This is a genomic window from Acinetobacter portensis (assembly GCF_010646905.1).
Taxonomy (GTDB): domain Bacteria; phylum Pseudomonadota; class Gammaproteobacteria; order Pseudomonadales; family Moraxellaceae; genus Acinetobacter; species Acinetobacter portensis.
This window is the reverse complement of record NZ_JAAARQ010000002.1, coordinates 2998921-3056591: the sequence shown is the minus strand read 5'-3', so window position 1 is coordinate 3056591 and position 57671 is coordinate 2998921. Positions and strand designations below refer to the sequence as shown.

General features: G+C 40.6%; 45 protein-coding genes, 7 pseudogenes and 1 other annotated feature (2 of these 53 only partly in view). Of the genes and pseudogenes, 29 read left to right on the top strand and 23 right to left on the bottom strand.

Annotation, left to right across the window (positions count from 1 at the left end; genetic code table 11):
• Positions 1-9882 carry the 3' portion of an Ig-like domain-containing protein gene (locus GTK57_RS14440; RefSeq protein WP_206752275.1) on the top strand. Its footprint begins 2781 nt before the window's first position, so only the last 9882 of its 12663 coding nucleotides appear in the window; its start codon lies off the left edge, out of view; the stop codon is at positions 9880-9882.
• A 104-nt stretch (positions 9883-9986) separates the two neighbouring features.
• On the opposite strand, the pseudogene GTK57_RS14435 reads toward GTK57_RS14440, so the two are convergent.
• Positions 9987-10448: pseudogene (locus GTK57_RS14435) on the bottom strand (IS982 family transposase); the annotation flags it as partial.
• Between GTK57_RS14435 and GTK57_RS14430 the strand changes: the two are divergent.
• From GTK57_RS14430 to tnpC, 4 genes and pseudogenes are all read left to right on the top strand, one after another.
• Positions 10449-10661, top strand: a pseudogene (locus GTK57_RS14430) (IS5/IS1182 family transposase); the annotation flags it as partial.
• A 26-nt stretch (positions 10662-10687) separates the two neighbouring features.
• The gene (locus GTK57_RS14760; protein ID WP_228720344.1) at positions 10688-11026 is read left to right on the top strand and encodes an IS66 family insertion sequence element accessory protein TnpB; all 339 of its coding nucleotides are present in this window, start codon (positions 10688-10690) and stop codon (positions 11024-11026) included.
• Positions 11023-11358 carry an IS66 family insertion sequence element accessory protein TnpB gene (gene tnpB / locus GTK57_RS14420; RefSeq protein ID WP_000618091.1) on the top strand — a complete coding sequence of 112 codons (336 nt, stop codon included), beginning with the start codon at positions 11023-11025 and terminating at the stop codon, positions 11356-11358. Before GTK57_RS14760 ends, tnpB begins: the two co-directional genes overlap by 4 nt.
• A gap of 74 nt (positions 11359-11432) precedes the next feature.
• On the top strand, positions 11433-13058 hold the full coding sequence (gene tnpC, locus GTK57_RS14415; protein ID WP_163124495.1) for an IS66 family transposase: 1626 nt from the start codon (positions 11433-11435) through the stop codon (positions 13056-13058).
• 30 nt (positions 13059-13088) lie between these two features.
• On the opposite strand, the pseudogene GTK57_RS14410 reads toward tnpC, so the two are convergent.
• A pseudogene (locus GTK57_RS14410) lies at positions 13089-13319 on the bottom strand (IS481 family transposase); the annotation flags it as partial.
• Between the two features lie 46 nt (positions 13320-13365).
• On the opposite strand from GTK57_RS14410, the pseudogene GTK57_RS14405 reads away from it, so the two are divergent.
• Positions 13366-14599 (top strand): annotated as a pseudogene (locus GTK57_RS14405) (IS3 family transposase).
• Positions 13641-13757: a sequence feature (AL1L pseudoknot), on the top strand. (Overlaps the previous pseudogene by 117 nt.)
• A gap of 40 nt (positions 14600-14639) precedes the next feature.
• Here GTK57_RS14405 and GTK57_RS14400 read toward each other — a convergent pair.
• From GTK57_RS14400 to GTK57_RS14355, 10 genes and pseudogenes are all read right to left on the bottom strand, one after another.
• Positions 14640-14828, bottom strand: a pseudogene (locus GTK57_RS14400) (helix-turn-helix domain-containing protein); the annotation flags it as partial.
• A 269-nt stretch (positions 14829-15097) separates the two neighbouring features.
• Positions 15098-16345 (bottom strand): tyrosine-type recombinase/integrase, encoded by a 1248-nt coding sequence (locus GTK57_RS14395; RefSeq protein ID WP_131261641.1) that lies wholly within the window; start codon positions 16343-16345, stop codon positions 15098-15100.
• A 342-nt stretch (positions 16346-16687) separates the two neighbouring features.
• Complete coding sequence (locus tag GTK57_RS14390; RefSeq protein ID WP_163124492.1) at positions 16688-17173, bottom strand: hypothetical protein; 486 nt, start codon at positions 17171-17173, stop codon at positions 16688-16690.
• Positions 17173-17955 (bottom strand): hypothetical protein, encoded by a 783-nt coding sequence (locus tag GTK57_RS14385; protein WP_163124489.1) that lies wholly within the window; start codon positions 17953-17955, stop codon positions 17173-17175. Before GTK57_RS14385 ends, GTK57_RS14390 begins: the two co-directional genes overlap by 1 nt.
• Positions 17956-18486 (bottom strand): hypothetical protein, encoded by a 531-nt coding sequence (locus GTK57_RS14380; protein ID WP_163124485.1) that lies wholly within the window; start codon positions 18484-18486, stop codon positions 17956-17958. It lies immediately after the preceding gene.
• Complete coding sequence (locus tag GTK57_RS14375; RefSeq protein WP_163124482.1) at positions 18483-19523, bottom strand: baseplate J/gp47 family protein; 1041 nt, start codon at positions 19521-19523, stop codon at positions 18483-18485. The genes GTK57_RS14380 and GTK57_RS14375 overlap by 4 nt, the downstream gene beginning before the upstream one ends.
• Positions 19524-19526: 3 nt before the next feature.
• Positions 19527-19890 (bottom strand): annotated as a pseudogene (locus GTK57_RS14370) (phage GP46 family protein).
• Positions 19891-19898: 8 nt separating this feature from the next.
• The gene (locus GTK57_RS14365; RefSeq protein ID WP_163124479.1) at positions 19899-20426 is read right to left on the bottom strand and encodes a phage baseplate assembly protein domain-containing protein; all 528 of its coding nucleotides are present in this window, start codon (positions 20424-20426) and stop codon (positions 19899-19901) included.
• Entirely contained in the window at positions 20423-21517 is a 1095-nt protein-coding gene (locus tag GTK57_RS14360) for a phage baseplate assembly protein (protein WP_163124476.1), read from the bottom strand. The genes GTK57_RS14365 and GTK57_RS14360 overlap by 4 nt, the downstream gene beginning before the upstream one ends.
• Positions 21507-22085, bottom strand: coding sequence for a hypothetical protein (locus tag GTK57_RS14355; protein ID WP_163124473.1), 579 nt, complete (start codon positions 22083-22085; stop codon positions 21507-21509). Before GTK57_RS14355 ends, GTK57_RS14360 begins: the two co-directional genes overlap by 11 nt.
• Between GTK57_RS14355 and GTK57_RS14350 the strand changes: the two genes are divergently transcribed.
• From GTK57_RS14350 to GTK57_RS14340, 3 genes are all read left to right on the top strand, one after another.
• Entirely contained in the window at positions 22080-22358 is a 279-nt protein-coding gene (locus GTK57_RS14350) for a hypothetical protein (protein WP_163124471.1), read from the top strand. The genes GTK57_RS14355 and GTK57_RS14350 overlap by 6 nt on opposite strands.
• Positions 22359-23213: 855 nt before the next feature.
• Positions 23214-23480 (top strand): protein NO VEIN domain-containing protein, encoded by a 267-nt coding sequence (locus GTK57_RS14755; RefSeq protein ID WP_228720343.1) that lies wholly within the window; start codon positions 23214-23216, stop codon positions 23478-23480.
• Between the two features lie 304 nt (positions 23481-23784).
• Positions 23785-25986 (top strand): OsmC domain/YcaO domain-containing protein, encoded by a 2202-nt coding sequence (locus GTK57_RS14340; protein WP_163124468.1) that lies wholly within the window; start codon positions 23785-23787, stop codon positions 25984-25986.
• 104 nt (positions 25987-26090) lie between these two features.
• Here GTK57_RS14340 and GTK57_RS14335 read toward each other — a convergent pair whose 3' ends face one another.
• The 4 genes from GTK57_RS14335 to GTK57_RS14320 all read right to left on the bottom strand — a co-directional run bounded on the left by GTK57_RS14335 (position 26091) and on the right by GTK57_RS14320 (position 31790).
• Positions 26091-27377 (bottom strand): MFS transporter, encoded by a 1287-nt coding sequence (locus GTK57_RS14335; RefSeq protein WP_163124465.1) that lies wholly within the window; start codon positions 27375-27377, stop codon positions 26091-26093.
• A 4-nt stretch (positions 27378-27381) separates the two neighbouring features.
• Complete coding sequence (locus GTK57_RS14330) at positions 27382-28524, bottom strand: mandelate racemase/muconate lactonizing enzyme family protein (protein ID WP_163124462.1); 1143 nt, start codon at positions 28522-28524, stop codon at positions 27382-27384.
• 290 nt (positions 28525-28814) lie between these two features.
• Positions 28815-30362 (bottom strand): galactarate dehydratase, encoded by a 1548-nt coding sequence (gene garD / locus GTK57_RS14325; RefSeq protein WP_152873420.1) that lies wholly within the window; start codon positions 30360-30362, stop codon positions 28815-28817.
• Between the two features lie 63 nt (positions 30363-30425).
• Positions 30426-31790 (bottom strand): MFS transporter, encoded by a 1365-nt coding sequence (locus GTK57_RS14320; RefSeq protein ID WP_152873422.1) that lies wholly within the window; start codon positions 31788-31790, stop codon positions 30426-30428.
• 405 nt (positions 31791-32195) lie between these two features.
• On the opposite strand from GTK57_RS14320, the gene kdgD reads away from it, so the two are divergent.
• From kdgD to GTK57_RS14300, 4 genes are all read left to right on the top strand, one after another.
• Entirely contained in the window at positions 32196-33107 is a 912-nt protein-coding gene (gene kdgD / locus GTK57_RS14315) for a 5-dehydro-4-deoxyglucarate dehydratase (protein ID WP_152873424.1), read from the top strand.
• A gap of 34 nt (positions 33108-33141) precedes the next feature.
• On the top strand, positions 33142-34728 hold the full coding sequence (locus GTK57_RS14310) for an aldehyde dehydrogenase (NADP(+)) (RefSeq protein ID WP_163124459.1): 1587 nt from the start codon (positions 33142-33144) through the stop codon (positions 34726-34728).
• Between the two features lie 60 nt (positions 34729-34788).
• The gene (locus tag GTK57_RS14305) at positions 34789-34983 is read left to right on the top strand and encodes a type II toxin-antitoxin system prevent-host-death family antitoxin (RefSeq protein ID WP_163124455.1); all 195 of its coding nucleotides are present in this window, start codon (positions 34789-34791) and stop codon (positions 34981-34983) included.
• A gap of 115 nt (positions 34984-35098) precedes the next feature.
• Positions 35099-35812, top strand: coding sequence for a FadR/GntR family transcriptional regulator (locus GTK57_RS14300; RefSeq protein ID WP_163124451.1), 714 nt, complete (start codon positions 35099-35101; stop codon positions 35810-35812).
• A gap of 53 nt (positions 35813-35865) precedes the next feature.
• Here GTK57_RS14300 and GTK57_RS14295 read toward each other — a convergent pair whose 3' ends face one another.
• Positions 35866-36822 carry an NAD(P)-dependent oxidoreductase gene (locus tag GTK57_RS14295; RefSeq protein WP_152873429.1) on the bottom strand — a complete coding sequence of 319 codons (957 nt, stop codon included), beginning with the start codon at positions 36820-36822 and terminating at the stop codon, positions 35866-35868.
• A gap of 212 nt (positions 36823-37034) precedes the next feature.
• On the opposite strand from GTK57_RS14295, the gene GTK57_RS14290 reads away from it, so the two are divergent.
• Positions 37035-37955: a LysR family transcriptional regulator gene (locus GTK57_RS14290; protein ID WP_152873431.1), complete on the top strand. Its 921-nt coding sequence runs from the start codon at positions 37035-37037 to the stop codon at positions 37953-37955.
• Positions 37956-38011: 56 nt separating this feature from the next.
• Here GTK57_RS14290 and GTK57_RS14285 read toward each other — a convergent pair whose 3' ends face one another.
• Positions 38012-38464, bottom strand: a complete 453-nt coding sequence (locus GTK57_RS14285; protein WP_407925925.1) for a DUF441 domain-containing protein — start codon at positions 38462-38464, stop codon at positions 38012-38014.
• Positions 38465-38612: 148 nt separating this feature from the next.
• Here GTK57_RS14285 and GTK57_RS14280 point away from each other — a divergent pair, with 148 nt between their 5' ends.
• Entirely contained in the window at positions 38613-39323 is a 711-nt protein-coding gene (locus GTK57_RS14280) for a pseudouridine synthase (protein WP_163124447.1), read from the top strand.
• Between the two features lie 12 nt (positions 39324-39335).
• Here the strand turns inward: GTK57_RS14280 and GTK57_RS14750 are convergent.
• The 3 genes and pseudogenes from GTK57_RS14750 to GTK57_RS14270 form a co-directional block, all read right to left on the bottom strand.
• Positions 39336-39496, bottom strand: a pseudogene (locus tag GTK57_RS14750) (GNAT family N-acetyltransferase); the annotation flags it as partial.
• Between the two features lie 99 nt (positions 39497-39595).
• On the bottom strand, positions 39596-39931 hold the full coding sequence (locus GTK57_RS14275; protein ID WP_163124444.1) for a type II toxin-antitoxin system RelB/DinJ family antitoxin: 336 nt from the start codon (positions 39929-39931) through the stop codon (positions 39596-39598).
• 112 nt (positions 39932-40043) lie between these two features.
• Positions 40044-40952: a pseudouridine synthase gene (locus GTK57_RS14270; protein ID WP_163124441.1), complete on the bottom strand. Its 909-nt coding sequence runs from the start codon at positions 40950-40952 to the stop codon at positions 40044-40046.
• Positions 40953-41083: 131 nt separating this feature from the next.
• Here GTK57_RS14270 and tsaE point away from each other — a divergent pair, with 131 nt between their 5' ends.
• From tsaE to hfq, 4 genes are all read left to right on the top strand, one after another.
• On the top strand, positions 41084-41560 hold the full coding sequence (gene tsaE / locus GTK57_RS14265; protein WP_163124438.1) for a tRNA (adenosine(37)-N6)-threonylcarbamoyltransferase complex ATPase subunit type 1 TsaE: 477 nt from the start codon (positions 41084-41086) through the stop codon (positions 41558-41560).
• Positions 41553-43496 (top strand): DNA mismatch repair endonuclease MutL, encoded by a 1944-nt coding sequence (mutL, locus tag GTK57_RS14260; RefSeq protein WP_163124422.1) that lies wholly within the window; start codon positions 41553-41555, stop codon positions 43494-43496. Before tsaE ends, mutL begins: the two co-directional genes overlap by 8 nt.
• Before the next feature lie 6 nt (positions 43497-43502).
• The gene (miaA, locus tag GTK57_RS14255; protein WP_163124419.1) at positions 43503-44447 is read left to right on the top strand and encodes a tRNA (adenosine(37)-N6)-dimethylallyltransferase MiaA; all 945 of its coding nucleotides are present in this window, start codon (positions 43503-43505) and stop codon (positions 44445-44447) included.
• 94 nt (positions 44448-44541) lie between these two features.
• Positions 44542-45060 (top strand): RNA chaperone Hfq, encoded by a 519-nt coding sequence (gene hfq / locus GTK57_RS14250; RefSeq protein WP_152873447.1) that lies wholly within the window; start codon positions 44542-44544, stop codon positions 45058-45060.
• Positions 45061-45165: 105 nt separating this feature from the next.
• On the opposite strand, the gene GTK57_RS14245 is transcribed toward hfq, so the two are convergent.
• Both GTK57_RS14245 and GTK57_RS14240 read right to left on the bottom strand, forming a co-directional pair.
• Entirely contained in the window at positions 45166-46473 is a 1308-nt protein-coding gene (locus GTK57_RS14245; RefSeq protein WP_163124416.1) for a peptidylprolyl isomerase, read from the bottom strand.
• Positions 46473-48926 (bottom strand): LPS-assembly protein LptD, encoded by a 2454-nt coding sequence (locus tag GTK57_RS14240; RefSeq protein WP_163124413.1) that lies wholly within the window; start codon positions 48924-48926, stop codon positions 46473-46475. The genes GTK57_RS14245 and GTK57_RS14240 overlap by 1 nt, the downstream gene beginning before the upstream one ends.
• Before the next feature lie 121 nt (positions 48927-49047).
• Here GTK57_RS14240 and GTK57_RS14235 point away from each other — a divergent pair, with 121 nt between their 5' ends.
• The 10 genes from GTK57_RS14235 to kdsB all read left to right on the top strand — a co-directional run.
• Complete coding sequence (locus tag GTK57_RS14235; RefSeq protein WP_163124410.1) at positions 49048-50061, top strand: aminoglycoside phosphotransferase family protein; 1014 nt, start codon at positions 49048-49050, stop codon at positions 50059-50061.
• Entirely contained in the window at positions 50062-50751 is a 690-nt protein-coding gene (gene murU / locus GTK57_RS14230; RefSeq protein ID WP_163124407.1) for an N-acetylmuramate alpha-1-phosphate uridylyltransferase MurU, read from the top strand.
• Positions 50752-50836: 85 nt separating this feature from the next.
• Positions 50837-51469 carry a 16S rRNA (guanine(527)-N(7))-methyltransferase RsmG gene (gene rsmG, locus GTK57_RS14225; RefSeq protein ID WP_152873457.1) on the top strand — a complete coding sequence of 211 codons (633 nt, stop codon included), beginning with the start codon at positions 50837-50839 and terminating at the stop codon, positions 51467-51469.
• A 23-nt stretch (positions 51470-51492) separates the two neighbouring features.
• Positions 51493-52275: a ParA family protein gene (locus GTK57_RS14220; protein ID WP_152873459.1), complete on the top strand. Its 783-nt coding sequence runs from the start codon at positions 51493-51495 to the stop codon at positions 52273-52275.
• Entirely contained in the window at positions 52272-53159 is an 888-nt protein-coding gene (locus GTK57_RS14215) for a ParB/RepB/Spo0J family partition protein (RefSeq protein ID WP_163124404.1), read from the top strand. Before GTK57_RS14220 ends, GTK57_RS14215 begins: the two co-directional genes overlap by 4 nt.
• A gap of 106 nt (positions 53160-53265) precedes the next feature.
• Positions 53266-53898, top strand: a complete 633-nt coding sequence (locus GTK57_RS14210) for a MotA/TolQ/ExbB proton channel family protein (protein ID WP_163124401.1) — start codon at positions 53266-53268, stop codon at positions 53896-53898.
• A 9-nt stretch (positions 53899-53907) separates the two neighbouring features.
• Positions 53908-54330 (top strand): ExbD/TolR family protein, encoded by a 423-nt coding sequence (locus tag GTK57_RS14205; RefSeq protein WP_152873464.1) that lies wholly within the window; start codon positions 53908-53910, stop codon positions 54328-54330.
• On the top strand, positions 54330-56054 hold the full coding sequence (gene msbA / locus GTK57_RS14200; protein ID WP_163124398.1) for a lipid A export permease/ATP-binding protein MsbA: 1725 nt from the start codon (positions 54330-54332) through the stop codon (positions 56052-56054). Before GTK57_RS14205 ends, msbA begins: the two co-directional genes overlap by 1 nt.
• Positions 56055-56061: 7 nt before the next feature.
• Positions 56062-57066, top strand: a complete 1005-nt coding sequence (gene lpxK / locus GTK57_RS14195; RefSeq protein WP_163124395.1) for a tetraacyldisaccharide 4'-kinase — start codon at positions 56062-56064, stop codon at positions 57064-57066.
• Between the two features lie 9 nt (positions 57067-57075).
• Positions 57076-57671: the 5' portion of a 3-deoxy-manno-octulosonate cytidylyltransferase gene (gene kdsB / locus GTK57_RS14190; protein WP_163124391.1), read on the top strand. Its footprint extends 166 nt past the window's final position; the window shows 596 of its 762 coding nt (coding positions 1-596); its start codon is at positions 57076-57078; its stop codon lies beyond the right edge, outside the window.

Here is a 57671-nt window from a genome sequence, read left to right as displayed (position 1 = left end):
GTGTCTGTGACTGCTGACGTGAGCGATAAGGCTGGCAACCCTGCAACGCAGGCAAGCAACCCGATCAGCGTGGACATCGCCGCACCGACGATTGCGATCACAGGTCCTCTGGCTGGTGACGACGTAATCAATGCGACTGAAAAAGGACAGCCATTAACCATCAGTGGTACGACCACAGGCGTGGAAAACGGCCAGCAGGTGACGGTGACCGTGGGCGTCAAGACCTACACCGCGACGGTGACGGACAACGCCTGGAGCGTGACGGTACCGGCGGAAGCTGTGGGCGAACTGCCTACAACAGGTTCTGTGTCTGTGACTGCTGACGTGAGCGATAAGGCTGGCAACCCTGCAACGCAGGCAAGCAACCCGATCAGCGTGGACATCGCCGCACCGACGATTGCGATCACAGGTCCTCTGGCTGGTGACGACGTAATCAATGCGACTGAAAAAGGACAGCCATTAACCATCAGTGGTACGACCACAGGCGTGGAAAACGGCCAGCAGGTGACGGTGACCGTGGGCGTCAAGACCTACACCGCGACGGTGACGGACAACGCCTGGAGCGTGACGGTACCGGCGGAAGCTGTGGGCGAACTGCCTACAACAGGTTCTGTGTCTGTGACTGCTGACGTGAGCGATAAGGCTGGCAACCCTGCAACGCAGGCAAGCAACCCGATCAGCGTGGACATCGCCGCACCGACGATTGCGATCACAGGTCCTCTGGCTGGTGACGACGTAATCAATGCGACTGAAAAAGGACAGCCATTAACCATCAGTGGTACGACCACAGGCGTGGAAAACGGCCAGCAGGTGACGGTGACCGTGGGCGTCAAGACCTACACCGCGACGGTGACGGACAACGCCTGGAGCGTGACGGTACCGGCGGAAGCTGTGGGCGAACTGCCTACAACAGGTTCTGTGTCTGTGACTGCTGACGTGAGCGATAAGGCTGGCAACCCTGCAACGCAGGCAAGCAACCCGATCAGCGTGGACATCGCCGCACCGACGATTGCGATCACAGGTCCTCTGGCTGGTGACGACGTAATCAATGCGACTGAAAAAGGACAGCCATTAACCATCAGTGGTACGACCACAGGCGTGGAAAACGGCCAGCAGGTGACGGTGACCGTGGGCGTCAAGACCTACACCGCGACGGTGACGGACAACGCCTGGAGCGTGACGGTACCGGCGGAAGCTGTGGGCGAACTGCCTACAACAGGTTCTGTGTCTGTGACTGCTGACGTGAGCGATAAGGCTGGCAACCCTGCAACGCAGGCAAGCAACCCGATCAGCGTGGACATCGCCGCACCGACGATTGCGATCACAGGTCCTCTGGCTGGTGACGACGTAATCAATGCGACTGAAAAAGGACAGCCATTAACCATCAGTGGTACGACCACAGGCGTGGAAAACGGCCAGCAGGTGACGGTGACCGTGGGCGTCAAGACCTACACCGCGACGGTGACGGACAACGCCTGGAGCGTGACGGTACCGGCGGAAGCTGTGGGCGAACTGCCTACAACAGGTTCTGTGTCTGTGACTGCTGACGTGAGCGATAAGGCTGGCAACCCTGCAACGCAGGCAAGCAACCCGATCAGCGTGGACATCGCCGCACCGACGATTGCGATCACAGGTCCTCTGGCTGGTGACGACGTAATCAATGCGACTGAAAAAGGACAGCCATTAACCATCAGTGGTACGACCACAGGCGTGGAAAACGGCCAGCAGGTGACGGTGACCGTGGGCGTCAAGACCTACACCGCGACGGTGACGGACAACGCCTGGAGCGTGACGGTACCGGCGGAAGCTGTGGGCGAACTGCCTACAACAGGTTCTGTGTCTGTGACTGCTGACGTGAGCGATAAGGCTGGCAACCCTGCAACGCAGGCAAGCAACCCGATCAGCGTGGACATCGCCGCACCGACGATTGCGATCACAGGTCCTCTGGCTGGTGACGACGTAATCAATGCGACTGAAAAAGGACAGCCATTAACCATCAGTGGTACGACCACAGGCGTGGAAAACGGCCAGCAGGTGACGGTGACCGTGGGCGTCAAGACCTACACCGCGACGGTGACGGACAACGCCTGGAGCGTGACGGTACCGGCGGAAGCTGTGGGCGAACTGCCTACAACAGGTTCTGTGTCTGTGACTGCTGACGTGAGCGATAAGGCTGGCAACCCTGCAACGCAGGCAAGCAACCCGATCAGCGTGGACATCGCCGCACCGACGATTGCGATCACAGGTCCTCTGGCTGGTGACGACGTAATCAATGCGACTGAAAAAGGACAGCCATTAACCATCAGTGGTACGACCACAGGCGTGGAAAACGGCCAGCAGGTGACGGTGACCGTGGGCGTCAAGACCTACACCGCGACGGTGACGGACAACGCCTGGAGCGTGACGGTACCGGCGGAAGCTGTGGGCGAACTGCCTACAACAGGTTCTGTGTCTGTGACTGCTGACGTGAGCGATAAGGCTGGCAACCCTGCAACGCAGGCAAGCAACCCGATCAGCGTGGACATCGCCGCACCGACGATTGCGATCACAGGTCCTCTGGCTGGTGACGACGTAATCAATGCGACTGAAAAAGGACAGCCATTAACCATCAGTGGTACGACCACAGGCGTGGAAAACGGCCAGCAGGTGACGGTGACCGTGGGCGTCAAGACCTACACCGCGACGGTGACGGACAACGCCTGGAGCGTGACGGTACCGGCGGAAGCTGTGGGCGAACTGCCTACAACAGGTTCTGTGTCTGTGACTGCTGACGTGAGCGATAAGGCTGGCAACCCTGCAACGCAGGCAAGCAACCCGATCAGCGTGGACATCGCCGCACCGACGATTGCGATCACAGGTCCTCTGGCTGGTGACGACGTAATCAATGCGACTGAAAAAGGACAGCCATTAACCATCAGTGGTACGACCACAGGCGTGGAAAACGGCCAGCAGGTGACGGTGACCGTGGGCGTCAAGACCTACACCGCGACGGTGACGGACAACGCCTGGAGCGTGACGGTACCGGCGGAAGCTGTGGGCGAACTGCCTACAACAGGTTCTGTGTCTGTGACTGCTGACGTGAGCGATAAGGCTGGCAACCCTGCAACGCAGGCAAGCAACCCGATCAGCGTGGACATCGCCGCACCGACGATTGCGATCACAGGTCCTCTGGCTGGTGACGACGTAATCAATGCGACTGAAAAAGGACAGCCATTAACCATCAGTGGTACGACCACAGGCGTGGAAAACGGCCAGCAGGTGACGGTGACCGTGGGCGTCAAGACCTACACCGCGACGGTGACGGACAACGCCTGGAGCGTGACGGTACCGGCGGAAGCTGTGGGCGAACTGCCTACAACAGGTTCTGTGTCTGTGACTGCTGACGTGAGCGATAAGGCTGGCAACCCTGCAACGCAGGCAAGCAACCCGATCAGCGTGGACATCGCCGCACCGACGATTGCGATCACAGGTCCTCTGGCTGGTGACGACGTAATCAATGCGACTGAAAAAGGACAGCCATTAACCATCAGTGGTACGACCACAGGCGTGGAAAACGGCCAGCAGGTGACGGTGACCGTGGGCGTCAAGACCTACACCGCGACGGTGACGGACAACGCCTGGAGCGTGACGGTACCGGCGGAAGCTGTGGGCGAACTGCCTACAACAGGTTCTGTGTCTGTGACTGCTGACGTGAGCGATAAGGCTGGCAACCCTGCAACGCAGGCAAGCAACCCGATCAGCGTGGACATCGCCGCACCGACGATTGCGATCACAGGTCCTCTGGCTGGTGACGACGTAATCAATGCGACTGAAAAAGGACAGCCATTAACCATCAGTGGTACGACCACAGGCGTGGAAAACGGCCAGCAGGTGACGGTGACCGTGGGCGTCAAGACCTACACCGCGACGGTGACGGACAACGCCTGGAGCGTGACGGTACCGGCGGAAGCTGTGGGCGAACTGCCTACAACAGGTTCTGTGTCTGTGACTGCTGACGTGAGCGATAAGGCTGGCAACCCTGCAACGCAGGCAAGCAACCCGATCAGCGTGGACATCGCCGCACCGACGATTGCGATCACAGGTCCTCTGGCTGGTGACGACGTAATCAATGCGACTGAAAAAGGACAGCCATTAACCATCAGTGGTACGACCACAGGCGTGGAAAACGGCCAGCAGGTGACGGTGACCGTGGGCGTCAAGACCTACACCGCGACGGTGACGGACAACGCCTGGAGCGTGACGGTACCGGCGGAAGCTGTGGGCGAACTGCCTACAACAGGTTCTGTGTCTGTGACTGCTGACGTGAGCGATAAGGCTGGCAACCCTGCAACGCAGGCAAGCAACCCGATCAGCGTGGACATCGCCGCACCGACGATTGCGATCACAGGTCCTCTGGCTGGTGACGACGTAATCAATGCGACTGAAAAAGGACAGCCATTAACCATCAGTGGTACGACCACAGGCGTGGAAAACGGCCAGGTTATCAAGGTTCAGATCGGTGGCAAGTCTTATACATTCGAAATAGTCGAGACGAGCGGGAACTGGATTGTAACAGTGCCTGTCGAAGATGTGGCTTTGCTCACAGGTTCTCCGCAGATCACTGCAAGCGTGACCGACAGCGCAGGTAATTATGCACAGGATTTGCACACGATTACCGTGGACAAAACGCCTCCCACAGTGACGATCACGGTGGATCCAAACGTGCTAAATGGTGTTAGTGAGAGTAATTCTGGCGAGTTGACCATTAAGTTTACCGAAGTGCCGCATGATGATGCAGGCAATGCACTATCGGCAGCGGAGGTTTTGGCTTTGCTAGGTAATCCAGCCAATCTCAAGCTGGGTACGCTGAGCACGAGCGATGGCGGACTCACCTGGACGGGTACGGTCACCGCAGCGACAAACACCGAAACGATGGTGCCGCTGACGATTGCCGCTGGGAGTTACTACGATCAGGCTGGTAACGCAGGTAACGTTGGCAATCGCAACGTCAATATTGACACTATCGCACCAACGATCGGCATCACTGGCCCGTTGGCGGGTGACGACGTGATCAATGCGGCTGAATCCCAGCAAGACTTGACCATCAGGGGCACCACCACTGGCGTAGAGAATAGCCAGTCGGTAACAGTTACCCTCAATGGCAAGACCTATACGGCTGTGGTGACGGATAATGCCTGGACGCTGGATGTGCCACGGGCGCATGTAACGCTGTTACCGCAAGGTGCGCTGACCGTAACTGCGGATGTGTCCGATACGGCGGGCAACCCTGCTGTCCAGGCAACGCGTCCGATTTCTGTGGATACAGTCTTACCGACGATCACAATCACCCACGTTGCGGATGGCAATGACATCGTGGATTGGAATGAGAAGATGGTAGATGGATTCATCATTAATGGCACGGTGTCGGGCGTGGATGTGGGCACCAACGTCACGGTGACCTTCAAGTATGCCAATGGTGATCCAATTCTCGGTGCCGACAATAACCCGATCAGCGTCACCGGCACGGTCGATGCGAATGGCAATTGGTCGGCGAAGGTCATCAAGGAACACGCCACACTGTTGAAGGACGGCTTGGCCACGGCTACCGTCAGCGATGCCGCAGGCAATAGCGCGAAGGATGTTCAGGCCTACACGGTTGCCGCGCCGCCAGCACCGGTGATCACTGGTTACTACGATAACATCGAGTATGTGCAGGGGAGCGCCAGTGCGCAGGCTGCGCTTGACGGCACCACTACGGTCTCGGGCAGCGTGTTGGACCGCTATGGCGAAGCGCTCACTGGCTTCAATACGCCGACCACGCTGGCCGGTACCTACGGCACCTTCACCTTCAACACCGCCACCGGCGAATGGAGCTACGTGCTCAATACAGGCTTGGCTGGTGCACTTGCCGCAAGCAACGCACCGTTGAATGATCAGCTCACCCTCACTGACAGTGAGGGCAAGCAGTATCAGGTGCAGGTGTCGATCCACGACATGTTCCCGCCGACTGTAACCACCGTAACTGCTACCACTGTGGCGTTGAAGGAAGAAAACAAGATTAATAGCTCCGAGGTAGAAGGTCAACTGGAAGGTACTGCATCGGATGGTAGTAGTGTGGTCACAAACGTGACTGCTAACGGCCAGCCCGTCACCATCGGTCAGACTTTGGAACTGGCTGATAAGGGCGCGATCACGGTTTACGCTGACGGCCGTTACACCTTCGAGCCTTACGACGCTGATGGCTCGATTACGCTGGGCTACAGCATTGATGGAGGTACGCCGCAGAGCACCACCATAATCGATAGCTTGGTAACTTACAGCAATGACGTCATGGGACGTATTACTGGTAGGGTAGATGCACCTGATGGTCAGATTACTCTGCGTCTGTACGCCAATAAGCAAAGCACCGATGATAATGGCGACGTAGATTACGGTAATGTCAGTTATCCTAACGGTGCAGATGTGGTGGTCACCGTCAGCGGCGGCCAATGGACGATCAGTCCCGAGCAGTTGCGTGAAGTGCTGCAAACCATCTGGTGGGCCGATCAGTTGCGCGGCGACGATGAAATTTACTTGCAGGTCAAGCTGGTTGATACCGTCACTGGGCACGTCAGCGAGGTGTCCGACAAGTACACCTTCGTGTCCGACACTTACGCCCCGCAAGCGACCTATGTTGATTACGTCGCACCAGAAGGCACTGGATTTGGTCATGTCACCGCGCTCGTGTCTGGTGACCTGTCTAACGCCAAGCAAACTCATGCCGATATTGGTGACAAGGTCGAGGTGTACTACGACGGTGTGTTCTATGGCGAGGGTACGGTTGGTAGTCTGGCTCCTGGTTACGGGCAATATTTGCAGATCAATGTAGCGCTTAATCAGGCCTTGTCTGATGACTACAATGCTGATCTGCTTAAGGTTCATGTCACCGACAAGGCGGGCAATACTGGTACCAGTGACAGTGGAACCGTGACTCTGGCACCAGAGAGCCTGCCAACACCGATAGTGGTTGCCTATGTAGATGCTGTTGCTGGTTCTAATGGCGCGGGCGGAAGTGGTGACACTGGGGATATCGGACACAATGGACTGACCAACGATAGGCAGGGTAGCATTAGTGGTACGATTGATCTAGGTGCGACTGGCGGCGACAAGGTGGACGAAGTTTGGGTAACGGTGCGTGGCCTTGGCCCGATCCGTATCGAAGTACCAGACGGAGAGATTGGAGTTTGGACTTGGACTATCACTTCGGAACAGCTTGCCCTGCTCACTTCCACTGGCACCCTTGGTGATGGTTTGGTCGAAGTAGTGGCACGTGCCTACAATGCAGATTCCAATTCGACAGGTCCGGCATCTGTGCCGTTTGAGTTCACCGTAGACGGTACCCCGCCGACGGTGAGTGTCAGTGTGGACGATGTGAACCTGACCGGCGCGGAGACCGTCATGGTCACCTTCACCTTCAATGAAGCGCCGCAGGGCTTTGTCGTGGGCGACATCACCACAACCGGTGGCACGGTCTCGAACCTGCAGCAGGTTAGCCCGCTGGTCTGGACGGCCACGTTCGCCCCGACAGCGGGTTACGAAGGTGTTGCCTCGGTGACGCTTGCGGCGGGCAGTTACGCCGATGCAGCGGGCAATGCCGGCTTGGCAGGCAACGTGGTCAGCATGACCGTGGATACCCGCGCGCCTGTCAACACGGTGCCCGTGGCGCAGACAGTCAATGAAGACACGGCGTTGAGCCTGTCGACGGTTCAGGTGACTGACACCAACCTCGCCAGCGTGCAGCTCAGTGTGGGCAATGGTGTCATGAAAGTGACGTTGCAAACTGGGGCTTCCATCAGTGCCGGTAGCAACGGTAGCGGTACCCTGACCCTGGTCGGCAGCGAGGCGGCGATCAACGCGACCTTGCAGACCTTGACCTACCAAGGTAATACTCACTGGAGTGGTATCGATACTTTGGCGGTGGTTTCCAAGGATAACTTCGGGCAGACAGTTAATAACACCACGACGATCAACGTCACGCCGGTGGCCGACGCGCCCACGTTGACCTTAACGTCGCCGACGGTCGAGTCGCCAGTGGACAATGGACTCATGCGGACCACTTATACGGGTTTGAATATTGGTGGCACTGGTGGCAATGGTGTGTCTGCAACAGACTTGCTGGTCGGTTTTGCTGCTGCCTCCGGTGGCACCAGCACCACAGTTACCAATGCCAATGTCAACATCTCCAACGGATTGACTGCTAACGCAGGTGTCAAGATGTCCGGCCTGATCTATCTGGAAGCAGGCAAGTCATATACCTTTGGTGGCACTGCCGATGACAGCGCTGCCATCGTGGTCGGTGGTATCACTGTGGCTTCGGGGCGTTGGGGCAGCATTAGTACCAGTCCTGATGGCTCTAGTGGATCCGGTAAGTTTCAAGGCACGTTCACGCCCTCTGCCAGTGGTTACTACACATTGGACATCTATGTGCATAACCAATCTGGGGATGGTGGCTATAGCATCTTGTTTAAAGAAGGGTTGAACCCAGCCGCCGTGCTGTCGACGACGTCTGCACAACTGTTTACAAATGTGGCAGCGATTGGGGTGGCAGGGGGTGAACTGGGCAGTCTGAGCAACGATACCGGTGGCCACGGCTATTACAAGGCCTATGGTGCCAATGAAGGTGAGGCTGGTACTGCCATCAAGATTTCCAGCATTGCTGCAGGTCTGGTGGATACCGATGGCTCCGAAACTTTGGTGGTGTGGGTCAAGAACATCCCTGTGGGTGCGAAGCTCAGCGATGGCAACAACAGCTTCACCGCCACAAGTGGCAACACGCAAGTGGATGTTCAGAGCTGGAACAAGGCTGCGCTGACTTACACCCCGCCCATCAATGCTAGCACTGGTGCGGTAACGCTACAGGTGGAGGCTATCAGCACCGAAGGGGTGAACGGCGATACCGCCAGCAACACCAGTAATCTGGTGGTGCAGGTGCATGCGGTCGAGCCAGTCGTGCTGGGTGCATTCAGCGGTGGTGTGCTGGGCAATACCTCGGCGTGGACTGTTACGGGAGGAACGGTGGCGATTAATAGTGATGGGCGATTGGTGATTGATGATTCAAGCAACAATGGTGGAACTAATGCCGTTGCTACCAGTACAGTCTTTGCGGTCAATCACTCTGGCAGTAGCTTGACGTTCAGCCAGTGGACGAGTGAGGGACGGAGTGGTAATTCGGTCAGTTACCAGTTGCAAAAGCAGGATGTCAATGATGGGACTTGGAGTAATGTGACAGGGGCCAGTGGTACGCACAACTTCTTCAGCAACATCAATTTGAGCAACCAGTCTATTACTCAGACAATCAATGATGCCGGTACATACCGGTTGGTGTTCACGGTTGCAGACAATTCGTGGGACTCTAACCTCACTTTGCAGGTCGACAACATCACCCTGACCCCACCTCAGAACATTACCGGCAGGAGTGTATCTATCGAAAGCTTCGCCGCCGATTCGTTCGGTGATGATATGCTGATAAGCGGTTTCGATAATGATAGCTTAAATGGTGGTGCAGGCAATGATACCTTGATTGGTGGTTCTGGTTCATACACAGCGATTTATGAGGTCTTAAATGCTGCCGATGCGACAGGTGGTAATGGTACAGACACATGGGTCGATTACGAAGCCAATGACAAAATTGAGTTTGGTGCTGGGTTCTTCGGAGGTCTACTTTCAGTAGATCAATCGGATATTGCTAACTACATCAAAGTTGAAGATGATGGTAATGGCGATGCCGTATTGAAAATTGACCGTGATGGTGTTGCTAATAGAACGAGTGGTACAACTCATGATTGGGCTGATTTGTTAATTATTGAAGGTAAGACCGCATTGGAATTACAGGATTTAATTAATAACCAAATCATTATTGGTTAATCTGAGTCTTTAAAGAAAGCGACATATCAAATATGTCGCTTTCTTGTCTTTTTCATTGTTAAAAATTATTTCAAACTTATATTTTTAAATTAGATACGCCAATCTCAACTTTTAATTATGGTTTCAAGCTGTATAGGAGGATTCCCTAATTTCATATTTAGAATAACTGAAAGAGTATGTGAAAGAATCTTACGAACAATTCGATGTGTTAAATGCCACAGATCTTTTGCCCTTACTTTTTGAATGTTGAATCGGTCAGTCAACTGACCGATAACAGTTTCAATTTGCCTTCGAGCATTCATCAATATTCTGATTGATTCTTTTGGTCTTAGATCAACCATATTTCGTCTATAAGGTGTTTGTAAGTCTAAATATTGATGCCTAAAATATTGTTTTAATTCAGGTCTTATATATCCCTTATCCGCTCCCAATAAACCATAAATGTTTTGTGTAATTTCAGGTGCAACATCTCTTTCATCACAATTTGCTGGAGCAAAAGTATAGTTCGTAATCATCCCTGATAAATTAATCACGATATGCCCTTTAAACCCATAATATTTTTCCTGTCAGTTAAACGTTTAGGCAGGACATTATGGAAAAAATGGTCAGGCTATCATCGCCGCAGTTTGGTGGAAACCAAGATGCATTGCATCAAATTATTAGGCGATAAATTAATGGCAAGAAGCTTTCCTAGTCAGGTGAATGAAATTCATGCACGTGTAGCAGTCCTCAACAGATTTACGGAATTAGGTCGACCACTTACCCAAGTTACGCCTTAAATTTGGCTCAATTAGGGGCGCTTTGCATTTCAAATCTTTGTGCAACAAAGCCACTCAGTATTGTCAATGCCTGCAAAAATCCTAATACCTCGATCGCTTCGGTCGCACTGCAACGTAGTATTAATGCCAACCTTGTCAGTCGTTGGATCAGGATCTTCAGCCATCATGAGGGTGCCGTGCAGGATCCTACTCATGTGAATCCAGCATTTATTGCTTTGCCTTACACTGCTGCAATCAGCCAACCTATTGATGAGAGGATCACGTTGTGTATCACCGTGCCTCATACGAATAATGATATTCAGCTAAAATGGCAGACATCAGAAATACCTGCCTTGGCAGAATTACTCAAGGCACTTGCAACATGATCCGCATTGATGAAATCTGGTTGTCTACTCAGCCCATGGACATGCGTGCAGGTATGGATACGACCATGGCTCAGGTGGTGAGAGCCTTTGGCTACATCAAACCGCATTGTGCTTACCTGTTCTGTAATAAACGTGGCCATCGCATGAAAGTACTGGTACATGATGGATTGGGCATCTGGCTGTGTGCCCGGCGGCTGGAACAGGGCAAATTTCACTGGGCTCAAGTTCACCAAGGTGAAACCGTGGCCCTCAGCCCGGAACAGTTACAGGCACTGATCCAAGGTTTGCCCTGGCAGCGCATTGGACGACAGCAGGTGGTGACGATGCTTTAAACCAGGCTGTTCCATTCTGCTATTCTCCAAACGTTCTATTTCATTCTTCTCATGACCTCAGGCATACTGCGGTCATGAATACGCTGCCTGACTTAAGCCAACTGACCCATGAACAACTGCTGGAATTCACCAGGCAGTTGGCGCTGCAGCATCAGTCTCTAGCACAATCAAACCAGCAATTAGATGCCAGAGTTCAACATCTTGAAGTCACCAATCAGCAATTAGATTCTAAAGTTCAACATCTTTCTATTCTCAATCAAAAATACGAGCATGAACTCGCACTATTTAAACAGCACAAATTCGGCAGTAAAAACGAACATCTCACTGCAAAACAAATCCATCTCTGGGATGAAGCGGTCGAAGAAGATATTGCAGCCGTTGATCTGGAACTGGAACGGCTGAATGCAGATAAAACCGATGCAGCGACAGAGAAAGCCACAGTCAACAAACCTAAACGTCGACTGCTGCCGGATCATCTACACACCATCCGTATTGAGCATGAACCTGCATCAACCCAATGCAGTTGTGGCTGCCAGTTACGTCGTATCGGCGAAGATATCAGTGAAAAACTGCATTTCAGACCGGCACAGTTCTATAAGGAACAGCATGTGCGTGGCAAATGGGTCTGTGATCAGTGTGACACCCTGACTCAGCAAGCGATGCCTGCCTATGTGATTGATAAAGGCATTGCTTCACCTGAACTGCTCAGCCATGTGCTGGTATCGAAGTATGCCGATCATTTACCGCTGTACCGTCAACGTCTGATCTATCAGCGGGCGGGAATCGAGCTTTCTAGATCAACGTTATCTGACTGGATAGGTCGCTGCGGTGTGGAACTGGAACCTCTGGCCAATGCCTTAAAACAGGTGGTGCTGCAACAGCGGGTGATCCATGCCGATGAAACGCCGGTCACCATCATGCGGATGGGTGATGATGAGAAAAAACCGAAGAAAGGTTATGTCTGGGCCTATGCCACTACACAGTACAATCCAGTTCAAGCGGTGATCTATGACTTTCAGGATAGCCGTTCAGGTCAGCATGCAGAAGAGTTCCTGAATGGCTGGCAGGGCCATCTGGTCTGTGATGATTACAGTGGTTATAAAGCACGCTTTAAATCAGGCGATGTCATAGAGGTGGGCTGCATGGCGCATGCACGTCGTAAATTCCATGAGCTACATGTGACCGGGAAAAGTCAGATCGCTGAACAGGCATTACTGATGATTCAGAAACTGTATGCGATAGAAGCAGAACTCAGGAAAAAGACCGATGGTACAGCAGAACACCGCCGCGAATACCGACAACAGCACAGCCAACCGGTGATGCAACAACTGTGTGAATGGCTCAACCAACATTATCTGACGGTGCCATCGAGTTCTCCAACCGCCAAGGCCATCAATTACAGTCTGAAGCGTTGGCCAGCCTTAAGCCGCTATCTGGATGATGGCAATCTACCCATTGACAATAACTGGGCAGAGAACTCAATGCGTCCCTGGGCATTGGGCCGTAAGAACTGGTTGTTTGCAGGTTCGCTGCGCAGTGGACAGCGAGCGGCAAATATCATGACTTTAATCCAGTCAGCAAAGCTGAATGGGTTGGATCCGTATGCCTATCTCAGTGATGTGCTGAAAAGGCTGCCGACGCATAAAGCGACCCAAATAGAAGAATTACTACCACATCGCTGGAAATCCAACTCAAATTAAAAAATAGGCATGGGGTTCAGCGGACGCTTACACTTGTTTTTTATAACGTTGAGGAATAGGAATAGAACGTTTACGCTGATTTTGGGGTAATCGATTCATACCATGCCGTTTTAAAACATGGTACGCCCCAGCTGCTGAAATTTTAATTTGGTGATAACGCCATAAATACCAACTGATCCGTAGTTGTCCAAAATGATAGTGTTGACGTAAATAAATAATCTTATCTTCAATCACAGCAGGCGTGCGTAGCTTAAGGTTGAACCGTACCGGGTTTGTCGGAGAGTCAATATTCTGAGAGACTATCCCGATGACAAAATTAAAATATACCCCTGAAATCAGAGAAAGAGCGGTTCAATTATTGATTGAATCCGAGAAAGATTATCCATCGAATTGGGCTGCAATCACAGCAATTGCTCCTAAAATTGGCTGTACTCCTGAAACACTACGTGTTTGGTATCAAAAATACTTAGATCAACAAAATCCAGTTAAAGCACAGCAGCTTTCAGACCAAGAACGTATCAAACAACTGGAACGCGAAAATAAAGAACTGCAACGTGCTAACGAAATTCTACGTAAAGCAGCGGCTTTTTTCGCCCAGGCGGAGCTCGACCGCCCACACAAATAATAGTGGATTTTATCCATAACAATAAGGCGTTATATGCTGTTGAGGCGATTTGTAGGATTTTACCGATCGCTGCTTCAACCTATTACCGGACTTTAGATCTCACAGTAAATCCAGAACATCGAGCGAAACGAGATTTACATGACTTGCAGCATGCTGAGGAGATTAAGCGAATTTGGAAAGAAAGTTCAGGTCGATACGGTGTGCGTAAGGTCTGGCAACAACTGAAACGTGAAGGCTATGTGATTGCACGTTGTACAGTTGCTCGATTGATGCAAAAGCTAGGTATACAAGGTGTTTGGCGTGGTAAGAATAAACAAACCACCCGTAACCGAGATGACCAAAAACGAGCACCTGACTTGGTGAAACGGAATTTTAGAGCTGATCATCCTGACCCTTGCGAAGCAGTGCTTCTCAGGTCAGTGACTTTACGTATATTCAAACAAATTCAGGCTGGGTATATACCGCATTTGTTATTGACGTGTTCTCACGAGCAATTGTTGGATGGAAAGTATCTACACGGATGAATACAGATATGGTGCTCGATGCATTGGAGCAAGCATTGCACGATCGAGGTATGCCTAAGAATGTGATTCATCATTCAGATAGAGGTGTTCAATATCTTTCTATTCGCTATACCAATCGTTTAGAAGCAGCAAATTTACGAGCATCAGTCGGTACGACAGGTGATTCATACGATAATGCTTTGGCTGAAACGGTGAATGGCTTATACAAAACAGAAGTGATTGAATATTTAAAAGCAGATTGGCAAGGTTTAGCGGATGTACAACTTGCGACATTAAATTGGGTAGATTGGTTCAACAAAAAGCGTGTACACAGTGCACTGGGTTATGTATCGCCTTTTGAGTTTGAAGCAATGTACTATGATAAGATTAATCCGTTAGGTCAGGTGGCCTAACTTAAATAAAAAAGTCTCCGACAAACCCGGTACGGTTCAGGTTCTGTGGACATGGCTTACTGTTGACTAATCCTATCTCTCCTTTGGATTTATAATTCTTCTTCCAACGATAAAAAGTATTTCGTGAAATACCAAAATATCGACAGGTCAATACAACATTGCCATTTTGTTCAGCATGAGCAAACACTTTTAATTTATGGGCAATTTCCCGTTGGGCTTTTGTACTCAAAATTCAAACTCCTATGACATGAGGTAAAATTTACCAAAATGTCAGTAGAAGTCTCAATTTTCACACATTACTCAATTATCCATTTACTTTGAAGGTCGATTAGATCGATATAATTAAAATGTAGTCAAATTTACTGACATAGATTTTTGAACGCCCTCTTTTGAAGAGCGTGTAACCAAGTATTTTTAAAACTGTATTTACACAGAATTATTTACACCCTTTACCAGTCAATTTCTTAACTGACTGGCATTAGTCCGTATCGAGGTATTTCAATTAATGCCATTTCGCACTTGTTGCAAAATCCAATCCTCATATTCTTGTAGTGTTTCTTGTAGCATATCCATAGGTCGTACGATGTAGTGCCTTTCAACTAATGCACTTGGTTTATGACCTGATATCTGTGCTAAAGATCCTTCATTGATTTTTGCCCAAATAGCTAACGTTTTATATGATCTCCTCAATCCATGGGGAGTAAGTTCAATATTTAGTTTTTTACATATTTTCTCTAAGCTATCGTAAGGATTAACAATATGGCCACATTCAGCGCCCTTACTGCTAAATATGAATTTAGAATCAGAATTTTTCTTTAGTTCTAATAATAAGCTTTCAACATATGCAGTTAGAGGAATTAGGCGACCTTCATCTTCAATTTTATCCCTGACTTTTGCTGTTTTCCAACGAAAATCGACATCTGTCCATTTTAATGAAAGCAGCTCATTCTTTCTGCAACCAGTGATTAAACTACATATCAAAAAAATCGCTATTTTTCTGCTAGTTAACTTATTTACCTCTTCAAACCATGGTTTTAGATGCTGTTTCATCAAACAATCATTCTTGGCTTTTGGGGAAGGGACTTTATCTTTAACTTTTTTTGAGTTGTATGATTTTGGAGGCACTAAGTTTTCATAATCCTCGTGTTCATCACACCAATTCAGGAAAGCTCGTGTAAGTCTGTATGCTTTAGCTGATGTTGTTGGACGGAAGTCATTGTGATCAAGCCAATCGCATAATACATCTGCAGTTAATTCAGAAAGTTTGTACTCAAACAGTTGAAAAATGGGTTGACTGGTATAAACACTATTTTTTTCAGGATCGTAACCACCTCTAGATAATTCGATGTGGTCCTGATAACTTCTTGGTCGCCAATTAGGTTGTCTTGCTTTTAAATATTCAAACCATACATCTTTAAATTTAATAGTTTTGCGTTTTTCTTGTTTTAGCAGTTCTTTATTATCAGCTAAAGCTTTCTTACGCTCGATTAATGGGTCAATCCCTTTGTGGCACATAATCGCCAATTCTTGTGCATATTTACGAGCTTCATCTAATTTCCATACATCAACGTCACCAATTTTGATACGACGGTTTTGAAGACCAATACGGCCTTGGAAAATGTAGCTTTTATTATTTTTAGGTGTAACTTTGACGCCGAATCCTGGTGTTTTCTCATCCCAAAAAAAAGTTGGTTTATTTTTGTCTGAGCAATCAATTTTATCAATAGCAGGTTTTGTTAACTTCATTCTAGTAAGCATCTGGTAAGCAAGTAGTAAGCAAAATCAATATATATTAATCAACAAAAAGAGTTAATAATAAATTATTAAAATTACATAAATATATGATAGTATTGACATTATATTTTTAATTTGTTGATTTTAAATTACTATGTTAACGGACTCATAATCCGTTGGTCGACAGTTCAAGTCTGTCTGGGCCCACCATATAAAACAACCGCTTAGGTGCATTAATCCTAAGCGGTTTTTTAATTTTAAAATTCATGTAAGCATTATGTAAGTGTAAGTTTTCGGTTTTTTTTGCACTGTTTTGTTTTTTATTTTGCACTTAAAATTTGCATTTGATTTGCACTAAAAAACCATACACAACTCCCAAAACTCATCAATTTCCATATCAGCTTTACCTAGCATGTCACGCATAACGCCAATGCTTTGGTCATTACGATCAAAATATCCAGCATCTCTAAAACCCAACATTGTGAGCTCACGTGTAAATTCATCTTCAATTAATAAGATTTGAGCTTCGATGTCTGAGGAGTTAAAGCCCATTTCAAGTAAGCCACGCATAAATTGATAGCGTGTAAGTTTAGGATACTGTGAGCGTTTGTATGCAAGCTTTTCTTCTTCCGTACGTTGATCTATCCAATTTCCACCATCCCAATTGTGATGTGCGGTTGGTCGAGGTGATGTTGCTGTTAGATCGGGTAAAATAATGCAGCCACTATTTAGTGCGTTTAATATATTTTGGTGTTCATCAAATGATATTTCAACATCATCATCATGTAGTTTTTCATTGATTCGTAATTCTTGAGCTTCTAAATTAAAATAACATTTCATTAAAATATCCCCACAACTTCTAAATAACCGTCAACTTCCTCACGCGCAGACCCACGCCACGCTGTCAAATGTACACCGACTTTTGATTCGGTTACACCATTGGAACCAATTGGGTCACATTGAACAAGCCATTCGCCAGCCTCATTGATCCAAGACACACCGCCACTTGCAGCTGCAAGCAAAAAATCAGCAGAAATTCTTTTCTGAAGTGTGATCGGGAGTGTGATTAGAGCTTTGTAATAACCTCCACCTTCATCAACAGTAAAAACACCACTACCATCAACGGTCTTGTTTGTAAAAACACGCATTCTTATAATTGCAATTCTGTTCGAATCATTATAGGTGATTGTGTAATTTGAACCAGTAACTTCACGTGTAACTACATTTGACAATGAAAAATTAGTTGCTGTCGCTCCTGTTTTTTCAAGCTTATTGTCTTGAAGAATTTTCGCTTGTTTTGCTGATACAGGTTTATTTGCATCATTTGTTGTTAGGTTATCTGTGATTTGATTTTTACGAATAAAATTGGTTTCAATTTCATCAGCTAGTGCTTCAAGATCAACCTGTGTCGTTAGAAGATCGTATAACTGACGTTTTGATGCATGATCAAGCGTAATGCCTCGTAATTCAAGCAAGTTACATAGCTCTTCCTGTACAGTATTAAACCATTCAGGGCTTACATAAGTTGCATCTTGCCCTGGCAAATCAGCATTGTCATGAAAGCCACTTTTACCAATACCAAACATGTTTTCACGGGCATTAATTGTGTCAATACGCTTCATTTAGACCTCAACTACATTCACTTCAAAAAATGCAGGGAAATAGCTATTAATAATGCACTCGGTATCTACTGAATTAGGATTAGATACGATCAATTTGATTTTGAAGCGCAACTGCTCTGTATTTATGGACAAGTTGCAACTTTGAGTGCATTGAAATGGTTTGGGCTTGATGTAATCAATTAACTCAATGCCGTAAAATGAAAAGAGTTCACGATAATATTCAAGACCACGTAACTTGGTTTGAACCCATTTCACGATACGTACACGCTCTTCAATTGGAAGGGACGTAGATAGCGTACATTTAAGTGGTAAACCAAAATCTACTTCATATTCTTCTATTAGCTCTGGTTGTACCATTGGAATGGTTTCCAAGAGTGATTGAGCATCAATATCAGCCTGAGCCAATACTTTAGCGTGCCCTTGAACATCTTTTGTAATGTCCGTGTCTAACGCATTGTCATACAGACCTTGTGGTAATAGTTGAAGCAATACATCAACGTATTTCTGAGTTCGCTGCTGGAGATCAATCATGAATGAACGACCTCCAATTGGCCTAGTCGTAACCAGTACAAATGTTGCCAAGTTACTTCAGGGATAATATTGGCATTTGGCGTTAGAACCGCGTCAGTTACACCACCTACAGCAATAATCCGAGAAAGTAGAATTGCATATTGATATGGATCAGATGGGGCGAGTTCAGCAAAGTAGTTTCTAATCACTTCTTTTACATCATCAACACTTCCACCAGTTAAGACGACATTAATGTCTACAAGTTGTGGGGTAGGGCTAAATACGCGGCAATCAGTTAGGTCGCCAATATAAGAATCCATAATGACTTGAGTCTCTTGTAATAGTTCAGCAGATGGCACTGTTGGAGGTGTACCTTTTGCTGTAATCGCAACATCATATGAGCCTAAACCACGACGTTTAGGATAGTGGTAAACGTGTTCAACATTGCCAGAAGATTTCACCATGAATTCAATATCATCACGACGTTCTTTATATTCACCAAGGCGCTTTCGTTCGAGTAAACGTAAACGCCATACTTCAAGCTGTTCTTGATCTGTACCACCGCCAATGGAAATCACAGTTGCAGAACCATCTAAGCCAGCTGGAGGACTAACCCAAAGCAAAGCACCTTCAGCAACATTCCAAGATGCGCCAGCTTGATCAGCAACAACACTCACAAGAGAATGAGTGTCTTGCTGTAAAATTACATCTCCAACAACAGTCCAGTAATAACCTTTACCATTGGTTAATTTACTACCTGCTGTAATTGTTAAAGCTTCGTTAGAAATTGCTTTCACTTGTCCAGATGCGAATGTACCACCTTGGCGAGGTAGTCCAATTTCTTCAGCATGAACATATAAGAATGGCTCATCCGCAGTTGCTACAAAAAGTTGTTTTTGAATGTACTGTTGATGATGATATAAGCCCTCTACAACAGAGACTGTACCCGCAGCACGAATACCAGCATCACTGTCATCGGTAATAGTTAATCCTGTTAATCCACGGATCTCTTGAACAATCGTCAAATAAAGCTTGTTATATGATGGAATTGGGTACATGTATTAACCTCCAACGGGTACAAAATATAAAATTTTGCCGATTTGCCCATTCAGGCGTGTTACTTCAATTAAAAGATCAATACGACCCACTTCACTGTTTTGTACAGAAACATTAAGGTCTAAAAATCGCCCCGGTACTAAATCTTCAAGTGCTTCTTCAGCATATTGTTTTGCCAAAAGATGATTGCGTCTAACGATCCTTAGATCGTTTCAGTAAATAGAGGCGACTACCTAAGTTAGGATTAGCCCAATACCGAAAACGCTCAATTTGAAGTCGATGAAGCACACATTGAATTTCATCTTGAGTGAATACATCATCAAGACTTTGAAGTTCATAATCTTTATTTTCTGAATGAATAACTGCCATGTGTGCCTCTACATTTGATTCGATGGTGTGCCGCCACTACTATGGCCTTCGTGACTGTTATACGTTTCACGCATACTTTGCATTGAGCCACCTGAGTCAGATATTTGCCCAGCACTTTCAATGTCTTGTGTTGCAATTACTTTGCCGTTAACTTTTAAATTGCCTTCATCAACAATCAGATCACCGCCACCAACATGTGTACCATCAGCTTTTAGCCAAAGGGTATGTCCGTGTTGGTCATAGACGCATGTTTCACCATTACCAACATTCACGTTAACAGCACCGTTAGACGTAGCAATGACAATAGATTTGGCTGTTTTACCGTGTAAGGGGATCACTACAACTTTTGCATTTTTAGGGATGTATGATGCAAAGCCAACTTGTTGAACCAATTCAACTTCTTGTAGTGTTTCACCTGCAAAGCCTGATAATTGCAAAGCCTTAGCACCGCCACGGGCAACAATACCCCAAAAAGCTTGTCTAACTTGACCAAGCCCTTTAGCAACTTGTGATTGAATTGCTCCAACAGTACTCATGGTTTTTGTCCTTGATTACTAGATTTTTTCTTAGTTTTCTTAGTCGTCGATTTAGGCTTTTCTTTATGTTTTAACGGCTGTGCCCAATCGCCCTGGCGATGTAATTTAAGAGCAGTCTTTTTACCGTTAGAACGAGATAGGGTGAGTGTTCGACCATATACAGCCCATTTCGCAGTCGCTCGATTTAAACGATCAGTTTCAAAGTTTAAATACATGCCAGTTGCCCACGTTTTTTGGTCAACATCCCAACCTTTTACATTTATGTTGAGTGCATAGGCCTGTAAATTATTATCCTTTTTAACTTTATCAAGTGCTGAATCAGCTTCCGCTTTTGTTTCAGCATCAGCTAATGTAATGAGTTTCAAACGGTTATAACTGAACTGAGTGTCGACTTTTGCAGACGAAATAATATGTTGTGCTTTCGAGTCCTGGCTTAGTAAACGAATATCTGAATAAACGTTAGAAATGTCCTCGTCATAACTTGCATCTAGCACGTTATTTTCAGAACCTTCTCGATATAGCCTTAATGGTTCTTGCACCTGATAAGGAGAAGCAAATGGATCACCGATTTGAATTGTGCCATCAGGATCTAACCAAACATGCTGACCTGTCACCATTGCAGCTTTAGCAATTGCATCCCATAAAGATTCACCAGGTTCAACAGAAATTTTATTTTTAAGCCAAGCATCATTTTGAATTTTTACATTTGAAAATAGTGACTTTAATTCACCATCAAGCACGTATTTACTTAAAAGCACGTCAAGGTTAACTTGGCGACCATTGAATATAGGGACAGAGCAATCGATAAGCTGTCCAACCAAATCACGACCTGAGATTTTTAAACCGTATCCTGAACGGTCACAAGCTTCATTCACAGCATCAGCTACGCTGGTTAAAATGAGTTCATCACCATAAAAAGCTTGAACTTTTGCACCTGCTTTCACTGAATCGGGTAGGGCTAAATCTTCTTCGCTAAATAGCGCAAAACTCCAACTTTCAGCTGGTGTATCAATAGCAGAATCAATAGAGGCACTATCCCAAGTTTTAATCTCAACATCGCCAATAATTAAGCGTAATTCTTTATCTTGCATAAACAGATACCTCCATACCTTTTTCTAAAAGTGAGAGGTTTTGAATTAATGGATTTAAACGACGAATTTCAGCAGCACGACTCATATCATCGTATAAATAATGTGATAACCAATGCATAGTGCAGGGCACTAATATGGTCGTTTTAGTCAGGTTAGGACGTACATCAATGAGTGACTGAATTTGAAGATGAACTTGATCAGCTAAAGCTTTGTATTCTTTGACTTGAGCAATTGCCTCCATGCTGTTGATTTTTGAGCGTTCATAATTGATTGATTCATTAATCGTGTTACGGTTTTGTTGGCGGATAACTGCCAAATCATCAGGCGTTAGACTAGTTTCTTTAATGTAGCCATTACTACTGGTTCCTTTGTTTTCTACTAGCTCACGTTGAATATTATTAATAACACTTTGAGTCACAGCTACGGATGCAACGGTGTCTAATGTTTTTGCTAGATCGTTTAATTCAGCAGGCGTATCTTCATCATCAGATTTAAAAAAAGAGCTAATATTTTTAGTGCGATTATTTAAATCACGCCATTTTGAAATCGCTGAAGTCTTAGTATGCATGAGACAAGTTGTGAAGCTGGCTTTGGATTGAATGATTTAAAAATTAAAGGTATTGAGCTAAGTACCAAAGCCATGGAAGTGTTTGAAAGTGATTCACAGGATACGAATGTATCTATACAGATTAAATTACCAGAGTGTGAGCCATTCACGCTTCAAGTTAATTTAGATGATATACAAAAACCAAGCCCTATTGTCACAAAGGTGGTAGGCGCAGTAGTAGAAGCATTTTTGAATCAAATACCCCTTGTGAAATTAGTGCAGAATAAAAACTAAAAAAACACATCTTCAGAGGGAATGTTAAATTCAGTGCAAAATAAAGGGCAAATCAGCACAAATATGATTCGCCCTTTTTAATTCACTCAAATCCTTACTATTAATAGCTTTCATCCCGCAATATCCCATTTCTTCCCGAATCTTCCCAGGTCACTCTAGTGCAGAATAAATAGATAACTCACAGAACCATCTTCTAAGCATGTACTTGAACTATTAAATCACATTGAGGAAAAAAGCGGTGTATTAGTTCATAGCAGTGGGCATGGTAAAGAAGAAGGTACAGAACTCAAAGGTACTTTAACTTACAGTATTGGGCTAAGTAGTGGCATCATGATTGCCCTAAATAAAACTTTACCAAGCGTCTATATCAAACAATATTTACAAAATGGGGATGATATATTTAAGTTGCTACCCCATTTAAAAACTTATATATCTGATAAATACATGGTAAGTAAACTTGGACAATCAAAAAAAGGTTATAACACTTACTTGGATCAATTTGATTGGCTAAATCCGAGTGAAAAAATCCATCATTTTTACTTAAAAAAATTGATATAGCCCATGCAAAAGAAATTATTGATTTGCATATAAAACATGATGGTGTGATGGGGTTATCTAACCCTCCTAAAGATACAGCACATTCCTCATCTTCAAAGGGCAAAAAAATCAGAGAAAGAATTATCCCCTGAAGAGTTTTTAAAAAAGCTTGAACGCCAAGATGCTATTGGAATAAAAGGTGAAGATTTTGCAATTGCATATGAAAAAGCACGTTTAGAAAAACTAGGTGCTGATTTATCAAAAATAGAAGAATATCTGATTGATCGTAGAAAAATCAATGTCAGCCAAGGCTAAGACATTGAAAGTCATTTCAATGGTCAATCACGCTATATTGAGGTGAAAACTACAACCGTAAATGCAAATACAGAATTCTTTTTTAGCGCAAATGAATATGAAGTTCTTCAAGTAAAAGGCAAAGAAGCTTATATCTACCGAGTAGTACTGAGTGAAAATTTAAAATCATTCCTTGAGATTAAAGAAATTCAAAATCCATTTGGTTATAAAGACATAACCGATTTTAAAGCCATTGCATTTAAGGCGAAATTAAGTGACTTTGATGAGTGAAAATGAACTTAAATAACAGTATAAGTCATTGTATAAGTAATTATTTAATAGTTGTACAAAGGGTTTAGGCATAAATTCACTTAAATAGGTCTACATTTTTTATGAGTGTATACTGTGGTTATATCTCTGCAAATCCCTCTATAATAGCCATCATTATTACGAATGCTAAAATTTAGTTTGAGAACTGAGTTTTGCATAAGTCACATCTTTTTTAAGTCAAACTCATCCTATTGAAACGGCTTAGGTTACAAAATTCAAATTTTTATGTGCCAATGCAGGCATATAGAAATATTTAGGTGCATGCATGGAAATAAAGGTTAATTATCTCGATAATCTTCGACAAGAAGCAAAGTTCGATGATTTTACAGTAATCGCCGATCAGCCAATTCGCTATAAAGGGGATGGTTCAGCACCAGGACCATTCGATTATTTTCTTGCGTCATCTGCTTTATGTGCTGCATATTTTGTAAAAGTATATTGTGCTGCTCGTGACATCCCAACAGACAATATTCGTTTATCTCAAAACAATATTGTAGATCCTGAAAATCGTTATAAACAAATTTTCAAAATTCAGGTCGAACTTCCTGCCGATATCTCTGAAAAAGATCGCCAAGGGATTTTACGTTCAATTGATCGTTGTACTGTTAAAAAAGTCATTCAAACAGGCCCTGAATTTATTATTGAAGAAGTTGAAAGCATTGATGCAGATGCTCAAGCTTTGCTTATGCCAAGCCTGACTTCTGAAAATAGCACGTATATTTTAGGTAAAGATAAACCACTGGAAGAAACCATTGCCAATATGTCTGCTATTTTAGCGGGTTTAGGCATGAAAATTGAAATTGCATCTTGGCGTAATATTGTGCCAAATGTATGGTCACTTCATATTCGTGATGCACAATCTCCAATGTGTTTTACCAATGGTAAAGGCTCTACAAAAGAAAGTGCATTAGCCTCTGCTTTAGGCGAATTTATTGAACGTCTAAACTGTAACTTCTTCTATAACGATCAATTCTGGGGTGTAGATATCGCCAATGCAGAATTTGTTCATTATCCAGATGAAAAGTGGTTCCAACCAGGTTCAAAGGGTGAATTACCTCAAGAAATTCTAGATGAATACACTTTAGGAATTTATAACCCTGAAGATGAGCTTTTAGGTACGCATTTATACGACACCAATTCGGGCAATACAGCACGCGGTATTTGTTCATTGCCGTTTGTACGTCAGTCAGATGGTGAAACAGTTTATTTCCCATCTAACCTCATTGAAAACTTATACTTATCGAATGGGATGAGTGCAGGGAATACACTTGCAGAAGCACAAGTTCAGTGTTTATCTGAAATTTTTGAACGTGCTGTAAAACGTGAAATTTTAGAAGGTGAACTTACACTTCCAGATGTTCCTGAAGACGTTTTAGCAAAGTATCCAAGTATTATTGAAGGCATTAAAGGTTTAGAAGAACAAGGTTTCCCTGTATTGGTGAAAGATGCATCTTTAGGTGGTCAATTTCCTGTGATGTGCGTGACTTTAATGAATCCACGTACAGGTGGTGTATTTGCATCATTTGGTGCACACCCTAAACTTGAAGTTGCTTTGGAACGTAGTTTGACGGAATTGCTACAAGGTCGTAGTTTTGAAGGTTTAAATGATCTTCCGAAACCAACCTTTAGTTCTAATGCAGTAACCGAACCAAATAACTATGTAGAACATTTTATCGATTCAAGCGGTGTCGTGTCTTGGCATTTCTTCAGTGCAAAATCAGACTATGAATTTGTCGAGTGGGATTTCTCAAGCGAAGGCGAAAATGCCAATGCGGAAGAAGCTGCAACGTTGTTTGGTATTCTTGAAGAGCTAGGCAAAGAAAGCTATATGGCGGTTTATCAGCATTTAGGTGCAACAGCTTGTCGTATTTTAGTGCCCGATTATTCTGAGATTTATTTGGTCGAAGATTTGGTTTGGGATAATACCAATAAAGCACTTTTATTCCGCGAAGACATTTTAAATATTCACCGTTTAGATGACGAACAACTTGAAGCTTTGGTTGAGCGTTTAGAAGAAGTTGAAGCGGATGATTACACCGACATCGTAACCCTCATTGGTATTGAATTTGATGATAATACCGTTTGGGGACAATTGACGATTCTTGAATTGAAATTGTTGATTTATATTGCATTACAACAGTTTGAAGAAGCGAAAGAGTTGGTAGAAACATTCCTTCAATACAACACAAATACAGTTGAACGTGGTTTGTTCTATCAATGCATGAACGTGGTTCTAGAAGTTGAACTCGATGATGATTTAGACCTCAATGATTTTGAACCGAATTTCCGCCGTATGTTTGGTGATGAGCGTATGGATGCGGTGATTGGTTCAATGGATGGAAGTATTCGTTTCTATGGTTTAACTGAAACCAATATGCAGCTTGAAGGTTTAGACCGTCATTTACGTTTAATCGATAGCTATAAAAAATTACATGCAGCACGTGCAAAGTTTGTGGCTGTATCTTAATTTTTAAAGAATAGAAACATATCTGAGATTAGCGTAATAAAAAAGCTCCTAAATAGGAGCTTTTTTATTACTAATTTTTCATATCATACTCTTAACGACGGTAATTAAGCACCGACAGGCTCAGCAGGTTTTTTGCTTTTTACTAAAATAAGTAATGCAATAATACCTACAAATGCAAAGGCACTCGCTAAGATAAATGCAGTGTGATAACCACCACCGTATTGAATAATAAAGCCTGTTAAAGCAGGAGATAAAATACCTGCTAGGTTTGCAAGTAAGTGTACAAAACCACCCGCACTACCAATTTTATTCGCTGGTACGATATCTTGTAGTAAAGACCAACATGCTTGCGGAGTCATATAGGCAAAGATTGTTGCTACTGTAATACAGCCTACAGCCATCCACATAGATTGAGCAAACGCAGTTGCAAATACTGCAATGGCAGCAATCACTAAACCAACAAAAATAATGACTTTTCTAGAGAATAGGAAATTATTTGATTTCTTGAAAATGAAATCACAAATAATACCACCACCTAAGAAGCCGACAGTCGCACCTAACCAAGGCAACATACCAATAATACTCATGCTTTTAATATCAAGGTTTTGGTAATCTACAAGGTAGCTTGGTAACCAAGATAAGAAGAAGAATTGAATATAGTTAAAGCAGAAGAATGCTGCTGCAATACCTAAAACAGGACCAGAGAAAATATATGTCCAAATAGATGTTTGAACTTGTTCAACACCATCATCTGTAGTGGCAATAGAAGCAGGACGGTTTTCAACAATTAAGTCGCGTTCTTCTTGTGAAACTGAAGGGTGATCTTCAGGTTTATCACGGAATAAAAATAACCATGCAACAACCCAAACTAAGCCCAATAAACCAATAATGACAAAGGCAATACGCCAGCCATAATACAAACCAACTAAACCGACAATAGGTGCTGCAATTGCTGCGCCTAAGGGTTGACCTGCGTTAGTAAAACCAACTGCACGACCTACTTCTTTTTTAGGGAACCAATTAGAAATAGATTTATTGTTGGTTGTGCCCATTGGGCCTTCACCCATACCAAATAAAACACGAACAAATAGTAGTTGGCTAAAGCTTGTTACAACAGCAGTTGCACCGCAAAACACAGACCAAACTGATGCCGCAGAAGCGAATACTTTACGTGGACCAAATTTATCTGCGGCAATACCACCTAAAAAGCAGAATACACAGTAACCAATAAAGAATGCACTGAATAGCAGACCCATTTGCGCATCATTAAGTACCAAATCCTTTTTGACAAAGGGTGCCATAACAGAAAGGGCTGCTCGGTCTAAATAGTTTAAGATCCCTGCAAGGAATAATAGTATTGCAACTACTACTCGATATCTATTTTTAAACATGAATCTATACTCCTTGATTCATACAAGTTTTTGATGTGATGGTATATTTTTGAAGAATGTCTTCATTAATCTGAAAACCTAGACCAGGTGTTTCAGGCAATAAAATTTCAGGTTGATATTGCGTTAAAGCATGTAGATGTTCAGCAAATTGAATATAAGGAACTTCTAAATGAATTGAATCTGGAAGTAATGACACAAGATGTGCAGTGGCTAACATGCCTGGACCATAATAAAAACAGTGAGGTACAACAGTTACATTGTTTTCTAAACCTGCTTTAATCACTTGAATGGCTGAACTTATTCCACCAATTTTGGCAACACTTGGCTGAACAATATCGACAATTTTATTTTTAATTAATCGAATAGCATCTTGTTCACCTGCAGTGTTTTCTCCTGCAGAAATAGAAATGCCTTGCAGATTTAAATCTTTAAGTGCATCAAAATCATCTACAGGCCAAACAGGTTCTTCTAGCCATTTCAAATTCAAGGTTTTTAGTTTGGCAATTTCAGCTTCAGCTTCTTGTTTATTCCAACAACAATTCACATCAACCATTAACTCACAATCTGGTAAAAGAGCATTTTTAGCTGCTTCTACCGCTTCAAAAGTTGTTTCATGTAATTTGATTTGTTTGAAACCCTTAGAAACAACGTCTTGAACTTTTTTACTTACTTCGGCAGGGTCATTTTCATAACTAACCAAGCTTGGATAAATAGATACTTTTTGACGTTTTCCGCCCAATAATTTCCATAGTGGTAGTTTTTCTTGCTGTGCCAATAAATCCCAAAGAGCAATATCAATGGCAGAAAGGGCATAACGGATAGGACCAGTACGACCAAAACCATGAAATGCATATTCGGCATCTTTCATTAAAGTGCTTAAACTTTCTTGATCTGAAAACTGCTTATCTAAGAAAAATGGTGCAACTTGATGTTCTAAAGCAGAATAAGTTACAGGATTCATTAAGTGACCAAATGCTTCACCCCAGCCAATAAGACCATCTTGGGTGTGAACTTTGACAATTAAACTTTCCATCTTATCTAGATTAGGAGAGGCAGCATTGAAATCTTGTCCTGCATCATTTACTTGTTTTCGACCTGCGGTAAATGGAATTGCAATACGGATTATTTCAATTTTGGAGATTTTCATTGAATAGCATCCTGCTATAAATGATTAGAGATATGATATGAGACATCATACAACATAAAATATCTCAAATGTAACCCTTTGTATTCAACAAAATTGAAAAAATATTGGGTAAATTGGAGATGGAATTTAGACCATGGAGTATAAATATATCATTTGATAATGATATTATTTTTATATCTCTATTAGACTAATTAACTATATGTGTAATAAAATAAATATATGAATTAAATAACAAATTAGAATAAAACACATAGCGGCTAGCGCTATGTGTAATGAGGTGATTTTAAATTTTAAGTAATAGGTGCAGGGTTAAATACTGCAAGTGAATTTCTTAATCCCCAGTGATCAGACCACGTTTTTTTCTCACCACTTGCAATGGCTAAAATTAATTCAAAAAGCTCCCATCCCACTTCTTCGATGGTCTTTTTCCCAATGGCAATATCACCCGCACTGATATCAATCAGGTCATACCAACGATTCGCAATATTATTGCGACTTGCCATTTTAATTACAGGAACAGCAGCTAAACCGTAAGGAGTACCACGACCAGTGGTAAATACCTGAACGGTAATACCAGAAGCCATTTGCTGTGTACCACATACGAAATCGCTTGAAGGCGAGGCTGCAAAAATTAACCCTTTTTTAGTCGGTTTATTTCCAGGAGCTAATACTTCAACAATTGCAGAGCGTCCAGATTTTGCAATAGACCCCATCGCTTTTTCTACAATATTGTTTAAGCCACCTTTTTTATTGCCTGGTGTAGTGTTTGCACTACGGTCAACTTTACCTTGTTGAAGGTAATTGTCATACCATTGCATTTCTCGAATGAGATCCTCAGCAACTTCTTTGGTTGCAGCACGTGGTGTAAGTAAGTGAATACCATCTCGTACTTCTGTTACTTCAGAAAACATAACTGTACCGCCACAACGTACAATCAAATCCGATGCAAAACCTACAGCAGGGTTGGCTGTGACTCCTGAAAATGCGTCACTACCACCACATTGCATACCTACAACGAGGTGTTCGGCAGAAACCACTTCACGTTGGCGCTTATTTAGTTTTTCTAGATGGTGCTCTGCAACTGCAAGAATATGATCAACCATACTTTGGAAGCCATTATGCTTTTCATCTTGAAGCTGAATAATATCTTGGTCTTCTAATGGAATTCTTTTGTTTTCAGCAGGAATATTCAGTAAGCGTTCGGGTTGCATCTTTTCACAGCCTAAACTTACAACCATCACTTCACCACCAAAATTAGGATTTAATGATAAGTTGTGAATAGTGCGAATTGGGATGATTGCAGCAGGGGCATCAATAGCAACACCACAGCCATATAAGTGGTTTAAGCCGACAACGCCATCTACATTTGGGTATTTCGGCAATAATTCACGTTCTACAATTTGTACAACATAATCTACAATACCTTCAACACAGTTCACACTTGTGGTAATGGCTAAAACATTCTTTGTACCAACAGAACCATCTTTGTTTTTATAGCCTTTAAATGTATAGCCTGTTAATGGTTCTAAGTTTGGAGCGGGACGAGTCGCCATTTCTAAAGTATGTAGTTCAGGTGCTTCAGGCATGCGCGTTACAGCTTCGTTTACCCAAGAACCTTCGGCTAAATCTTTATTGGCATATCCAATAATTTCGCCATATCTTAAAATTTCGTCATTTTCTTTTAAAGCATTTAAAACAACTTTATGTCCTTGAGGGATAAATTCTTTAAGTGTGAGATCAAATTGTTCCACATATGTTCCGCTTGGCAGACCACCATCGTTCACCACGATTGCGACATTATCTAAGGGATTAATTTTGATGAGTAATGGTCGTTGCATAGTCGTTCCTTGTTTTACGCATTTATGTCAGGAGGTGAGGCTTAAGCCCACCTCCTTAATTGATTAGTGACTTGTTTTTTTGAGTTCAAATCGCTCAATTTTTCCTACAATTAATAAGTAGCAAAGAAGGGCAATAACAGCGTGAATTCCAACGAAGATTAACGCACCGTTGAAAGAACCTGTTGAGTTGATGATGTAACCAATCACGATTGGAATGACGATACCTGCGGTGTTACCAAAGGTATTGAATAAGCCACCAGATAAGCCAATCATTTCTTTTGGTGCAACGTCAGACATAACTGCCCAACCTAAAGAACCAAAGCCTTTACCAAAGAATGCTAATGACATGAAGAAGATGATTGCTGCTTGTGAACTTACATAGTTACAAATGATGATGCTTGTAGATAAAAATAAACCGAGAATAATCGGTAATTTACGAGCAAATGTCACAGACTTATTCATTTTGATGAGTTTGTCTGAAACTAAACCACCTAAAATACCGCCAATAAATCCGCATAATGCTGGAGCAACTGCTGCAAAACCTGCTTGTAAAATTGACATATTACGTTCTTTTACAAGGTAAACAGGGAACCATGTCAGGAAGAAGTAAGTTAGGCAGTTAATACAATATTGAGCAATGAAAATACCCAAAAGCATACGCGAAGATAAAAGTTGTTTGATGTCTGAAAATTTAACTTTGTTGGCAGCTCTATTTTCAGCTTTGGTTTCGCCCATTTCGACTAAACCACCACCATCTTTAATATACTGTAATTCTGCAGGGTTGATACTTGGGTGATTTACAGGGCTATAAATTACTTTTAGCCAAATAAATGAAATGACAATACCTAAACCGCCCATCACCCAGAAAATAGATTGCCATTGGTATTGAGTTACCAACCAGCCCATTAATGGTGCAAAAATGACAGTGGCAAAATATTGCGCGGAGTTAAATATTGCAGCGGCTGTACCACGTTCTTTTGTTGGGAACCAAGCTGCAACAATTTGGCTGTTTCCTGGAAAAGCAGGGCTTTCAGATAAACCCACAAGGAAACGGAGTAAGAACAGCACACTAATGATAATAGCTGTACTACCAAAAATATTTGAAAAGCCAATAAATACAGTGAATAAAGACCAAAGGAAAATACTCCAGAAGTATACTTTACGAGCACCAAATTTATCGAGTAACCATCCACCTGGAATTTGACCAATTACATAGGCCCATGAAAATGCAGAAAAAATATACCCCATTGTTACTGCATTTAAACCAAGTTCTTGTGACATTGGTGATGCAGCCATAGATAGCGTTGCACGATCACCATAATTTAAGGCAGTTACTAAGAAAATCATCGCTAAAATGTAATAGCGAGTTTTTGTGTGATTGACGGCTTTTTTATTATTTAAGCCATTTTGCGTTTGTAAGTTTTCCATACCAAACTCATATTAATGATCTTAATTTAGATAAATCAAATTAAGCTGACTTCATGTCGGAATTGATAATTCATATATGTCTAGTTTAAGTGTCATCTAGATATACATACGATGTGTATTAATTGAACACTAAGAAGAAGTATGACATCTTATGTTTTTTATTTTATTGTTTGCAAGATTTTTTTTAATTTTCTTGTATTTGATATAAATAAAGCATTGAAAAATAAAAAAATAATAATTTTATTATAAGTTTTTTTAATGCTTGGGTTTGTCTTAATATCATTGAATAACAATGATTTAAAGTGTGTTTTTCAATAAATTTTTGAAAAAGTTACGAAATCAACTTGATTATATTTATTTATGTCGTAAGATGTCATACAACATCAACGCAATGGAGTTTTTCAAATGGATGCAGTAGTTCTTAAAAATATTATTTCTGATGGCTTGTTGTCATTTCCAATTACAGATTTTGATGCTAATGGCAATTTTGATAAAGCTTCATATATTAAGCGTTTAGAGTGGTTAGCTCCATATGGTGCAAGTGCATTATTTGCAGCGGGTGGTACGGGTGAATATTTCTCTTTAACAAGTGAAGAATATTCTGAAGTGATTAAAACCGCTGTTGATACTTGTCGTGGTACAGTGCCAATTATTGCTGGTGCAGGTGGTCCAACTCGTCAAGCGATTGCTCATGCTCAAGAAGCTGAACGTTTAGGTGCTCATGGTATTCTTCTTATGCCACATTACCTTACTGAAGCTAGTCAAGAAGGTTTAATCGAGCACGTTAAACAAGTTTGTGACTCTGTTAATTTCGGCGTGATTTTCTATAATCGTAGCGTATCTCAGCTTTCACCTGAATCACTTATTAAATTGGTTGAAATGTGTCCAAACCTTGTTGGTTTCAAAGACGGTTTAGGTCAAATTGATACCATTACCCAAATTACTCATGCGCTTGGCGATCGTTTAGCTTATATCGGTGGTTTACCAACAGCAGAATTATTTGCTGCACCATATAAAGCATTAGGCGTTCCTGTTTATTCATCTGCTGTATTTAACTTCATTCCGAAAACTGCAATTGAATTCTTTAATGCAGTACGTAGTAATGACTCGGCTACAGTAGATCGTTTATTAAATGATTTCTTCTTACCGTACATTAAAATTCGTGACCGCAAAGCTGGTTATGGCGTAAGTATTGTTAAAGCTGGTGCAACAATTGTTGGTCATAGCGGTGGTCCTGTACGTGCTCCATTAAGCGATTTAAATGCTGAAGAAGTACAAATGCTTGCAGATTTAATCGCAAAATTAGGTCCTCAGTAAGTTTTAAGTTGTCGGTGTAGTTTGGAGTATCCTAATGAGTGAATTAATTGGAAAACAATTTATCAATGGTCAGCGCGTTGCAACAAATGCGCCTACATTGGACAGTATTAATGCAACAACGTATGAACCAACAGGTTATTTGTTTTGCCAAGCAACTTTAGATGAAGTGAATGACGCTGCTCAAGCTGCTCATGATGCATTCAAAGTTTATAATCAAACTACACCAAAACTTCGTGCGCAATTTCTTGAAGAAATTGCGACACAAATTGAAGCACTTGGTCCTCAATTACAAGAAGTTGCTTCACTTGAAACAGGCTTGCCATTAGGTCGTCTGCAAGGTGAGACAGGTCGTGTAACAGGTCAGCTTCGATTATTTGCTCAAGTTGTACGTCGTGGTGATTTCTTCTCTGCACGTATTGATCAAGCATTACCTGATCGTAAACCTATGCCACGTGTAGATTTACGTTTAGCAAAAATTGGTGTGGGTCCTGTCGCTGTTTTTGGTGCAAGTAACTTTCCATTAGCATTTTCTACTGCAGGTGGCGACACAGTTGCTGCATTTGCTGCAGGTTGTCCTGTTGTGTTTAAAGCACATTCAGGTCATATGGCGACTGCTGAATTGGTGGGTACTGCAATTCAAAAAGCAGTTGAAAAATGTGGTATGCCTTCAGGTACGTTCAATATGGTTTTCGGTGGCCGTATTGGTGCAGACTTAGTTGCACATCCGCTGATTCAAGCTGTTGGTTTTACAGGTTCGTTAGATGGCGGTATGGCACTTTACAATATTGCTCAACAACGTCCTCAACCTATTCCAGTATTTGCTGAAATGTCGAGTGTTAACCCAGTGGTTGTTTTACCACAAGCATTGGCTAACCGTGGTGCGCAAATTGCTGCTGAAACCGTTGCATCTTTTAATATGGGATGTGGACAATTCTGTACAAAACCAGGTCTTATTTTAGGTGTGAAGAGCCCTGAATTTGATCAGTTTGTTAAAGGGTTAGTAACGGCAACTCAAGCAGCAGCACCTCAAGTAATGCTTAATCAAGGTACATTGAAAAGTTATAAAGCAGGTATTGCTGAACTAGAAAATGAAGCTGGTTTTGAAAAAGTAGCAGTAGGTTTAGAAGCGACTTTAGTTTCTCAAGCAACGGCTCAATTATTCAAAGCAGATCAAAGCGTATTGCTTTCAGGTAATGTTAAGTTACAGCATGAAGTATTTGGTCCAATGTCTGTTGTGATTGCACTAGATGATGAAGAGACTTTGTTAAAAGGTATCGATCAACTTGCAGGTCAATTAACAGCAACAATTATTGGTGAAGATGAAGATTTCGTAGGTGCGGAAAATTTACTCAATCTTTTTGCTAAGAAAGCAGGTCGTGTGCTGTTTAATGGTTTCCCAACGGGTGTTGAAGTTTCTGATGCAATGGTTCACGGTGGTCCATTCCCAGCAACAAGTGATGCGCGTGGTACATCAGTAGGGACAGCAGCAATTGATCGTTTCTTGCGTCCAGTTTGTTACCAAAATACGCCTCAAGTACTTCTACCAGATGCTTTAAAAGATGAAAATCCACTTGGTTTAAATCGATTGGTGAATGGTCAGCTGAGTTCTGCAGCACTATAAAAGTTTTAATAAAAACAACTCAGTGCATAGTCACTGAGTTGTTTTTTTTTGGAGATTTACATGGAAAGTATGAATTACAGCAATGCTCGAGCTGTGCTTTCACAGATTTTAGACAAAGTGAGTGCGGGTCAAGCGATAGAAATTACTAAAAAAGGTGAGGCTAAAGCAGTTATTATTAGCAAACTTGCTTATGAAAAATATAAGAAAATGGAATTTGCTTATGCAAAGCAAATACATGATGAATCAGTAAAGTAAAACAATGTATTAATTGATGATTTTGGTTCGCCTTTTGCACCAAAAGTTATTTCATATATTTATTTCTGTTATAATTGCTGTTAAATTTTAGATTGTTTATTGAGCACTTTTATATATGTCTAGTCCGATTAGACCTAGATCTACAAAAAAATTAAGTCAGATTATTGTTGAAAATTTGATTGAAAAAATTCAATCGAATGAATACAAGGTAGATGAAAAAATTCCAACTGAATTGGAATTGATTGACCAATATAATGTAAGTCGCTCTGTTATTCGTGAAGCCATTACAGAATTAAGATCTTTGGGTTATGTTGAAACTCGACATGGTATTGGCACATTTGTAAAAGAACAAAAAGAAGAACAAAGTTTTTTACTTTCAAATGCGAGTTTAGAAACGATTAATGACATTGTTTCACTTTTAGAATTACGAATTAGTTTAGAGTCGGAAGCCGTATTTTTGGCTTCAGAAAGACGTAAAGATACGCACATTCAAAAAATGAAAGCGGCATTAGATGATTTCGAATCTCATATTGGGCCAAGTGCCAATGATGGAACAGTAAAAGCAGATTATGACTTTCATATCGCAATTGCAGAAGCATCTGAAAATCAATATTTTGTCGATTTCTTAAAATATTTAGGCGAGAAAATTATTCCACGTGCACGTGTGAATGCTGCTGAAAAAAGTCCGCTCGATTTAGAAGATTATCTAAAAGCTGTACATCATGATCACATGAATATTTATCAGGCAATTATCGATCAAGATGGCTTGTTAGCACGTCAAATGATGCGTGCACATCTATCAAAAAGTATTAAAAAGTTTAGACAATAAAAGAAGTTTTGGAATAAAAAACCAGCGATAGCTCATATCGCTGGTTTTTTTGTTTAAACTAAATTCGCTTCAATACCTTGCATATTTTTGTTCACATTACTTTCTAAAATATCAAATAAGCGAACCTGAGCTTCATCCGTTGCCCAAGCAATATGACCTGTAATAATCACATTTGACATTTTACGTTGTAATTCAATCAATGGATGATCATTTGCAGGTGGCTCAACACTTAAAACATCTGCACCATAAGCAGAGATCGTTTTATTTCCTAAAGCCTGTACCAAGTCTGCTTCATGAACTAAACCACCACGTCCAACATTAATTAAAATACTGTTAGATTTCATTTGTGACAATACATCAGCATCAATCATATTTTGAGTAGATGCATTCAGTTCACAATGTAGCGATACAACATCTGCTTGTTGAATTGCCGATGTGAATGAAACATAGCCATCACGGCATTCAGTGGCATTTTTACGTTCACTGAAAATCACATTCATACCAAAAGCTTGTGCTTTTTCAGCAAGTGATAAACCAATTTCACCTTTGCCAATAATGGCTAAAGTTTTATTTTTTAGCTCGCGAATAGGGGCTGCCAAATAAAAGGAACTATTACCTGTTGACCATAATCCTTCTTTAATACCTTCAGCTTGTAGGCTAAAGTTTTTAATTAAGTTGATCATTAAAATAAAAGCATGTTCAGATACCGCATCACCTGCATAACCACGGATGTTGCACACTTTTACATTGTGTTTACGCAACAACTCCATATTTACATGGTTGTAACCTGTCGAACAGAGAGCAACTAACTTTAAGTTAGGGTTGTTGTTTACAACTTTTTCATTGATGATTAAATCACTTAAAATAATGACATCTTGGTTTTTAACATCATTTTCAAATTGTTCTTGAGAAAGTTTGTCAAATTCTTGAAAGTCACATGGAAATTGAAAGTTAAAAGTGCGATCAATCAAAACATATTTTTCGACACAAGTAATTTTAAGAGTAGACATGAACATTTCCTATGAATTTGTTGTCGGATATCATACCTAAGGGACGTATAGCTTACATAGCAAAATTGATGAATTAAAAGAATCAAACAATAACAAAAAGTTTTAGATCAAAAGAGTTTTTTATTATATGAAAATATATAAGTTAAAATGTGATAAGATGAATTTTATTCACTTTTAATTTCATTTATCTAAGCGATAAATTGGATCATTTAATGTTAGAAATTCGTCATTTAAAGACACTTATTGCTTTACGCGAGCATGGATCATTGGTTGCGGCAGCAAGTGACTTATGTTTAACACCATCTGCCATTTCACATCAATTAAAAGAGCTAGATCATTGGTATGGGGTAGAAGTGGTCAATCGACGTAGTCGTCCTGTCACTTTTTCAAATGTTGGACAAAGATTATTAAAATTAGCCGATGATATTTTACCGCAAATACAATTAACCCAATCTGATATTACGCGCATTGTGCATGGGCAAACGGGACGAATTATATTTTCCTCAGAATGTCATAGCTGCTTTGATTGGTTAATGCCGTTGTTGAATCAATATCGTCATCAATATCCAGATGTAGATCTAGATTTTGCATCAGGATTTGAAGCAAATCCGCATGAATTATTGCAAAATTCAGAATTTGATTTACTGATTACAGCAGATCCAATTGCATTAACGGGCATTGAATATTTTCCAATTTTTGAATATGAATCACGTTTGGTGCTTTCAAATACACATCCATTGGTTCGTGCAGAAAATATTACAGTTGAAGAATTGGCTGAAGAAACGTTAATTACGTATCCTGTCGATAAGCATCGTTTAGATATTATGTCGAAACTCTTTATTCCTGCGAATATTCAGCCGAAATCTATTCGTACAACAGACTTAACGCAAATGTTGATTCAGCTTGTGGCAAGTGGTAGAGGTATTGCGGCTTTACCCGATTGGGTGGTGAATGAGTATGAGCAAAAGGGATGGGTAACATCGAAGCGTTTAAGCTGTGTTTCACCTATAGGTTTGCGTCGTACTTTATATGCAGGTTACCGCACAGATGAAAAAGATAAGAGTTATTTTGAAGGCTTCTTAAAACATTTGGAAAAATTTTCACAAAAACGTAATCACTATTATTCATCTTAAATTTGGTTTTAAGATGAAAGAATAGATCTGGTAAATCATAAAATATGACGGAGGTTTTATGATTTACCAATAAGTAGTGAAAGTAGGCCAGCTGCAATTAAAGGGCCAACGGGAACGCCACGTAAAAGGGCTACGCCTGCAATTGTCCCAATCAATAAGCCCGCAACCACATTGGGTTGGTGTGACATGAGCGTTACGCCACGACCACCTAACCAAGCCACAAAAAGACCAATTGCGACAGCAACTAAAGATTTCCAGCTCATGAAAGAACTTAAAATGGCTTCGCCTGAAATTTTCCCACTTGCGATAGGCGTTAAAACACCAATGGTTAAAATAATAATGCCAATATTTAAGCCATGTGCTTGTAAATAAGGAAAAAACTCACTTAAAGGTGTAATTCTAAATACAATTAAAACGCCTGTGGCAATAGTGACAGCTGTGTTATGACTAAAAATCCCACATGCTAATAAAATGAGTAGAACAATTAAATTTAAATCTAAATTAGACATCATTAGGTGTATTTAGGCGTAGAAATTAAGCTAAATTGTAGCTGTTTTTGAGCGATAAGTAGTGTGATGAATGAAAGATAAGAATAAAAAAATATTTCGGTATAGAATGCTCAACGTTTTATGTTGTTTTAAATTTTAGGTGTTGATTATGTTTTTAGAAAAGGTGTTGCAGTCACAAGGCTTTGGTACACGAAAACATTGTCAGCAACTGATTAAAAATGGCGCTGTCGAAATTGATGGTGTGGTTGTTTTAAATCCTAAAGAAAAATTGAAAATAGAGGGATTAGAGTTTCAGGTTTATGGTGAGAAATATACTTACCGAGAGAAAGTGTATATCGCGCTGAATAAACCGAAAGGCTATGAATGCTCACATCAGGCGACACATCATTTTAGCGTATTCGATTTATTTGACGATATTTTGCTTAATCGTGGGATTCAATGCGTTGGACGTTTAGATCAAGATACGACAGGTTTACTGCTGTTAACGGATGATGGGCAATTTCTACAAGCTTTAACACATCCAAAAAAGCATGTGCCTAAAGTGTATAAAATGATGACTGTAGATGAAATTACAGATGAGCAAGTTCAGCAATTAGAAGCGGGCGTAGAATTGCGTAATGAAACAGGCATTTTTGCTGCGACAAATGTAACGCGTTTAAGTGCAAATGAATTACAAATGACGGTTCATCAAGGTGTGTATCATCAAGTGAAACGCATGCTTGCTGCTGTGGGGAATAAGGTTGAGAGTTTGCATCGCCAACAAATTGGAAAATTCGACTTAGAAAATCTTGCTGAAGGTGAATGGATTTTTCTAACTGAAGAGCAAATTCAACGTGCAAAGCAACGAGATGAAATCTAACTATAGAAATACTTATAGAAAACAGTAGTCGCTTTTAAATTCTGTATCTTCAACAAAACTCATTTGTTCATATAGTTGATGAGATTCCATATTATTTTTTGAGTTTCTAAGCGAATTCGCAAAGCCTTTTCATCATGTGGAAAATGAATTGCAGTATCAATAAGTTGCTTTGCGATCGATACATCATATGCTTCATGTATAAAAACCATTACATGAAGCATAGTGAATATTTAAAAAATTAAATGAGAAAAATATTTATAAATATGACAATGTTAATTTTTGTCAGAATCGCCTAATAAGGCATTCAGTTCTTCAAATAAATCGCTGTCATCATCGTCTAACATCAGTTCATGATTACTCACTACTGTTTCTGTAGATTCACCATTAGAATGTTTTTGCTCTTGTTTTAGCTTCCTTAACTTAATGAGCTGTTCAAGATTAATATTCTGATTTTCAATAGAAAAGGGGATCGATTTTGTTAGAACGACCTGTTTGAAAAATAAACGAACTGCTTGAGCAGGCGTAATACCAAGCTGTTTAAACACGGCAAATGCTTGTTTCTTTTCTTGGGAATCTAAGCGGATTTGATAAACTTCAGTTTTTCTCATGATTTTTTATAACGGCAAATTACTTAAATTTTAAGCGTTTATTGTAAAGGAACTAAACGTAATTTCAATAAATATACAGTATTTATTTTCACTCATTGTAATGACAAATGAATTACAGTGTCAATTCAAATGAGGATTTAAAGCACAATTGCGTGAATAATATAGGATCTGTAAAAGAAATTTCTTTGGCTAGAAGCTTTAATGGTTGAGAAAAGTCAGTGTCTTTTTTGTGTTGTAGTTGGGGGTAAAATGGATCATTTTTAATGGCAATATCAAGTGAATTTAAGTGAACACGAAGCTGATGTTGCTTTCCTGTTTTAGGTTTTAATTCGTATTTTGCCCATTCACTATTGTGTTCTAGCAAATAAATATTAGTTTCGCTATTTGCTACACCATCAACTACTTTCATCGTATAGAACGGTTCACCTTTTTCCATGCGAAGTTGAATATTTAAAGGGAAATTAAGTTCTTTCTTATATGGTGCGATGGCATGATAAATTTTTTCAACATTTCGTTCTGCAAACATTTGCTGATATGCACCACGACTTTCCACTTTCTTTGAAAATAGAACCACACCTGCCGTTTCTCTATCTAGTCGATGAATAGGGGTTAAAAATTCATTATTGGTTTGTTTTTTTAATCGAACTAACAGAGTTTCTTGTACATATTGTCCTGTTGGACTCATGGTCAGAAAGTGAGGTTTATCGACTACAAGTAAATGTTCATTTTCATATAAAATTTGATGTTCGAATGGCACATGAATTTCATGTGCTAAAAATCGATAATAAAACACATGGGTATCTTCTAAATATGCAGAAGATTGAGTTAGTTTATTGCCAATGGCGTCGTAAATTAAGCCGTCGTCAAAACGCTGTTGCCATTCAATAGATGAAATATGTTGAAATTCTTGACACAAATATTCAAAAACACTGACAGGTGCTGGTTTAATTTTAGGTAAAAAAACCTTGCTTGCACTGACACCATTAATCATCGGTGGTGAAAATTCGAGAGCATTCATCATTTAGGCATCAAACTATTTTGTTTCAGTCAAAAATATGGCGTATTAAAATTAGACATTTCGCTACGTTTACATAGGCTTTAAAGCGGTGCGATGCTATCATATTTGTTCTTTTGTTTCATATCGTGAGTATTATGCAGTATTCATTTAATTTACAGCTGAATAGTGAAAATGATACCCAAAATTTAGCGAAAATTTTGGCGTCACATTTTAACAAAGGCGTGGTTTATTTGATTGGTGATTTAGGTGCAGGTAAAACCACGCTCACGAGATACTTATTGCAAAGTATGGGACATCAAGGTTCTGTGAAAAGTCCAACATATACATTGGTTGAACCTTATAATATTTCAGGAAAAGATGTTTTTCATTTCGACTTATATCGTTTGAACGATTCATACGAGTTAGAACTCATGGGGATTCGTGATTATTTAGAAACTGAAAATGCTTTATTTTTATTTGAATGGCCATCGAAAGGTGGTGAAGAAATTCCTGAAGCGGAACTAATTATTAATATTGAAAAATCTGAAGATGAATTGACACGTTCTGTGACATTAACATCGTCATCTTCTGAATTACAACAAGCCTTGGAGAGCGCTTTTAAGCATGCGTGATGAATTAAGCGTACGTCGTATTCGAACCCTCAATCCTGCATTAGCCAACCAAATTGCAGCAGGTGAAGTGATTGAACGTCCTGCATCGGTAGTTAAAGAATTACTAGAAAATTCCATAGATGCTGGTGCTACTGAGCTCATCATTCGTGTTGAGCAAGGCGGAAGTACGCTTATAGAAATTATGGATAACGGCAAAGGCATTCATCCCGATGATTTGTCTTTGGCTGTTATGCGTCATGCGACAAGTAAAATCCAAACCTCTGAAGATTTACACGCGATTGTGAGTTTGGGTTTCCGTGGTGAGGCCTTGGCATCAATTGCTGCTGTATCGCGCTTAACCTTAACCAGTAGTCAAAATGATGATGGTATCGGTTATCAGGTTGAAGTCAACGGAACAGCTTTTGATCATCAAGAAATTCAGGCTGTTGCAACACCCAAAGGCACACATATTCGTGTGCAAGATTTATTCTTTAATGTACCTGCACGTCGAAAATTTTTAAAAAAGCCAGGTACAGAATTTAGCCATATTGAAGAAATTGTTCGTCGCTTAGCGCTTACGCATTTTGATATTCGTTTTGTGCTTAAACATAATAATGCGGTGAAATTGAACTTACCTATCGCAGATAGTGGTGAACTTCGTTATCAGCGTGTGCAACAATTATTGGGTCGTTCATTTACTGAAAATGCCTATTGGATAGATTCCGACAGTATTTCAATGCGTTTAACAGGATGGTTGGGTCATCCGTCCGATGCACGTTCGCAAGCAGATTTGCAATATGTATATGTGAATGGTCGTATTGTAAAAGACAAAACTATCTCTCATGCGTTGCGTATGGCTTATGATGGAATTTTGCATGGACATCAACATTCAGCTTATTTGTTGTTTTTAGAAGTTGAACCTGAAAATATTGATGTAAACGTACATCCAACTAAACATGAAATTCGTTTTTTAAATCAGCGTGAAGTACATGAGTTTGTGCGTCATTATGCAAAAACGACCTTAGCTCAATTTCAAACGGCAGGTGCTGACTTATCTTCTGCAATGAAATTAGATGCTGCTGAACAGGCGCAACCTTATCAAGCGCAACCACGTTATCAAGAACAGTTTCAGCTTCATAAAGACCAAACATCAGAAGCGACACAGCCTCAAGTTTCGACAGAATTATTAACTGAATTTAATGCAAGTCAGCCTACAGTTCATTATGCACAGCAAAATAATCACTCTTATGCAGGCTCGCAACAACTTAATAACGTACTTAAAACCTATTTAGCACCGTTACGTGAAAATATAGATTCGTCATCTTCAGATCATGAATTAAGTAGTTTTGATGCATCGCCAAAAGTAGATGAGCATCCATTGGGTATCGCGATTGCACAACTTCATGGTATTTACGTACTTGCGCAAAATACTGAAGGTTTAATTATTGTTGATATGCATGCGGCACATGAACGCATTGTTCTGCAACAAATGAAATCTGCTTGGGATAAGCCTGAGTTTTGGACATCACAACAATTACTTATTCCTAAAGTCATTCATATTAGTCGTATGCAAGCGATGCGTATTGATGATCTTAAAGATCAGTTGTCACGTTTAGGGCTTGATATCGATCAATATGGTGATGAAAAAGTGATTGTGCGAGGTGTGCCTGCAATTTTGCATAAAGCAGATTTTGATGCGCTTATTCCTGAATTATTAAATGATTTAGATCCAAATGATGAAGCACAAGCTTTACTGCAAAAACGAGATCAAATTTTGGCAGGTATGGCCTGTCATAGTGCTGTTCGTGCGCATAGATTATTAAGTTTGTCTGAAATGAATGCATTGCTTCGTCAAATGGAACAAACCGAATTTGCAAGTCAATGTAATCATGGTCGTCCAACTTGGCGTGCATTTCCATTGGCTCAATTAGATAAACTTTTTGCTCGAGGAGAGTAGTTGTACATGTCAAATCAATTGCCGGTCATCAATTTAATGGGACCTACTGCAAGTGGTAAAACCGCTTTGGCATGTGAACTATATGAAAGAGGTGGTTTCGAGCTTATCTCCGTCGATTCTGCGCTTGTTTATCAAGATATGGATATTGGTACTGCAAAACCCACAAAAGCCGAACAAGAGCAGTATCCTCATCATCTGATTGATATTATTTCACCATTGGAAGTGTATTCGGCTGCACAATTTGTAGATGATGCCTCTTTATTGATTGATCAAATACATGCAAAGGGTAAAACGCCTATTTTGGTAGGTGGGACAATGCTGTATTTCAAAGCCTTACTTGAGGGGCTTTCAAGCAATTTGCCGAATGCAGATCAAGCAATTCGAGATGAGATTGAGGCGAAAGCAGAAAGCGAAGGTTGGGATGCTGTTTATGCGGAATTATGTGCTGTGGATGCATTGGCAGGGCAAAAATTTAACGTGAGTGACAAGCAACGAATTATTCGTGCATTGGAAGTATATAAGCTTACAGGGCAGCCAATTACACAATTGCAAGCAGAACAACCTAAAAATTTACCATATCGTTACAATTTTCATAACTACGCATTGATGCCTGATCGTGTAGAATTGCATAAGCGAATAAAGCAACGTTTAAAAATAATGTGGGATATCGGTTTTTTGAGTGAGGTTAACTTCTTAATTGAAAAATACGATTTAAATGAAAATTTACCTTCAATGCGTTCTGTTGGTTATCGCCAAGTATTAGAATTTCTTAAAAATGGTGACCAATCTCACACTAAGGTCGTGGAGATGGAAGATAAAGCTTTATTCGCGACACGACAACTTGCAAAACGTCAATATACTTGGTTGCGTTCTTTGCAAAAAACGCATGAAATTCAAACATTCTGTACAGTAAAGCAAGCACAAGAAGACTTGCGAAACTGCTACGATTAAAGCAGAATTTACACGCTATCTTTTTTATAATTTTTAATTGAAAAATAAAGATAGCTTTTGCGCTGATATTTTTAAAATTTTTTGGAGTTATAACATGTCTAAAGGTCAAACGTTACAAGATCCGTTCTTAAATTCTCTCCGTAAAGAACGCATTCCAGTTTCTATTTTTCTTGTAAATGGTATTAAATTACAAGGTCATATCGAGTCTTTTGACCAATATGTTGTTTTATTAAAAAATACAGTAAGCCAAATGGTTTACAAACACGCTATTTCAACAGTTGTTCCTGCACGTAATCCACGTCCTGCTGGTGCTCCTGCTGGTGCTCAAGGCGCTGCTGGTTTTGGTGGTGGTCAAGGCGCTGGCTTTGGTGGTCAAGGCGCTGGCTTTGGTGGTCAAGGTGCTGGCTTCGGTGGTCAAGGTGGCTTTGGTGGTCAAGGTGGTTTCGGTGGTCAAGGTGGCTTCGGTGGTCAAGGTGGCTTCGGTGGTCAACAAGGCGGCTTTGGCGGTCAACAAGGTGGCTTCGGTGGTCAAGGTGGCTTCGGTGGTCAAGGTGGCTTTGAAGCTGGCGAAACTAAATTTGATGATGCTCAAGAAGACGAAAACAATCGTTAATCTTTGAGTTATAAAAAAGCCTCTCAATTGAGAGGCTTTTTTTTGATTTTAAAATCTTAAAAGAACGATGAAAAAGAGCGCCAAATATTTAGCGCTCTTTTTATATTATTTACCGTTATTTTTGCGGTCTAATTTCGGATCTTTGATATCAACGAAAGCATTGTTACGAGTTTCTCTTAACCAGCTATCTAATTCGGTATCAAATTGGCGTTCACCTAATATTTGACGAGCCATGCGTTCTTGATATTGGTTTGTCATATCTTGTTGGCGTGTATTAGTGACTTCTAAAATGTGCCAACCAAATTGTGTTTGGAATGGCTCACTGATTTGTCCTTTTGGTGTGCTTTTCATCTTCGCTTCAAATTCAGGAACCATTACACCTGGCGTTACCCAACCAAGACTTCCGCCATCACGTGCAGAGCCTGTGTCATTAGAAAATGTTGATGCAAGTACAGCAAAGTCTTCGCCTGCTTTTAAGCGCTTGTAAAGGCTATCAATGGTTTGTTTTGCATTTTCAGGGCTAACCACTTCAGATGGCTGAATTAAGATGTGACGAGTTTGGTATTGCGGAATAATGGCTTTTTGTTCACTTGATTTACGATCAATTAATTTCAAAATGTGAATGCCATCTTGAACGCTAATTAAATCTGTCGTTTGACCAACTTCAAGTGGACTTACACGAGCAGCTAATTCAGCAGGAATAGCAGACAGGCTTCTGAAGCCCATATCTGCACCTTCAACCTTAACGCCATTAGTTGAGAACTGTTTTGCAATCGCATTGACATCATTATTGTTGCTGAATTCTTTGCGTATTTGCTGTGCTACATTTTGTGTGTCGCCAGTACCTGATACACGTAAATGAAGTACATGTACTTGGTTGCCAAGTGCTGCTTGACCTTGTGGTGTTTTTAAGAAGTTTTCTACATCTTTGTCACTGATTTTAATACGTGACATTACCACTTGTTGGCGTAAGCGGTTAATTGCTAAATCTTCTGCAACACGATTACGAACTGCTGCGTACATACCTGCTTGTTGAGCATCTAACTTTTGTTGGAATGCTGCTAAAGTTTTAATGCCAGATTGACTTGCAACGCTAAGTACAGCGTCGTTTAATGCTTTTTCATCTGGCTTGATGTTGAAACGGGCAACTTGTTCAAGTTGCGCCTGACGTATAATAAGTTGCTCTAATGCTTGTTGTTCTAACACATTTTGCGGAGGTAACTCTTGTTTTTGTGCTTGGAAGCGTCGTTGAATTTCAGCAATGCTTTGAGCTAAATCACTTTTTAAAATAACACCGTTATCGACAACAGCTACAACTTCATCTGAATTTTGTGCAAATGTTGGTGCTGCAAATGAAATACTTAATGCTAAAGCGCTGGCTTTAAATAATAATTTTATCTGTGTCGTCTTCATTAACGTTGTGTCCAAGATTGATTTACTTTATTAAATCCTAAAATACGGTTTTCTAGTAAAGATGCAAGTTTATTATTGAAACCACCAAGTCCTTTAAATGTGACCTCAGCCATTACAGCGCGGTTCGCTTTAACATCTGGTGAATTTACATTATCTAAATCGTTATAGTATGAGCGACCATATACTGAAATGCCCCAACAACAAGACTCATAGTTGATACCTAATAAGAGATCTCTCGTTACACGGTTATCAATATCGTATTGTGCATGACCTAAAATACGCCAATTATTGTGTATTGGTTGAACAAAAGAGGCAACGACTTGGTCGTAGGCATCTTGTCGATCACCAAGATCTTTGCGGTAAATGTAGCCTAAACTGTAGAGATGACCTTGTTCCGTACCATAGAATGCATTCACGTTATATTGTGAATTGTCACCATTTGATAGCCATGAACTATTCGCGCTTACACTAAAGTTTTGGGTTAGTTGGCTAGAAAGACTAACCACTGGGCCTGTTCGTTTTTGACTGTCAAATTGATCGTAAGTGCCATCTAAGCTTACTCGACGATCTTCAAAGAAAAAGCTTTGACCAACACTTGCGCGTAAGCGTTCTAAGCCAACTTGGTCAAATAAGCTGTAGCTAAGACCAAGAGATGCAAAGTTATTGTCTTCTAAGCGGTCATGGCCATAGAAGCGGTTAGGGCTAAATAATTGATCGTAACCAATAGATGCAGATACAGAATCGAAATTAGGGTTTCCTAATTGATTCTTGTATGGTGCATATGCATAAAATGCACGAGGTGAAAGCGTTTGTAGATATTTGCCTTCTTTTTCGAAAAGTAAGCCAGCATCTAAAGTAAATTGTGGCACTGTTACAGAAATGTTTTGATTGTCACTGGTAGAGTTTTCAGCGTTAAATCTATCTTTTGTATCTTTATCGAAGAAAGTATTAATGTTTCGAATAGATGCAGCAGGGCGAATATACGACCATTGATTACTGTAGTTGTAACGTACGGTGAAGTCGTTATAAATTCGAGTACCACTTGGTTCTGCTGTGTCTGCAAAGTCCGAAATATCTTTTTGGAAATATGCGGTATCGTTATTAAACTCAACTTGGAAACCTTGTGGATTGCCTGTTTTGTAGTTTAATAAAAATTGCGGTAAGCGCGCATAAGGACGGTCTTTATCTTTAACAGTAGGATCGAGTGTTTGGAAGTCTTCTACTTTTAACTTTGCTTTAAGCCCAGGAATACCATTGCTGTAATTTAATTCCCACGCACGACGCAAGTTAAGATCTGTACGAGAATCGGGATTATTGTTTAAGTCAGCAAAATAGTCTTTATCAGAAGCATAGTTGTATTCTGCTTTTGTAGAGAACTGTTTGTTAATTTGCCAAAAGTGTTCAAAGTGAAATTCTTTACGATCTTCATCATTATACTTTTTGTCAGATCCAAGGAAGCCACCACTCAATAAACCTGAACCAAAACCTTCTGTTAAATAACGGAATTGGCCTTGGAACATTGCACCACGGTCACTAATGTAGCGAGGCGTAATGGTTGCATCATAATTAGGCGCAAGGTTTAAATAAACAGGAACACCAAGTTCCAAACCACCATTATTGGTAAAGCCGAATGTTGGCGTTAAAATACCCGTAGTACGACGGTCATCAATTGGGAAGTTGAAATAAGGAACGGCTAAAACGGGCACATTTTTCACGTAAAGCTTTGTACCTTTGGTTTCACCGCGTCCAGTTTCTTGGTTAATTTTAATTTCTTTGGCTTTAATATTCCAAGTTGGTGCTTCATTTGGTGGGCAAGTGGTGTAGCTTGCATTATTCAGCACAGTAATATTATTGGACGTTCTAGAAATTTTTTCAGCACTACCATGTGCGTGCTGTGTTTCTGAAATATATAAGCTATTGCTTAAATCACCTTGTTGGGTCTTTAAGTTGTAATTGATTTCATCACTTTGAGAAAGTAGACCACCTTGAGCCATTTGCACATTGCCTTTTGCATGTGCAAAAGTTTGTGTCTTATCAATGGTTACTTCATTGGCATTAATTAAACGACCTTGTTGTTCTATTACAACATTGCCTTCTAAAATTGAATCGCCATTTGGGTTGTAATGACCGTAGTCGGCAGTAACTGTTGAACTATCTGTGCTTGTATCTCCAGACTTTGTTCCTGGCGTAATAGGTGTAACCCACGTACCTTGGCAAAATCCAGAGCTTAGCTTGCCATTTTGGCGTTGCTGCGCTTCAGGTGAAGATTTATCTACATAATACTGTTCGAAAAATTGTTGACCTGGATAAACGTCTTTTATTGCAGTTTTTAATTGTTCATTTGTAGAAGATGATGTGCTATCTGCTGATGAAGCATAACTCGTGACAGTGCTGCCACATAAAAGGGTTAAGATCGCAGTCGCTAAAGGATTAAATTTAAACTGATGCTTCATTTGTCTCATTAACCAAGAATGCTTAATCGCAATTAATTATTGTCGCATCATAGAGAAAAAGTTTATAAGTGGCTACACTTAATACTTCAAAAAACTCTGCCTGTCTTAGAATTTATTGCAAATGAATATACAACGCGAACAATTGATACAATCATGGATTACATCTGTACTCGGTTCAGATCAATTTGAAATTAATTATTTAGCAGGCGATGCAAGCTTCCGTCGTTATGCACGAATCCAGTTTAATCATAAAACATTTATGCTGATGGATGCACCTCCTGATAAAGAAGATTGTGCACCTTTTGTGACAATCGATGAGTTTTTTCATCAAAATGGGGTGCGAGTACCGCATATTATTGCTAAAGATTTAACTCAAGGCTTCTTGCTATTAGAGGACTTTGGCGATGTTTTACTTTCTACACTGCTTAATAATGAAACCGTAGATACCTATTACGAACAAAGTTTTAAACAGTTAATCCAATTACAACAAATCGACGGATTATCAAAATTTCCTGAATATTCATATGAAAAGCTTATTTCTGAAATGGAATTACTTACAGATTGGATGCTGCCATCATTACAAATTAAGCCAACATCAGATGAAATTGCACTCATTAAACGTACATTTGCCATTTTATCCAATGCTGCTGTTGCTCAACCTCAGGTGATTGTTCATCGTGATTATCACAGCCGTAATTTAATGAAAATTGAAGGTGAAACCGATTTAGGGGTTATTGATTTTCAAGATGCTGTAATTGGTGCAGATACTTACGATTTAATTTCGATTACACGTGATGCTTATGTGCAATGGAGTGCGGATCGTGTTTATTCGTGGTTTAAAGTTTTTTATGACATGCTGCCAGAAGCATCAAAAGAAAATCGTGATTTTGAGCAATTTAAAAAAGATGCAGATTTCATGGCGGTTCAACGTCATCTTAAAATTTTAGGTATTTTTGTGCGTTTATTTGAACGTGATGGAAAATCTGGATATTTAAAAGATTTACCGCGTGTAATGTGGTATTTAATTGAAGAAAGTAAAGCATATGATGAACTTAAGCCATTTATGCAATTTATTGAAGAAAAAGTGATGCCTAAATTTGAAGAAAAATATGGCAAATATGAGGTTGTTGCATAAATGAAAGCGATGATTTTGGCCGCAGGATTGGGAAATCGTATGCGACCATTAACCCTTTATAAGCCAAAACCATTATTGGAAGTAGGTGGAAAGCCTTTAATTGTTTGGCATATTGAAAAACTTAAAAGCATTGGTGTAACTGAAATTATTATTAATTCTGCATGGTTGGCGAATGTGCTGATTGGTGCTTTAGGTGATGGTTCACAGTTTGGCGTAAAAATTCTTTGGACGCGTGAAGAAGAAGGGTTGGAAACTGCGGGTGGAATTATCAATGCTTTACCATTATTAGGTTCTGAGCCTTTTATTTTGGTCAATGGTGATGTTTGGACAACGTTTGATTTTACTGATTTACTGAATGTTGACCTAAAAGATGATTTGGCTCATTTGGTATTTGTGCAAAATCCAGAGCAACATCCTAAAGGTGATTTCACTTTAAAAGATGGACGTGCATATACATTTGATCAAAATATTGATGGTGATAATCTGACATTTAGTGGTGTTTCAGTGATTCATCCCAAAATGTTTGATGGTTTAGAAAACGGAAAACGTCCTTTAGCACCACTTTTGAAAGAGGCGATGTTAAATGGCAAAATTTCTGCTGAAAAAATGCAAGCAGCATGGGTTGATGTTGGTACTCCAGAGCGTTTAGCTGCTTTGGACTTGCAAATTAGACAAGGCTTATACGCTTAAATGAATATTCACTAAGCACATGCTACTGTGCCTTAGTGGATAAATCGGTATACTTCCACTTAATTTAATCGAGTTGTTATTTCATATGCATACGTTTTATCAAGAATTAAAGCAAGGTAGTCAGGCTTTAGGTTTAGAGCTGAGTGAAGAGGCTTTAAATTTATTACTTCAATACCAAGACGCTTTGGTGTTGTGGAATAAAGCATATAATTTAACGGCAATTCGTGATCCGAAAGAAATGTTGGTGAAACATCTTTTGGATAGTTTAAGTATCTTGAATGATCTTCCTAAAGGTCGTTTATTGGATATTGGTACGGGTGGTGGTATGCCGGGTATGATTATTGCCTTGTGTCAACCTGAACGTGAATGCGTTTTGCTCGATTCAAACGGTAAAAAAATTCGCTTTTTAAAGCAATTTATTGCAGATTTAAAACTAAAAAATGTGATTGCAGTGCAAACACGTGTAGAAAATGAAGAAAGCATTGAAGAATTAGGTAAGTTCGATGTCATTACAAGTCGTGCTTTTGCATCATTAACAGACTTTGTTAATGCATCAACGCCATTTATGCATGAAAAAAGTATTATTGCTTCAATGAAAGGTTTAGTTCCAGAAGAAGAAATTATTGCGTTAAAAGAAGAGTTTAGTTGTGACATCATTGCTTTGAAAGTGCCAAGATTAGATGAGCAACGTCATTTACTTTTATTAAATCGTATTTAATTTTCAAAGGATTGGGGAAACTTATGGCACAAATTATTGCGATTGCGAACCAAAAAGGTGGCGTAGGGAAAACCACGACTGCAGTAAATTTAGCCGCATCTTTAGCCGTATTAAAAAAACGTGTACTCCTTGTGGATATGGATTCACAAGGGAATGCCACTATGGGTTCAGGCGTTCAAAAGAATGATCTTTTATATTCAGTAACAGATGTTTTGTTAGGTGAAGTACCCATTGAAACTGCAATTGCAAAGTCTGAAGTAGGCTATAAAGTTTTAGGTTCAAACCGTGACTTAGCAGGTGTTGAACTTGCAATTGCTGAACAAGACGGTCGTGAATTTATTTTGCGTGACGCTTTAAAAGAAGTTGAAAGTTCATTTGATTATATTATTGTAGATTGTGCGCCAAGTTTAAGCCTTATTACTGTAAATGCTTTATCAGCAGTACAGGGTGTATTGATTCCAATGCAATGTGAATACTATGCATTGGAAGGTTTGGCGGATCTAACTCAAACTATTGATCGTATTCAGCAAGCTTTAAATCCAGAGTTAGAAATCATTGGTGTATTACGTACAATGTATGATGCGCGTAGTGCTTTAACAAAAGATGTATCAGAAGAATTATCACAATATTTTGGAAAAAAACTATACGACACTGTAATTCCGCGTAATATTCGTTTGGCGGAAGCGCCAGCACATGGTTTACCTATTATTTATTTTGAAAAAAGTTCAAAGGGTGCGGTTGCATATTTAAATCTTGCAGCTGAGATGTTAAAGAAAAGCAAAGTTAAAAAAGGAAGTAAAGCATGACCACAAAAAAACGCGGATTAGCTAAGGGTCGTGGTTTGGATGCCTTACTTGGGTCAATCCAAAAAGAAAAATTGCAACTTGAGGCTCAAGCGATCGATCATGGTCAGCTCAAACAGATAAATGTTCATTTATTAAAACGTGGCGAATATCAGCCACGTCGTTTTATCAATGAGCAAGATTTACAAGAGTTAGCAGCATCTATTGAAAAACATGGTGTGATGCAACCCATTGTGATTCGTCCGACGGAAGATGAAAAACATCCCTATGAAATTATTGCAGGTGAACGTCGTTGGCGTGCAGCGCAACTTGCAGGTTTAACAGAAATTCCTGCCATTGTTCGCGACTTAACGGATCAAGTTGCAATTGCATTGGCATTAATTGAAAACATTCAACGCCAAGATTTAAACCCAATTGATCAAGCAATGGCTTTACAGCGTTTTCATGATGAGTTTGGTTTAAGCCATCAAGAAATTGCAGAAACTGTGGGTAAAGCTCGTACAACGGTGAGCAATTTACTGCGTTTATTGTCACTTGCAGATGCTGTAAAAGATTTTATGCAACAAGGCTTGCTTGATATGGGGCATGCGCGTGCAATTTTGACTTTAAAGGCAAAAGATCAACTTAAAGTGGCAGAGATTGTCATTGAGAAAAGTTTATCGGTTCGTCAAACGGAGCAACTTGTTCGTGATTTAAATGCACCGAAAACTGAAAAGACAAAGCAAGATGTTTCACATGATATTCAGCAATTAACACAGCAGTTATCTGAGCGATTCAGTGCTGATGTTAAAATTGATTATAATAAACAAGGCAAAGGAAAGCTTGTGATTAACTATCATTCACTCGATGAACTCGATGGTATTTTGAATATTTGTTTAGCTAAATAACAGATCGCTTTTATTGTTTACATTCTTTTATTTGTTTTTAGTTTGAGAATATAAAAGGTAGATGAAAGAAGTTGAGTGCGGTTTTTGATTTATTGGGGAAAATCAAATGTGGGAATTGGTAAAAGCAGGTGGCTGGTTAATGCTGCCTTTGGTTTTGTGTTCAATCTTTACCGTGGCAATTACAATAGAGCGCTTTATCCGATTAAAAAAAGCACTTATTTTACCAAATCCTATTTTGCTTAAAGTTGGGCAAAGTTCGGAAACTGTTGTACAACAGTTGAAACAATCAACGACTTTAAAAAATAGTACATTAGGTCGAATTTTTTTAGCAGGCTATCAAAGTAAAAATAAGTCGTCTGAATATGTTCGTGCGCAAATGGAAGTAACAGCATCGCAAGAAATTAGTTACCTAGAAAAAAACATTAATTTTTTGGGGACTTTAAGTGCGGTTGCACCTTTGCTTGGTTTGCTTGGAACAGTATTGGGGATTATTGAGTCTTTTTTGGTGATTGATTTAGGCACAAATAGTAATCCAACACTCATGATTCCTGGTATTTCAAAAGCCTTAATTACAACAGCGGCCGGTATGTTTATTGCGATTCCTGCTTTGTTTGCATATCGTTATTTTCAAAGATTGGTTCAGGAATATATTGCTGAACTAGAACAACAAGCGACGTTATTTCATGCTGGACTTTTTGTCGAGAAATTGACAAATGAAGACCTTGATAAAGTAAGCTAAGGTGAGCCTATGAAATTTAAACGTTCACAGGTTGAAGATATTCACATAAACTTAACGCCAATGATCGATTGTTTGTTGTTTATTTTGGTTTTTTTGCTTTTATCTACAACATTTAATCAAATGAGTCGTATGAATTTAACCTTGCCTGATGCACAAGGCGTACCACCAAAACAATACGACCACAAAATTGAAGTTGTTGTTGATGCTTCAGGACATTATTCTGTTAATGGTCAAGCACTTTCAACAAATGAAGTTGCTGATTTAAATACAGCAATCAAACAAATTTCGAATGATCGTCGAGATTTAATGTTTGTTATTGCAGCCGATGCGAAAGCAACTCATCAAGATGTGATACGCGTGATGGATGTTGCGGGTCAGCTTGGTTTTGTTAATATTAATATTAGTACAAAAGTACCAACCCGAGGTTATTAGTGAAGCCAGATGTTCAGGTTTATCGTCGTTTGCTTAAATATTTAGTCCCATTTTGGGGGCTCGCTATTGTTGTGTTTATTGGTTTCTCAATTAGTGCATCAACTGAAGTTGCTGTTGCTAAATTGTTAGAAAAAATCATTAATGCAATTCAGCATCGAGATACAAGCTTTACCACAATATTTCCATTGCTTGTGGTGGGTTTGGTTTTCTTTCGTGGCTTAGGACAATATATTGGTGGTTACTACACAGCAGTTATTTCTAGGCATTTGGTTTTCAATGTGAGACAAGAAGTTTTTGCGAAAATTTTACGTCTTCCATCTCAATATTTCTTAGACAATACCAGTGGTCATATTACCGCTAAAATCATGTTTAACGTTGAGCAGCTCACTGCGGCAACGACAGAGTCACTAAGAACGGTGGTTCAACAAGGTTTAATTACATTAGGTTTGCTTGGTTTCTTAATTTATACCAACTGGCGCTTAACTTTATGTATTTTGATTTTTGCTCCGCTTATTGGTTTTCTTATTCGTAAAGCGGGTAAGCGCATGCGTAAGCTTTCTATCCTTGTGCAAGACACAATGGGTGATGTAAACCATGTTGTGCAAGAAACGGTAAGTGGTAATGTTGTTGTGAAAGGCTTTGGTGGTCAAAGTTATGAACATGAACGCTTTAAATGGCATTCAATGGAAAATTTACGTCGTGGTTTAAAAATGACGGCAATTGCTCAACTGAATAGCCCTGTTGTTCAGCTTTGCATGTCTATGGCGATGGGTATTATTATTTGGATTGCGTTGCGCCCTGAAATTTTACGTGACATTTCAGCGGGTGAATTTGTTGCTTATATCACTGCTGCGGGTATGTTAAGTAAACCAATTAAAGCATTAACTGAAGTGAATGAAAAAATGCAGCGTGGTTTGGCTGCGGCACATTCTGTATTTGAACTTTTAGACATGGAAGAAGAGGGAAATACAGGAACACTTACTCCAAAATTAAAAGGTAATGTTCATTTTAATAACGTAAATATGAGTTATTCAGATGGACATAATGCAATTAAAAATTTCACATTAGATATTAAAGCTGGTGAAACTGTTGCGCTTGTAGGGCGTTCAGGTGCGGGTAAATCATCATTGGTGAATTTGCTTGTACGCTATCAAGAAATATCGTCTGGCAGTTTAATGCTTGATGAGTATGATATTCATGATATTGAGTTAAATAACCTTAGAACACAAATTTCAATGGTAAATCAGCAAGTTGTATTGTTTAACCGTACAGTGCGCGAAAACATCGCTTATGGACAGCTTGAAGGAGCAAGTGATGAAGATGTCATTGCTGCTGCAAAAGCAGCGTATGCACATGATTTCATTATGGCACTGCCTGATGGTTATAACACAGAGCTTGGTGCACAAGGTTTGAATTTATCAGGTGGTCAACGTCAACGTATTGCTATTGCTCGTGCCATTCTTAAAAATGCGCCAATTCTTATTCTAGATGAAGCAACAAGTGCTCTTGATAATGAATCTGAATACTTTATTCAGCAGGCATTTGATGCCGCTATGCAAGACCGAACCACCATTGTGATCGCGCATCGCTTATCTACAATTGAAAATGCAGATCGTATTGTTGTAATGGATCAAGGTTCGATTTTAGAAAGTGGTACACATTTAGAATTACTTGCACAAAAAGGCACGTATTTCCAATTACATCAACGTAATTTTGAGGAATAAAGTATAAATGTCGGTTGCACAAATTATTCAGGATGCTTGGAATAAACAAGCGAAGTGGTTAATTGTGTTCCGACCACTTTCTATTTTATACCGCTCAGTTTCCATGCTTAATCATAAATTATATCAAGCGGGAATTAAGTCCTCATATACAGCACCTTTGCCTGTAATGGTGATTGGTAATATTACGGTAGGTGGTAGTGGTAAAACTCCATTACTCATACATTTGGTTGACTATCTAGAGTCAATAAATGTTCGCGTTGGTGTCATTAGTCGTGGTTATGGTGGTAAAGGTCCTTTTCCTGCTTATGTAGATGTAAATTCTGAACCCAATGAAGTTGGGGATGAGCCATGTCTCATTGTTCAGTCTACAGCTGTTCCAATGGTGGTTGGAGCAAATCGACAAGAAAATATTGAATTATTGCTATCTAGACATGAACTAGATTTAATTATTAGTGATGATGGTTTACAACATTATGCATTAAATCGCCAATTAGAATGGATTGTTTTAGATAATAACCGTGGTTTAGGTAATGAAAAAATTCTGCCAGAAGGTTATCTTCGAGAGCCAAAAAGTCGCTTAGACACCGCAACAGTCATTGAGCATGCGGCACATCCACAATCTCATTTAAATATGCATTTAGAAGTTTCATCTCCATATTTATTAAATGCAAAAACCGATACTTTATTTGATATCAATCAAGACTATTACGCTGTTGTAGGTATTGGTTATCCACAACGTTTTTATAAAACCCTTCAATCTTTAGGGGTCACGCAATTTCAATGTCATGAATTTCCAGATCATCATGATTATGAAATTCAAGATTTACAATTTGAAGATGCAAATCCAATTATTACCACAGAAAAAGATGCAGTAAAGCTATTGCCACTTTTGAAAAAAAATCCAAATTTTAAACGTGAAATTTGGGTGATACCTGTAGAAGCAGTATTAAGTACGCCATGTTATGCGTTGTTGAATGATCAGCTTAAAGAGCTGGGCATTCAAATTCATTAAGGTCAAAATATGAAACACATTGTTATTCCTGCTCGTTTTGCAAGCTCTCGTCTTCCGGGTAAGCCACTCCTTGAAATTCATGGTCGACCGATGATTTTACGTGTGGTTGATCAAGCAAAAAAAGTCGAAGGCTTTGATGATTTGTGTGTTGCAACAGATGACGAACGAATTGCTGAAATTTGTCATGCAGATGGTGTGGATGTGGTTTTAACCTCAAGTGGCCATCCATCTGGTACAGACCGTTTAAGTGAAGTTGCACGTATTAAAGGTTGGGCGAGTGAAGATATTATTGTAAATGTACAAGGTGATGAGCCACTTTTACCTGCTAAATTGGTGAAGCAAGTTGCTCAATTGTTGGTAGATCAACCTGCAAGCTCAATGTCGACATTGTGTGAACCTATTTTTCATCTTGAAGAATTTAAGCGTGATAGCATCGTAAAAGTAGTGATGTCTAAGCACAACCAAGCTTTGTATTTTAGCCGTGCAACAATTCCTTATGATCGCGATGGTGCGAAAAATACTGAGCAAAAATTGCATGATCAGGCTTTTCGTCATTTAGGTTTATACGCATATCGTGTACAACTTTTAAAAGAATATGTGACTTG

What these genes read in the sequence shown, in the direction of transcription:
- tnpB (WP_000618091.1), top strand. Translation starts at nt 11,023, where the DNA reads ATGATCCGCATTGATGAAATCTGGTTGTCTACTCAGCCCATGGACATG.
- tnpC (WP_163124495.1), top strand. Translation starts at nt 11,433, where the DNA reads ATGAATACGCTGCCTGACTTAAGCCAACTGACCCATGAACAACTGCTG.
- GTK57_RS14395 (WP_131261641.1), bottom strand. Translation starts at nt 16,345, where the DNA reads ATGAAGTTAACAAAACCTGCTATTGATAAAATTGATTGCTCAGACAAA.
- GTK57_RS14390 (WP_163124492.1), bottom strand. Translation starts at nt 17,173, where the DNA reads ATGAAATGTTATTTTAATTTAGAAGCTCAAGAATTACGAATCAATGAA.
- GTK57_RS14385 (WP_163124489.1), bottom strand. Translation starts at nt 17,955, where the DNA reads ATGAAGCGTATTGACACAATTAATGCCCGTGAAAACATGTTTGGTATT.
- GTK57_RS14380 (WP_163124485.1), bottom strand. Translation starts at nt 18,486, where the DNA reads ATGATTGATCTCCAGCAGCGAACTCAGAAATACGTTGATGTATTGCTT.
- GTK57_RS14375 (WP_163124482.1), bottom strand. Translation starts at nt 19,523, where the DNA reads ATGTACCCAATTCCATCATATAACAAGCTTTATTTGACGATTGTTCAA.
- GTK57_RS14365 (WP_163124479.1), bottom strand. Translation starts at nt 20,426, where the DNA reads ATGAGTACTGTTGGAGCAATTCAATCACAAGTTGCTAAAGGGCTTGGT.
- GTK57_RS14360 (WP_163124476.1), bottom strand. Translation starts at nt 21,517, where the DNA reads ATGCAAGATAAAGAATTACGCTTAATTATTGGCGATGTTGAGATTAAA.
- GTK57_RS14350 (WP_163124471.1), top strand. Translation starts at nt 22,080, where the DNA reads ATGCATGAGACAAGTTGTGAAGCTGGCTTTGGATTGAATGATTTAAAA.
- GTK57_RS14355 (WP_163124473.1), bottom strand. Translation starts at nt 22,085, where the DNA reads ATGCATACTAAGACTTCAGCGATTTCAAAATGGCGTGATTTAAATAAT.
- GTK57_RS14340 (WP_163124468.1), top strand. Translation starts at nt 23,785, where the DNA reads ATGGAAATAAAGGTTAATTATCTCGATAATCTTCGACAAGAAGCAAAG.
- GTK57_RS14335 (WP_163124465.1), bottom strand. Translation starts at nt 27,377, where the DNA reads ATGTTTAAAAATAGATATCGAGTAGTAGTTGCAATACTATTATTCCTT.
- GTK57_RS14330 (WP_163124462.1), bottom strand. Translation starts at nt 28,524, where the DNA reads ATGAAAATCTCCAAAATTGAAATAATCCGTATTGCAATTCCATTTACC.
- garD (WP_152873420.1), bottom strand. Translation starts at nt 30,362, where the DNA reads ATGCAACGACCATTACTCATCAAAATTAATCCCTTAGATAATGTCGCA.
- GTK57_RS14320 (WP_152873422.1), bottom strand. Translation starts at nt 31,790, where the DNA reads ATGGAAAACTTACAAACGCAAAATGGCTTAAATAATAAAAAAGCCGTC.
- kdgD (WP_152873424.1), top strand. Translation starts at nt 32,196, where the DNA reads ATGGATGCAGTAGTTCTTAAAAATATTATTTCTGATGGCTTGTTGTCA.
- GTK57_RS14310 (WP_163124459.1), top strand. Translation starts at nt 33,142, where the DNA reads ATGAGTGAATTAATTGGAAAACAATTTATCAATGGTCAGCGCGTTGCA.
- GTK57_RS14305 (WP_163124455.1), top strand. Translation starts at nt 34,789, where the DNA reads ATGGAAAGTATGAATTACAGCAATGCTCGAGCTGTGCTTTCACAGATT.
- GTK57_RS14300 (WP_163124451.1), top strand. Translation starts at nt 35,099, where the DNA reads ATGTCTAGTCCGATTAGACCTAGATCTACAAAAAAATTAAGTCAGATT.
- GTK57_RS14295 (WP_152873429.1), bottom strand. Translation starts at nt 36,822, where the DNA reads ATGTCTACTCTTAAAATTACTTGTGTCGAAAAATATGTTTTGATTGAT.
- GTK57_RS14290 (WP_152873431.1), top strand. Translation starts at nt 37,035, where the DNA reads ATGTTAGAAATTCGTCATTTAAAGACACTTATTGCTTTACGCGAGCAT.
- GTK57_RS14285 (WP_407925925.1), bottom strand. Translation starts at nt 38,464, where the DNA reads ATGTCTAATTTAGATTTAAATTTAATTGTTCTACTCATTTTATTAGCA.
- GTK57_RS14280 (WP_163124447.1), top strand. Translation starts at nt 38,613, where the DNA reads ATGTTTTTAGAAAAGGTGTTGCAGTCACAAGGCTTTGGTACACGAAAA.
- GTK57_RS14275 (WP_163124444.1), bottom strand. Translation starts at nt 39,931, where the DNA reads ATGAGAAAAACTGAAGTTTATCAAATCCGCTTAGATTCCCAAGAAAAG.
- GTK57_RS14270 (WP_163124441.1), bottom strand. Translation starts at nt 40,952, where the DNA reads ATGATGAATGCTCTCGAATTTTCACCACCGATGATTAATGGTGTCAGT.
- tsaE (WP_163124438.1), top strand. Translation starts at nt 41,084, where the DNA reads ATGCAGTATTCATTTAATTTACAGCTGAATAGTGAAAATGATACCCAA.
- mutL (WP_163124422.1), top strand. Translation starts at nt 41,553, where the DNA reads ATGCGTGATGAATTAAGCGTACGTCGTATTCGAACCCTCAATCCTGCA.
- miaA (WP_163124419.1), top strand. Translation starts at nt 43,503, where the DNA reads ATGTCAAATCAATTGCCGGTCATCAATTTAATGGGACCTACTGCAAGT.
- hfq (WP_152873447.1), top strand. Translation starts at nt 44,542, where the DNA reads ATGTCTAAAGGTCAAACGTTACAAGATCCGTTCTTAAATTCTCTCCGT.
- GTK57_RS14245 (WP_163124416.1), bottom strand. Translation starts at nt 46,473, where the DNA reads ATGAAGACGACACAGATAAAATTATTATTTAAAGCCAGCGCTTTAGCA.
- GTK57_RS14240 (WP_163124413.1), bottom strand. Translation starts at nt 48,926, where the DNA reads ATGAAGCATCAGTTTAAATTTAATCCTTTAGCGACTGCGATCTTAACC.
- GTK57_RS14235 (WP_163124410.1), top strand. Translation starts at nt 49,048, where the DNA reads ATGAATATACAACGCGAACAATTGATACAATCATGGATTACATCTGTA.
- murU (WP_163124407.1), top strand. Translation starts at nt 50,062, where the DNA reads ATGAAAGCGATGATTTTGGCCGCAGGATTGGGAAATCGTATGCGACCA.
- rsmG (WP_152873457.1), top strand. Translation starts at nt 50,837, where the DNA reads ATGCATACGTTTTATCAAGAATTAAAGCAAGGTAGTCAGGCTTTAGGT.
- GTK57_RS14220 (WP_152873459.1), top strand. Translation starts at nt 51,493, where the DNA reads ATGGCACAAATTATTGCGATTGCGAACCAAAAAGGTGGCGTAGGGAAA.
- GTK57_RS14215 (WP_163124404.1), top strand. Translation starts at nt 52,272, where the DNA reads ATGACCACAAAAAAACGCGGATTAGCTAAGGGTCGTGGTTTGGATGCC.
- GTK57_RS14210 (WP_163124401.1), top strand. Translation starts at nt 53,266, where the DNA reads ATGTGGGAATTGGTAAAAGCAGGTGGCTGGTTAATGCTGCCTTTGGTT.
- GTK57_RS14205 (WP_152873464.1), top strand. Translation starts at nt 53,908, where the DNA reads ATGAAATTTAAACGTTCACAGGTTGAAGATATTCACATAAACTTAACG.
- lpxK (WP_163124395.1), top strand. Translation starts at nt 56,062, where the DNA reads ATGTCGGTTGCACAAATTATTCAGGATGCTTGGAATAAACAAGCGAAG.